The organism is Verruconatronum alginivorum, from assembly GCF_056590205.1.
Genome location: NZ_JBWPVQ010000001.1, coordinates 5,939,874 through 5,997,544 on the forward strand (window position 1 = coordinate 5,939,874; position 57,671 = coordinate 5,997,544).

The window sequence follows — 57,671 nt, forward strand, 5'->3', positions numbered from 1 at the left end:
GTCGCCAAACCCTCCGTCTCTGCATGGACGGCGGCGAGTTCAACATCGCCTACATCGATTTCGCCTTCGTCCCCCCGCCCGCCACCTTCTCTGACTGGAAGGGCCTACATTTCACCCTCGCGGAACTGGCGGACCCGTTGATCAGCGGTCCGTTCGCCGATCCGTTCGGCAGCGGAATCCCGAATCTGTTAAACTACGCGCTGAAACGGAGCCCAAGGGAAACCAGTCGGAAAAACCTCCCCCAAGCCGGTCGGACCATCGTCAATGGCAACGAGTATTTAACGATGACCTACACCCGCCGGGCTGATGCCTCCGATTTGGTTTTCATCGTGGAAACGTCGTCCGATTTGCAAAAATGGACCATTCCCGATCCGGCCAATCTCACCATTTCGACGGAAGACAACGGCACGACCTACGTTGTCACCGTCCGCGACAGCGCGCCGCTCGACGGCAGCAGCAATCGTTTTCTCCGCCTCCGTGTCCGGCGTTTGCCTTAAACGGAAAACCAAGCAAAAGGGACCGCCTTCCGACCACCCTCCTCGGATCTCCCGGGCTTTTTTTCCGCCGTCCCGGCCATTTCGTGAAGCAAAGACTTGCGCCCCGCAAAGCGCTTGGTAAGTTATCTACGTCGCTTCCCCCGATGAGGCGGCATCCTGCTAAGTTTCACCAAAGAATCGGGCCCGCGTTTGTACGGAAATCCATTTATGCGTTGTCCAACACTCTTAGTCGAAGATCATCCGCTGATGCGGGAAACTCTCAGCCAATTCATTCGTGAAATGGCTGGGGTCGATCTTCAGGCCGCGGTGGGGAGCGGAGCCGAAGCTCTCCGGGTATGTGAAGAGAACGAGCCTGCGTTGGCGTTGATCGACGTTTCGTTGCCCGCGATGAGCGGCATCGAACTGGTCCGCGAACTGAAGAGCCGTTACCCTTCCCTCGCCTGCCTGATGCTTTCAGGCCACCAGGAGATCACCTACATTCGCCGGGCTCTGGCGAACGGCGCCCAGGGTTACGTCCTCAAGGGAGACCCCGAGGAATTGCTCAAGGCGATCGGGAGCATTCTCAAAGGCGAGACCTACCTCAGCGAACCGATCCGCGACAAACTCGCCGCCGCCGGCGATCACGGCTGAGCCCGCCTTCCTCGTGACACAGACATTCCTGTCTGTGGTCTGTGGGAAAACCACGAAAAACGCCCTGCCCGACGGCGTTGCGCCACCGGACAGGGCGTCTCCTCCACCCAAAGCTTTTATCGGAGTGAACGCCGGCTCACAGGGTGATCGCCAGCGCCGCGCCGAAGGCGGAAAAAGCGCCGGAAACCACAGCGGTCCCGACCATCCACCAAGCGGCTGCCGCCGACGCTTTCCGGACGTTTTCCGCCTCATGCAACGCCATCTCCTTGGCTTCCCGCAACCGGCGGCGAACTTCGTTTTCCAATTCTTCCGCCCGGCGGATGACGTTTTCCTTCGCTTCCTCAACTTTGCTCACCATCCGCTCCGCGTCTGCCTCCGAGACGTTTTCCTTCGAACTCAATAACGCGATCAGCGACTCCCGGTTATAAAGCTTCATCCGCGCCCGCAGGATTTTCGGCGTGGCTTTCGGATCGTGGAACATCCGCTCAACGTCGAGACGGATCCGGTCGTAATTGAACTCCGGCCGCCCGATCGAGGCCATGTATTCCCGAATCCGGTCTTCGACCCGCCCCGGGATGCCGCCCAACTGGTGGCCTTTTTGCGACAGCGCCGCGGAGGCGGAAGCTCCTTTTTCCTCCATGGAACGCTCGGCCCCGGTCACTTTCTCCCGGACGAACTGGATCGCTTTCTCCACATATCCGACGATCTTTTCGGCTTTCTCCGATCCGACTCCATCGCGCTGGGCCAACACCGCCACCAAGGTGTCGCGGTCGATGGCGTTCAGTCGGTTCATCACGATTTCCGGGGCCGACTTCGGATCGACGAACATTTGGTCGATGTCCTGTTTGATCCGCTCCGGATCGATCTCATCCCGACCGGTCTTGCGGAGATATTCCTCCACTTTCGCCTGGTAACGGGCCGCTTCCTCCTTGTCGCCGGAGAATTTCTGCACCATTTCCCCGACCTTTTCCGACCCCGGGGCATCCTTCCGCATCGTCGAGCTGATCTCCTCATACATGTCGCCCAACTTGTCGATATCCTGCTTCTTCAAATGGGGCTGCTCCTTCTGGGCAATCCGGACGAACGTCTGCCGGTCGAGATGGCCTTCCTTCAAATCGGTCTTCTCCTCCAGCTTCACGTGACCGAGGATCTCAGTCAGGTCCGCTTTGACTTGCTCGTAATCGATCGGTTGCGGTCGCAGGCGCTCCACATACTCATCGAGCTTTTCGACCAGGCCGCTGGTTTCGAACGATTCCGTTAATTCCTGCCGCACCGCGCTCGCCACATCGGTCGCCGATTTCATGATCTTGTCTTCCGGCGAACCGACGAACACATTCTTCGCCGAGGCGAAAGAGGCCCGCATCCCGCTGAACGCCGCACTGATAACGCCGCCGATCAGGGTCGAAACCGACCGAATCTCAAGGTAAGCCATCGTCGCGAAAAAAGCGGCCCAGATAATCAACCCGAGGGTGATCCCCATCCAAACCGTGCCGACCAAGGTCAACCGCACGGCCAGCAACGAGGCGAAAAACAGCGACACACTCGCGGTGATCACCGTCCAGATTCCAATCGCATTGCTGATCTTGACGATCGGCGAGGTTCCTTCCTCATCATGCTCGTCCCCGCTGGAGTCGTCCTCCTTCCGGGAGGATCTTCCATCGAATTTCTTCTCGATGTTCCCGACCAACGAGATTCCCGAAGCCACCGACAACGAAGTCAGTAGGATCTGGAATCCGATCGCCAGGATCACGCCGCCAAGGACCGCCATGAAAAAATGAGGCGTGTAGGCGGTCACAGTCTGGCCGACGGCGAATTCCTGCTGCGCGGCCAACGGCGTTGCTCCGGCGGCAAGTGCGATAGTGAAAAGCGTAGCTGTCTTGGGAGACAAACGGGTTTGGTGATTCATAGTTCGATAAGTCGATGCGATAGTTCGTTGGTTTGATTTCAATTCGATACTTGAAACCGTAACCCGCATCTCCTTCCCGACAATCGGGGTCGAACCCGCTTTTACTTCCGGCAAACGCCTGAACGCCACGGGGGAGTTCACCCCCGTCGCCTCATGAAAAGACTGATGTTACCGGGCCACCGACGCCGACGGCAGGATGCCATCCCTCCCAGTGACAGGAGAGCATGTCGTCGTAGTCAGGTTGGCTCCGCCGCCCGACCGCAACGGCCGATAACGGCTGGCCGAAAGCTCAATGTCACGCGTCACCGATGGGATCGATTGGCTCCCGCGTCTCGAACACCAAACGGTGGGGCGGCAAAGCCAACCCCACTACGGTAAAACCAAATCGGAGGGTTGGCTTCCAGCCGACCTTCTTCCGGCGCCGACGGCGGACGGCAGGATGCCATCCCTCCCAGTGACAGGAGAGCATGTCGTCGTAGTCAGGTTGGCTCCGCCGCCCGACCGCAACGGCCGATAACGGCTGGCCGAAAGCTCAATGTCACGCGTCACCGATGGGATCGATTGGCTCCCGCGTCTCGAACACCAAACGGTGGGGCGGCGAAGCCAACCCCACTACGGTAAAACCAAATCGGAGGGTTGGCTTCCAGCCGACCTTCTTCCGGCGCCGACGGCGGACGGCAGGATGCCATCCCTCCCAGTGACAGGAGAGCATGTCGTCGTAGTCGGGTTGGCTCCGCCGCCCGACCGCAACGGCAGAAGACGGCTGACCGAAAATCCGATGTCACGCGTCGCCGATAGGATTGATTGGCTCCCGCGTTTCTAACACCAAACGGTGGGGCGGCGAAGCCAACCCCACTACGGTAAAACCAAATCGGAGGGTTGGCTTCCAGCCGACCTTCTTCCGGCGCCGACGGCGGACGGCAGGATGCCATCCCTCCCAGTGACAGGGAAGCATTTCTCCGTAGTCGGGTTGGCTCCGCCGCCCGACCCCAGCGGCCGATAACGGCTGGCCGAAAGCTCAATGTCACCGCGTCGCCGATAGGATTGATTGGCTCCGGCGTTTCTGACACCAAGCGGTGGGGCGGCAAAGCCAACCCCACTACGGTAAAACCAAATCGGAGGGTTGGCTTCCAGCCGACCTTCTTCCGGCGCCGACGGCGGACGGCAGGATGCAATCCCTCCCAGTGACAGGAGAGCATGTCGTCGTAGTCGGGTTGGCTCCGCCGCCCGACAGCAGCGGCAGAAGACGGCGGACCGAAAATCCGATGTCACCGCGTCGCCGATAGGATTGATTGGCTCCGGCGTTTCTGACACCAAACGGTGGGGCGGCGAAGCCAACCCCACTACGGTAAAACCAAATCGGAGGGTTGGCTTCCAGCCGACCTTCTTCCGGCGCCGACGGCGGACGGCAGGATGCCATCCCTCCCAGTGACAGGAGAGCATGTCGTCGTAGTCGGGTTGGCTCCGCCGCCCGACCGCAGCGGCAGATAACGGCTGGCCGAAAGCTCAATGTCACGCGTCACCGATGGGACCGATTGGCTCCGGCGTTTCTGACACCAAACGGTGGGGCGGCGAAGCCAACCCCACTACGTAAAACCAAATCGGAGGGTTGGCTTCCAGCCGACCTTCTTCCGGCGCTGACGGCGGACGGCAGGATGCCATCCCTCCCAGTGACAGGAGAGCATGTCGTCGTAGTCGGGTTGGCTCCGCCGCCCGACCGCAGCGGCAGAAGACGGCTGACCGAAAATCCGATGTCACGCGTCACCGATGGGACCGATTGGCTCCGGCGTTTCTGACACCAAACGGTGGGGCGGCAAAGCCAACCCCACTACGGTAAAACCAAATCGGAGGGTTGGCTTCCAGCCGACCTTCTTCCGGCGCCGACGGCGGACGGCAGGATGCCATCCCTCCCAGTGACAGGAGAGCATGTCGTCGTAGTCGGGTTGGCTCCGCCGCCCGACAGCAGCGGCGACGACTGACCGAAAATCCGATGTCAAGCGTCGCCGATAGGATTGATTGGCTCCGGCGTTTCTGACACCAAACGGTGGGGCGGCGAAGCCAACCCCACTACCGTAAATGCGGATTGCCGGCCCAAATCGGAGGGTTGGCTTCCAGCCGACCTTCTTCCGGCGCCGACGGCGGACGGCAGGATGCCATCCCTCCCAGTGACAGGAGAGCATGTCGTCGTAGTCAGGTTGGCTCCGCCGCCCGACAGCAGCGGCGACGACTGACCGAAAATCCGATGTCAAGCGTCGCCGATAGGATTGATTGGCTCCGGCGTTTCTGACACCAAACGGTGGGGCGGCGAAGCCAACCCCACTACCGTAAATGCGGATTGCCGGCCCAAATCGGAGGGTTGGCTTCCACTTCACTTAACCATCGACCCCGCCTCCTCGTCGACCAGCCAGACGGTCCGGGAAGCATGATTCTTCAACAGCTGGATCGGGCGCTCGAAGCTGTCGTAAAGGTCGTTAAAAACCATGTTTAACGGCATCGCCTTGTTCTTCCCCAGGACCATCACCACGATCAAGCCGCAACGCTCCAAACCAGTTTGGGTCACCGTCAGACGATATCCTTTCCCCGGGACTTCCAAATCGGTGAAAAAATGGCGGCCACGGTCCTTGATCAACGGACTATGGGGAAAAATCGAAGCGGTGTGACAATCGTCTCCCATTCCCAGGAAGCAGAGGTCGAAACAATGGAAATCCGAAAAGTTCGACTGCCAGATCGCGTTGAACAGATGGGACGCGTCGTGCGGCTCATGGTCGACCGGCCACGGGAAACGGTGCTCGTCCGGCACTTTCAACGGATCGAGCAGCAGGCGCTCGGCGTTGCCGAAGTTGCTTTCGTCGCTGTTCAAGGGAACCAGGCGCTCGTCGCTGGTGAACCACCGCGCCGCCTTCAAGAGCTCGGGCGACAACTTGTTGTTTTCGACGCAATACCGGTAAAAAGCCGCCGGAGTCGAGCCGCCGGTCAGGGCCCAGGTCATCTCGCTCAAGCCGGTTTCCTTCCGGCGCTGTTCGGCTAGATTCACCGCTTCGTCGAAGATCTCTTCTTTGCTTCCGATGCAAAGCTTTCCGTAATCGGTCTGGGTCGTTTTCATGATTCGCTTTTCCTTCCTTACTCTGCCTCGGCGGCGGCCGCCGCCGGTTCCGCCACGGCTTCGGCGTCCCCTTTCTCGCGGTTGAACCGCATCGAAACCACTTTCGAAACCCCTTTCTCCTCCATGGTCACCCCGAAGATGGTCGAGGCTTCGCTGATGGTTCGTTTGTTGTGGGTGATGATGATGAACTGCGACTTCTCCACGAATTGCTTCAACATCGCGGTGAAACGGCCGATGTTGGCTTCGTCGAGCGGCGCGTCGAGTTCGTCGAGCACGCAGAACGGACTCGGCTTCACCATGTAAATCGCGAAGAGGAGTCCGACCGCCGTCATCGTTTTCTGCCCCCCGGAAAGGAGGAAAATGCTCTTCAACTTCGTCCCGGGCGGCTGGGCCACGATCTCGACCCCGGAATCGAGGACGTCCTCCGCCTCCAGCAATTGCAGGTCGGCGCTTCCGCCGCCGAAGAGGGTCTTGAAGGTGTGGACGAAGTTCTTCCGGATCTGCTCGAAGATCTCCTGGAATTGCTTCTGGGAACGGCTGTTGATGTCGTCGATCGCCCGAACCAATTCGTCCCGCGCCTTCACCAGGTCGTCGCGCTGCGCGGTCAAAAAGGCGAACCGATCCTTCAACTCGGTGTATTCCTCGATGGCGACCAAGTTGACCGGTCCCATCGATTGCAACCGGTTGCGGAGCGCCTGGACTTCCGACTGGATCGCCGCCCAGTCGGTTTTCTCCAACTCCTCGCGGTCCTCCGGAGTAATCGGCGGCTTTTTCTCCGCCTTCTTCTTCGGCTCCCCTTCCTCCTCGTCGTCGAGGTCGAGCGGGTGCCCCCCTTCCGGCTCGTCGTCGGCGTGCCAGAGCATCGCCTGCCAATCGATTTCGCTCAGCTCGACCTGATAATCCCGCCGCGATTCCTCCTGGATGAATCCAATCTTCGAACGTTGTTCGGCGAGGCGGACTTCGATTCCGTTCAACTCCCGTTGCTGGCCTTCGGTCTTCTGACGCGACTCCGCCACCCCCTTTTCGATCGCGGTGATTTCGGTGTCGAGGGCGGCGAAGGAAACCCGCACTTCCTCCACCTTCGCCTGCATCCGGACCAGCTCCTCCGCCACCCGCTGGCCTTCCGCGGCCTGGGTCTCCTTTTCCTTGCTCAGATTGGCGATCTGTTCCCGGGTCACCCGGATCTCGACCCGACGGCTTTCTAGGATTTGCTCCAGTTCGCGTTTGCGCTGCTCCATTTCGACCAGGCTCCGGTCGAGCACTTCGAGCCGCTGACGTTTCTCCGCCAGATCGAAACGGACTTCCGAAAGCGCTTCCCGCTTCTTCTCCCGCTCTTCCCGGAGTTCATGCAACCGTTCGTCGGCCTGGGCGATTTTTTGGCGCTGCCCTTCCAGCAATCCTTCCGCCTCCTTGAGCTGGGCGTTGATTTTCGAAAGTTGCTCCTCGGATTTCTGCTGGCGCTGCTGGATCGATTCCCGCTCGGTTTCGAGCTTCTTGATCCGGTTGAGGACTTCGTCCCGGCTCCGCTCCAACCCCTTCGCCTCCGCCCGGAGACTGGATCGTTTCTGGCCGATTCCCATCAAGGCGTTGCGCGCCGCCTCCACCGCTTTTTCGGATTCGACCAAACGGGACTGCTGTTCGTCGGCCTGCTTGCGCAACGCCTTCAACTTCTTCTGCAAGTCGGCCACGTCGGCGGTCAATTCCTGAATTTCCCCGCTCCGCTTGAGAATGCTGCTTCCCTTCGCCTTGGAGAATCCGCCGAAAACAAGTCCGCGCCGGTCGATCAACTCCCCCTTGGCGGTCGCGACATGGACAAATTGGAAATCCGGATTCTCCTTCCAGAACTCCATAAACTCCCCGGCGCTTTCGGTAAAATAACTCTCCGCCAACAAATGCTTCAGCGGATGCGTCTCCCCTTCCTCCTCCTCGCACTCCAACAAGGCGGTGGCCGGCTGGAGCGAGGCCGGAAGCTTTCCGTTCGCGCCGTTCCTCCCCGACACCGGAAACTGGATACACGCCTTGCCGAGTTTCTGCTGTTCCAACAACTCCACCACCGACAACGCCGCCGACGGATCGCGGACCGCCACCGCGTCGACCGCCGCCCCGAGGAGCGTTTCGATCGCCAAGGTGTATTTCTCCGGAACGTTGACGTGCTGGGTGACCGGCTTGCGCTCCGTCGCCCCGAGGACATGGTCGAGCTTGCCGGTCAGGAACGCCTTGGCGCCGTCGCTGAATCCTTCCAGTTTCTCCTCCAATTGCTGCAACAACCGGAGCCGGGCGGTGCTCTGGGCAACCGAGCGGTCGACTTCCTGAATCTGCTTCTGGATCTGCTGGTAACTCTCGCGCGAGGTGGCGACGTTTTCCTGGGCGGTGGAGACGGCGGTTTCGGCGGCGGCCGCTTCCTCCTCTACCTGCTGGATCGCGTTTTCCACGCCGCCAAGGGAGTCGATCACCGCCTGGCTGTCCGCCTTCACGTCGCCGATTTCGCCGTCGAGGCTGGCCTGACGCATCTGGTCGGACTTCAGGTTGACCTCGTTCATCGAAACCTGATTCCGGCAGCGGGCGACGTCGTTTTCATAACGCATTAAACTATGTTTTTCCCGCTCCAGGACCTGCTCGGCCTCGGTCATCTGGTTCTGGATCGAGGCCAACTCCTGACTCCGGAGCTGGAAAATCTCGTCGGAACTCCCGACCAGATGCATCTGCTCCTTCTTGATCTGGGCGCTTCCCTCGGCCCGCTTGGCGATTTCCGCCAATTGGCTTTCGATCGACAGAATCTCGTCCTCCGCTTCCCCGATCCGGGTCTCCAAATCCGACCGCCGCGCCTCGGCCAACCGGCCTTTGTTTTCGGCCTGTTCCTTCCGCGACCGCAGGTCGAAGACCGCTTGCTGAACTTCCTGTAATTCCTGGTTGGCGGCCTGGCGTTCGGCTTTCTTCTGCTCGATCTCCCCTTCCTTAAGGGCGAGATCCCCCCGGTATTTCTCGACCTCCGTCCCAAGCGCCCGCAACCGGTCTTCCATTTCCGAAATCGCCACGCGCAACAGCGAGTATTGCCGTCCGCTGTTGGCCAGATCGAGATGTTGGAGTCGAAAACGGAGCCGCTTGTAACGTAGCGCCTTGCTCGCCTGCCGCCGGAGGGAGTTGATCTGGCGTTTCACCTCCTCGACCACGTCGTTGAGGCGGTTGAGGTTGGTCTCGACCGCGCCGAGTTTGCTCAACGCCTCCTTGCGCTGGCTCTTGTATTTGGTGATCCCGGCCGCCTCTTCGAAAATGGCCCGGCGTTCGTTCGGATTCGACGACAGAATCTGGTCGATCTGGCCTTGGGCCATGATCGAATACGAGGTCCGGCCGACCCCCGTGTCCATGAAGATCTGCTGGATGTCCTTCAGTCGGCAGGCCTTGCCGTTGATGAAATAATCGCTCTGGCCGTCCCGCGAAACCCGGCGGGTGATTTCGATTTCGTTGAATTGTAGCCCGAGTTGGTCCTCGCACTCGGCGAAAAGGAGGGTGACCTCGCACACCTGGAGCGGTTTGCGCCGTTCCGCTCCCTCGAAAATGACATCCTGCATCTTGCCGCCGCGCAACGCCTTGGCGCTCTGCTCGCCGAGCACCCAACGGATCGCGTCGGCGATGTTGCTCTTGCCGCAACCGTTGGGACCGACCACCGCCGTGACGCCGCGGTCGAACGTGAGCTTGGTGGCGTCGCCAAAGCTCTTGAAGCCGTTGATCTTGAGTTCCTTTAAATGCATGCGGGGGAAAATCGCTGTTTTCTGTCCGTTTAAGCCCTCCACGAAAGCGCCCCCCGCCGCCAAAAACAAGCCATTAATGGAAGGAGCTGATTTTGGATTTTGGATTGCGGATTTTGGATTTGCTGCTGACTCGACCGGCGGTACCCAGATCTAAAATCCGCAATCCAAAATCCAAAATCCCAATTTAATCGTTCATAAATCCGCCCGGCCCCTTCATAGTGTTCCGATGGAGTCCAACAATGAAAAGGCCCAATCGGTCAGCCAGCTCAACCGGCGGATCCGTCTCCTCCTGGAGTCGGAGATCCGCAGCGTCTGGGTGCGGGGCGAGATTTCCAATCTCCGGCGCCAGGCGAGCGGCCATTGTTACTTTTCCCTCAAGGACGCCGACAGCCAGATTTCCGCCGTGCTGTTCCGGGGCGACGCCGCCCGCCAAACCGTCCAGGTCCGGGACGGTCTGCAGATCCTCGCCTACGGGGACGTGAGCGTCTACGAGCCCCGCGGCACCTACCAGTTGCTGGTCCGCATGCTCACCGACGACGGGGCCGGCCGACTCCAGCAGGAATTCGAGCGGTTGAAGCAAAAACTCCGGGCGGAGGGTTTGTTCGAAACCGAACGCAAACGTCCCCTCCCGGCGTTGCCCGCCACGGTCGGCATCATCACTTCCCCGACCGGGGCCGCATTGCAGGATTTCCTCCGCATCCTCAAACGCCGCAACTGGCGCGGCCGGGTAATCGTCCTCCCGGTCAAAGTTCAGGGCGCCGGGGCCGCGGCCGAGATGATCGATATGATCGAACGGGCCGGGCGGATGGGCATCTTCGACCTGTTGGTCATCGGCCGGGGCGGCGGCAGCCTGGAAGATCTGTGGGCTTTCAACGAAGAGCCGTTGGTCCGGGCAGTCGCCGCCTCTCCGGTCCCGATCATTTCGGCGGTCGGCCATGAGATCGATTTCGCCCTGACCGATTTCGCCGCCGACGTCCGGGCGGAAACGCCGTCGGCCGCGGCGGAGTTGATCAGCAGCGCCTATTTAAAGTGTGACGAACGATTCGCCTTCGCCCGGCAAACGCTCGACGCCGTGGCCGACCGCTACCTGTTGGAACGCCGCCGTCAACTCGACTCGCTGGCCAACCACTTACGCCTCCTATCCCCCCGCAACCGGATCGAACAGGAGTATCTCCGCCTCGACGACCTCGCCAACCGGTTGCACGCCCGCGCCCGCGAGGCGGTCGCCCGGAAACGGATCGCCTATGCCGAAGCCCGCGAAAACCTCCGGGCTCATTCCCCCGTGGGCCAAATCAGGCTCCTCCGCCAACGCCTCGAAGCCGCGGAAAGCCGTTTCGCCCGCGCCGCCGCCGCCGCTCTCCGCGACAAGCGTGAGGCGGTGGAACAAATGAACCGCCACCTCCAATCCCTCAGCCCCCGCTCGGTCCTGCAACGCGGCTTCGCCCTGGTCAAAGACGCCGACGGATGTCTCGTCACCCGCGCCGCCCACCTCACCGAAGGCACCCCCCTGATGAACGAGTTCTTCGACGGCGCGGTCCAAGTCACGGTCACCCAAAGCCGACCAGGATAAATTCGCGACGCCCGGAAGGGAGGGTCACATGCCGAACATCGGCGTGAAATTCGCCAGCAAGTGCAGACAGACCGCCGTCGCCACCGCCGCCGCGAGGTCGTCGAGCACCACACCCCAACCTCCTTCGACCTTTTGCAGGCGGGCGATTCCGAACGGTTTTACAATATCGAACAGCCGGAACAACAGGAACCCGGCCAAAATCACTGCCCAGGCCCGGCCTTCCCACAGATATGGTTGCATCCCGAGGAAACAAAACGGGATCGCTACGAATTCGTCGAGGATCACTTCCCCCGGATCGACCTTTTGCAGACGGACTTCCGCCTCGCCGCAAAACAAGACCGCCACCAGAATCGAAAATCCGCCGAGGATCACGTAAACCGGGGCCGTGGCATAGAAGAAAAAGAGGGTGAACCAGACCAGGCCCGCCACCGAGCCCACCGTCCCGGGGCCCTTGCGAACCCGTCCGATCGGACCGAGGGTCGCGATGTTCACCACGACATTCGACGGCAGAAGCCGCAACCAGAGAGGCCGGTGTTTCATTGTGGTTTATCCCCCGCGAAAAGCACTTCCCAATATTTAGCCAGGTAACGGACCCCGGAACTGACCGTTAGGAACGTCGCCAGCACGAAGGTCGCCAGACCGATCCACTGGACCCAGGCGGCCACCGGACTCCAATCCGTCCCGGTCCATGCGTTTAAATCTTCCCCGATGACCGGCGCTCCCAAGAGAAAAATTAGCGCCACGATTTGGCTGACCGTTTTTTGTTTGCCGGACTTCTCCGCCGCGAGCACCAGCCCGTTGGCCGCCGCCACCAACCGGAGTCCGGTGATAAAAAACTCCCGGCACAAAATCAGGAGCACCAAATAAAGCGCCCAGACCGGCAGAAAACCGAGGACGGTCATCGAAACAAAGAGGCCGACGATCAGAATTTTATCGGTCAACGCGTCCATCAACTTGCCGAAATTCGAAACCAGCCCCCGCTTCCGCGCGATGTAGCCGTCGGCCCAGTCGGTCAATGCCGCCACCACGAACAACACGAACGCCAAGGTGGCCGAACCGGTCCACGAGGCCGCCAGCAACGCCGCGATCACGAATAAGAACGGGACCCGCGAGAGGGTCAAAAGATTGGGAAGGTTCATACCTGGTCCAGGCATCCCGGCACATTGCCGGGTTGCAAAATCGGAAATTCTTCGGAATTCATCTCTAACAACACTTTATTCAGCCAGTGAAATCCTCTCTAACCTGACAATGAAAATCTGTATTTATCCCGGCACCTTCGATCCGGTGACCAACGGTCATCTCGACGTCGCCCGGCGCGCGGCCCGCATTTTCGACCAGGTCGTCATCGGCGTCGCCCTCAACAAAGACAAACAACCGCTCTTTTCCGCCGACGATCGCCTCCGGATGATCGAGGAGAATCTCGCCGCCACTCCGGCGATCACCGCCCGGATTTTCGAAGGTTTGTTAATGGATTTCGCCGTGGAATGCCAGGCGGTCGCCGTGATCCGCGGTTTGCGGGCCGTCTCCGATTTCGAGTTCGAATTCCAGATGGCCCAAATGAACCGGCACCTCAGACCCAAAATCGAGACCATTTTCCTGATGCCGCACGAGTCCTACACGTTCACCAGCTCGAGTTTGATGAAACAGGTCAGCAAGTTCGGCGGCGACATCCACCCATTCGTTCCCCCCAACGTCGCCCAGGCCCTCCAGCAGAAATACAGCGCCGCCGGATCCAAATAATCGAGACCGCTCGCCCCCTTCATCACTCATCATTCCTAATTCTTAATTCTCTTCATGTCCAAGCCGCACAGTTCGGGCTCGCTCGGCACCATTTTCCTGATCATCTTCATCGACCTCGTCGGTTTCTCGATCGTCTTCCCGCTTTTTCCGGCGATGCTCGATTATTACCTGGCGCGGGAGGGGCACGATGGATTGCTCGGGGCTCTCATCGAGTTCCTGAACCGGTTCGAAACCGCCGGAGCCGGGAGCGGACATTTTACCGCCGTCCTTTTCGGGGGCGTGCTCGGTTCGATCTACTCCTTCCTCCAGTTTCTTTTCGCTCCGATCTGGGGAAGTTTATCGGACCGGTTCGGACGCCGGAACATCCTGCTCTACACGGTCTGCGGAACCACCCTCAGTTATCTCCTGTGGTTTTTCAGCGGATCGTTCCTTCTCTTCATCATCGCCCGTCTGCTCGGGGGAGCGATGGCCGGCAACCTCTCGGTCGGGTCGGCGGCGATCGCCGACGTCACTTCTCGGGCCAACCGGGCCAAGGGAATGGCGCTCGTCGGGATCGCCTTCGGCCTCGGCTTTACCCTCGGGCCCGCCATCGGCGGCCTGTTGGCCGGTTGGAATCTCCTCGACTGGTTTCCGGGACTGGAGCGCTTCGGAGTCAATCCGTTCTCCGTCCCCGCCGGTTTCGCGTTTCTCCTGGCTTTACTGAACCTGTTCGGGGTGATTTTCCTGCTCCGCGAGACCCTCCCGCCGGAAAAGCGGAACCCAGCCGGCTTCGCCGAACGGAATCCGCTCCGGATCTTCCACGTCCGCCAACCCAAGCCGGTCGCCCAGACCAACGCGGTCTATTTCCTCTACATCCTCGCTTTCAGCGGCATGGAATTCACCCTCACCTTCCTCGCCAGCCAACGCTTCGATTTCGCGCCGCGTGACATCGGACTGATGTTCGTCCACATCGGACTCATGTTGATTCTCACCCAGGGGATCCTGGTGCGCAAAGCGGCTCCGGTCGTCGGCGAGAAAAACATGACGATCGCCGGGCTCGGGCTCATGGTCCTCTCGATGTTCGCCCTCGCCTGGGCTCCGACCGTCGGAGCGCTTTATCTGGGACTCACCTTCATGGCGGTCGGCGCCGGATTGACCAATCCCTGCCTCACCGCCCTGGTTTCCCTGTATGTTTCCAGCGACAAACAAGGGGAGACTCTCGGCATCTTCCGCTCCTTCGGATCACTGGCCCGGGCGGTCGGACCGCTCATCGCCAGTTTCATTTTTTGGTGGTATGGCTCCTCCATCTCCTACACAGTGGGTGGGATTCTCTTGTTGATTCCTCTGGTCATCGGGTTGGTCCTGCCCCGGCCGTCCGTCCGGGAACCGGAGGAGAGCGTTTGAAACAGGGTTCCGCGGTGAGCCGGATTCTTTCCGGAAAATCGGGGGTGAAATTGCAATCTTTATCGCAACAGTATTAATGATTCATTAAGAATTATCGTTGCTTACGCATCGGTGCATTCTAACTTGTAACTTGTATGAATGTTGAAGCAGTCAACGAACTAATCGAGAATAATCCCAAGCTGGCTCCCGCTCGCGCGAAGCTGCAGGAGATGCAGCCAGGGAGATACTGCATCCACCAGAGCTGGGGTTTCGGCCTCATCAAGGAATACCGGGAGGCTGAAAACCGCTTGATCATCGATTTCAATGAAAAGAAGGGCCACTCGATGGACCCGGCTTTCTGCATCAATACCCTGGAGGTTCTGCCGGAGAAACACCTCCTCGCCCGCCAACAAACCGAACCGGCCATCATCGAGGAAATGACCGCCAAGAAGCCGGTCGATCTCGTCATCGAAGCCCTGCACGTTTATCCCAACCACGCCGCGACCGGCCAGGAACTCGAAAACCTTTTCCGCAGCCTTCTCGGAGAAGCCCGCTTCCGCCGCTGGTGGACCACCACCAAGAAAGCCTTGGGCCAGGATCCGCGCGTCCACGTCCCCGCCAAGAAGACCGAGTGCTACTTTCTCCGCGAAGAACCGGTCGAAGTGGAACAGGAAATCCTCGACCGTTTTCGCCAAACCCAGTCCGCCAAACGACGCATCGGCCTCGCCGAAGAACTCGTCAAGGACAGCGCCTACAACGACAAATGGAAGGAAGAGTATTTGGAAGTTCTCCAGAGCCTCTCCTCCACTGTCCGTGACAGCAATCAGCTCAGCCTCACCGAACGCCTCCATGGCGCCTGGATCCGCGACGACCTCGCGAAAATGATCCAGGTCGACAACCCGGAATCGCTCGAACCGGCCACTGGCTCCCTGATCGCCGACACCCACGATCTCAACGCCATCGCCGATTCCTTGCCGGTCGGGCAACAGAAGCGGTTTCTCGAGTTGGTGAAGGAAACCCATCCGGGCGACTGGAAAAACATCCTGTTCGACCTCCTGAAGGAGAGCAAAGGGAAGTTCACCACCGAAACCATCAACTTCCTCCTGGATAACGACTGCAAGAAGGATCTGGCCACCACCCTTTCCCGCTGGCTCACCGAGCAAAACCTGCGGGCGCCCGTCCTGCACTGGATCGTCAAAAACCGGCATTCCCGGAAGTTCGGTCCGCTCCTCAAGGACTTGATCGGTCCCCGGCTTCTCAACGCGATTTTCTTCGCCATCGATTACGAGGCGTTGCAAACCGCCGGAACCCGGAAAATCCCGCTGGCGGAAATCCTTAGCGACGATCCCGACCTGATCGCCGATCTGTTGGAAACCTCCGACAACGAAACCGCCCGGGATCTGGCCAACAACTTGATCCTCAATCAAGGGTTTGAGGAATTGACCAAGAAGTCGATCCTCGCCCGCTTCATCAAGAAGTTCAGCAGCGTTCAAAGTCTCTTGGTCGGCGAAGCCGAAACCAAGGAGGAACGTCTCATCGTTTCCCAGGATAGCTACGATCGCCGCAAACAGGATTACGAACTCCTGCTCACCAAAAAGATCCCGGAGATCAGCAAAGCGATCGGAGTCGCCCGCGAGCATGGCGATTTGAAGGAGAATTCCGAATACAAAATGGCCAAACAGGAGCAGGCCTTGCTCCTCGCCAAGAAGGAATTGCTCGAAGCCGACCTGGCCCGCGCCCAAATCAGCGACTTCAAGGACGCCCCGGTCGACCAGATCGGCATCGGCTCCATCGCCGGATTGCGCGTCGCCTCGACCAACCAGCCGGTCCGCTACACCATTCTTGGCGCCTGGGACAGCGATCCCGACAACCATATTCTCTCCTACGAGACCCCGCTCGCCAAAAGCCTGATCGGCAAACGCGTGGGCGATCGGATCACCACGAGCGTGGCCGGCACCGAGGAGACCTGGACGGTCGAATCGATCGACCGCTACGCCCAATAACCACCACGGCCGACTCCTGAGTTCAACGCCCTCCCGGAACACTCTTCCGGAGGGCCCGTTCGAGTGATCACTCCCTGGGATACCTTGAAACTGCTGGCGGATCCGACCCGCCTGCGAATCGTCGCATTGCTCATCAAGGAGGAATTCTCGGTCGCCGAACTGCAGGATATCCTCGGGATGGGTCAATCCCGGATTTCGTCCCACCTCGCCCTCCTCCGCAAAGGCGAGGTGGTCCTCGACCGCCGCGAAGGGAAGAAGACGTATTACTCCCTGAACTCCGCCAACCTGAAACAGGAAAGCCTCGACTTGATCCAAGCCGCCTGCGCTTCCCTGGCCGATCTCCCCGAATACCGCGAAGACCAGGAAAACCTTGCCCGTGTCCTCGAAAAACGCCGGCGTTTCATCGAGGAATATTTCAATTCGATCGCCGGACGCCTGGGGAAAAACTACTGCCCCGGACGCTCCTGGGAGGCGATCGGACACTTTCTCATCCGCCTCACCCCCCACATTGACATCGTCGATTTAGGGGCCGGCGAGGGAATGATCGCCCAACTGCTCGCCAAACGCGCCCGGTCGGTCACTTGCGTCGACAATTCTCCCAAGATGGTCGAAGTCGGAACCACCCTCGCCCAAAAAAACGGCCTCGCCAATCTTTCCTACAAACTCGGGGATATCGAAAAAGTCCCTCTCGCCGACGCCGCGTTCGATCTCGCCTTCCTCAGCCAAGCCCTTCACCACGCCCAACACCCGGCGCGGGCCGTCGCTGAAGCCTTCCGTATCTTGAAACCCGGGGGGCAATTGATCGTCCTCGACCTCAAGGAACACAACTTCGAAAAAGCCCGCGAACTTTACGCCGACGTCTGGCTCGGTTTCACCGAAAACACCCTCTACGGCCTCTTCAAGAAAGCCGGCTTCGCCCATATCGAAGTCACCGTCGTCGCTCGCGAAGAACAGGAACCCGGCTTCCAAACCCTCCTCGCCAGCGGCATCAAACCGCCCGCGACCGGCGGGTGACCGCTTCTTGTCGGAGTCCCGCATCTACTCCAACAAGGAAATAGCCCTGCCGATTCGTCCAGCGGGAGACCGGTTATAATCCGTCTCTCATGAGGCTATCCCATGCTTTTTGTGTATTTTGCGCTTTTTTGCGGCCATTCCAACTGCGGAGTTAGTTCAATCCCTCCTCACTGAATCCGCAATGAAAACGGCAACCGCGCGTAAATGCCTCGGGGGTCGTTAAGAATCTTCAACGACTCATATTCAGTCCGGAATTCCCGCAATAATCCCTCCGCCGGATGGCGTCCGACCAACGGCCGGTGTTCGGGAGCAAACATCTCCGCCAGAATTTCCGCCAACTCCGCCGGACGGGGGAATTCCTGGATCCGCCACGTTTCCAATCCGGCTTGCTCCCCGGCATACCCGATCGCTTCGCGCAAACCACCGATCTCGTCCACAAGGTTCAAACGCAGTGCCTCGGCTCCGGTCCAGATTCGTCCTTGAGCCAATCGATGCGCCTCCTCGATCGACATTCCCCGACCACGGGCCACCCGCTCCAGGAAATCCTGATAGATGTCGTCGACCAATTCCTGGATCCGCTCCATTTCCTCTTCGGTCTTGGGACGGACCAGCGAAAACACGTCGGCGAACCGGGCGGTTTTTACTTCATCGAAGGTGATCCCGTGCCGGTTCGCGATCTCCTGGAAATTCGGCAAAATCCCGAAAACCCCGATCGATCCCGTAATCGTGTTCGGTTGGGCAAAGATGCGGTCGGCTTCCGCCGAAATCCAATATCCGCCTGAAGCCGCCATCGAGCCGAACGAGACCACCACCGGCATTCGTTCGCGCGCCTGCTGGATTTCCCGTTGGATGGTTTCCGCCGCCGAAACACTTCCTCCCGGACTGTTCACCCGCACCACCATCGCCCGCACGTTCGGATCATGGCGTAACTTCCGGATTTCCCGCGCGAACCGGCTTCCTCCAGCCGAACCCATGGCCCCTTCGCCATCGACGATGTCTCCTTCGATGTAAACCACCGCGATCACCGGACTTCCGGCTCCCCGCCGCCGGGCCGTCGCCTCCCGCAAGGTCTGGGAATAGGTCATCAGATCAATTTGCGGAAACTCCGCCCCGGCCCTCGTGCCGGTGAGCTCCCGAAGTTCGTCCAGGGCCTCGTCCATGTAGGCGATCCGGTCGACCAAATTGGCCGCTCCGGCCCGTTCGGAATCGAGATACCCGCGCGAATCAGCCAATCGCTGCAAGTCCGGCGGTGACACGTTACGGCTTCCACCGATCGCCTCCAAAATCTCCCCCCACATCCCGGCCAGGAGTTCCTCGATTTGCCGCCGGTTCGCCTCCGACATCTCTTCCTCCGTGAACATCTCCACCGCCGACTTGTAAAGTCCCGCCTGCGTCACCTGGACCCCCACGCCATAACGCTCCAAGGCCCCCTTCAAAAAGATCTGTTGGGAAGCGAGGCCGCTCAAGCCGACAAAACCATACGGATTCATCAAGATCCGGTTGCTGGCCGAAGTGACGTAATAATCCCGCAACGCCGGATTTTCTACATAGGAAATCACCGGTTTTCCGGATTCCTGGAAATCGAGCAAGGCTTGGCGGAATTCCCGCAACGTCGAATACCCCGATCCATAGCCTTCCGGCATCAAGGTTCCATGCAGAAAAACCGCCGCGATCCGGTCATCGGTCGCCGCGCTGCGGATCGCATTGGTGAGGGTACGCAGAGAATAGGTCGGGGCAGCTCCGGCGCCGACCGCCTCTTCGATCGCGCGCCACAAGTCGGCCGCAGCCGGGGCATCCGTGATGTTGGCGGTCAAATCGACCACCAAAACCGCGTCTTGCGGCACCGTCACCGGTTCCTCGGCCATGAACAGTGCGGTGATCGCCGCCCCGAAAAACATCATCGCCAAAAACCCGAACAACATCAGGGCCACCAAATTGCCCACAACGATTTTAATGAACGTCTTCATTCAAATTACCCATCCTCTTTCCAGCCGGTTGCACATCACAAGCCATCCATTATTGCCACCCCCCACGCTGATGGCAATGCCGAAGAACGCGAGGCGCGTCGGGTGTAATCAGAAATAGGGGGCTCACCGTCGTGTCATTGCGAGGAGGCTCCGTCGACGAAGCAATCCACGAAACAGCGGCCCGCGCCCCCTTTCCCGGAACGTGGATTGCCGCGTCAGTCGTTCCTCCTTCCTCGCAATGACAGATGGTTGTCTGTTTTCCCCACCACGTTCAATCGCGCCCTGACCCACAACACAGGGCTATTTCATCTGGCCGATGAAACTTCCTGCGGTTGAGCGTCTGCCCTGTTGGTGTTCCGGCTTCAGCAGGTTTTTAGATCGAGGTGGGACCGCCTGAAGGCGGAACTCCAACAATTTCCCAGATAAAATCGCCGACACGGACGCACTTACCCCCGGCCTCCACTGCTTCCGGGAGGTTCACCGGAATCCGAACAGCAGTTGCAGGAGCAATTCGGTCCGGCTGCCGATCGTCGGTCGCCCCCGCTGGATGCGTAAAGTGTTGCGACAGGCATGCAGCGCCACCACTTCCGGATCGTGTTCGATCACCTCGACGCGCCCCCCGGCGGCCAGCAGCGGATCCCCCTCGGGGAGCGCCCGCCAGCGCTTCGGGAGACCGAATGATGTGAAGTCGATTTCCCAGCCGCCCAATCGTCCCGACGGCACGCTTCCAGTCACGAGGGAAGGATACCGACGGACGAAATCCGGCATCTTTTCCGAACGGACCCGAATCGTGAACGCCACCGGCAACCGGTCGATATACTCCTGGAAACCCGCGACGTTTCCGGCCCGGTATTCGTCGTAAAAATCGAGCGGGTCGATGCCGACCAGGTTCATGCCGTTGAAACGCCCATGGCGGTTGGCGGAACCGAATCGCCGCCACTCATACCAGGACTGAAAATCCTCGGTCAGCCAGAAGCCGATCTCGAAATGGACGTGCGCCCGCTCGCGCGGAATCGTATAGCCTCCCGCCGAACGCCCCATGATTCCGATGGTTTGCCCCATCCTCACTTCGGCCCCGGCTCGCACCGCCTCGTCGACACTCGCCAGATGAGCGTAGAGCGTGATCACCGGCGGAGTCACCTGCGGATGCTCGATCACCACATACCGCCCGTAGGAACTGTTGCCCGCCACCTGGTTAACGTGTCGAACGACCCCGGACATCACCGAAAACACCGGGTCGATCGCTTCCCCGCGGCGGTCGCGGGCAATCGGTTTCAAATCCAGGCCTTCATGGAATCGGGCCCCGTCATTACGGACGCAGCCAAACAAGGCGGATTCGACCCGACCCGAGACCGTCGGCTGCACATATTCTTCCAGGGGTTCCCCTTTCGAGTAAGCCGGATTCGGGGTCGGCCAAACGATTTGCAGCCGCGAACCACTTGCGGATCCGACTCCCACCAGCGCGATCCAAACCAGCCAAAACGCCGCGACCCTCACCATCTGGACGACCGTTGAGCCCGGCGCTGAATTTCCGCCGCGGTCTTCTGGATTCCTTCGGCGATTTCCGGAACATGCTCGTCGTCGACCTCGAGGAAAAAGCCGATCCGCCCATCCTCGATCGCTCCGGAGATGTAATGAGCTCCGACCGCAACCCCATTGATGGTCAATACCAGGCGACGGCCCTGGTTGCTGATCGTCGTCCGATACAAATCCCTGGAGGCGGCCGCCGTGAAAAGCAACACGATCGCCGGACCGTCCTGAGTTTCGACATGGGTCGCTCGAGCGACGTCCCATTCCCCGAACAACGGTTTGGCCCGCACCGTTATATGACTTCCGCTGATCGGCAGAATCATATCGACGATATGACTGGCGGGGAGATGCCGACTTTCTTCGAGGTAAAAGCGGCACAGATACGGCTCAAAATCCTTGTCCGCCGTCCGGCAGCCGCCGGCGAAGAGGATTCCAGCCAGAAACAGGGTCATGAGAACGATTCGTCGCATAGGGAATGACATTGAATAATCGAAAAAGACCAAATCCTTTTGAATCACAACTCAAAACCGCCGATCGGCCCCGCACATCCAAAAACCGCCAACTTCCGGGTTGCGTTTTCCCGACCTTGGCAAAAATTAAAAGGATGTCCTCTCTCTGTCCGTGTGGTTCAGGTCAAGAATACGCCGAGTGCTGCGAGCCTTTCATCAAAGGTCTCCGCTCGGCTCCCACCGCCGAGGCCCTGATGCGCTCGCGTTATTCGGCCTACGCCAAGGAGGAGATCGACTACTTGAAATCAACGCTGACCCCGGCCCAGCAAGCGGATTTTTCCGCCGAAGACACCCGGAAATGGGCGCGGGAATCCGAATGGAACGGACTCGAAATCCAAGCCACCGAGGGTGGCGGAGAAGGAGACGACCGGGGGTCGGTCCAGTTCGCGGCCCATTTCACCGCCAACGGCCAAAAACAAACCCATCTCGAAAAGGCTCTCTTCGAACGCTCCGGTGGCCGCTGGTTTTACTCCGGCATGGAGGAGCAAAAAGGCCAAACCGTCCGTCGCGACAAACCGAAGGTCGGTCGGAACGACCCTTGCCCCTGCGGCAGCGGAAAAAAAGCCAAAAAGTGTTGCGGCGTTTGATCGGCTTTCGAAACCGAGCCTCTTTGGAGTGATCGCGTCCTCGCGGAGCAGCCGCCGAAGACGGCTGGCCGGAAAATTCGATGTGCGGGCCAAATCGGAGGGGTTGGCTTCCAGCCGACCTGAGTCTGAGCGCGAAGCCGACGACGGACGGCAGGATGCCATCCCTCCCAGTGACGGGGAAGAATGCCGTCAGTCCCCGTAGTCGGGTTGGCTTCGCCGCCCGACAGCAGCGGCCAAAGACAGCGGGCCGAATATTCGATGTCACACGTCGCCGATGGGATCGATTGGCTCCCGCCTTCGGACACCAAACGGTGGGGCGGCAAAGCCAACCCCACTACGGCCCAAATCGGAGGGTTGGCTTCCAGCCGACCTTTCCCCTTGAAACCGAACGCCGCCGGCGGACGGCAGGATGCCATCCCTCCCAGTGACGGGGAAAAACGTCGCCAGTCCCCGTAGTCGGGTTGGCTCCGCCGCCCGACAGCAGCGGCCAAAGACAGCGGGCCGAATATTCGATGTCACACGTCGCCGATGGGATCGATTGGCTCCCGCGTTCGGACACCAAACGGTGGGGCGGCAAAGCCAACCCCACTACGGCCCAAATCGGAGGGTTGGCTTCCAGCCGACCTTTCCCCTTGAAACCGAACGCCGCCGGCGGACGGCAGGATGCCATCCCTCCCAGTGACGGGGAAAAACGTCGCCAGTCCCCGTAGTCGGGTTGGCTCCGCCGCCCGACAGCAGCGGCCAAAGACAGCGGGCCGAATATTCGATGTCACACGTCGCCGATGGGATCGATTGGCTCCCGCGTTCGGACACCAAACGGTGGGGCGGCAAAGCCAACCCCACTACGGGCCAAATCGGAGGGTTGGCTTCCAGCCGACCTTTCCCCTTGAAACCGAACGCCGCCGGCGGACGGCAGGATGCCATCCCTCCCAGTGAAAAACATGCCACCCCTTTCCGCTTACGGTCCAGCAAGACTGACTCAGTCCCCTTGAGCCCTTGCCATGGTTTTCCTTTTTGAGTAAGGTAGGAACCACTTGGGAATTCCGCGCATGGGATACCCGCCAGCCGACTTGGCGAACGAACCGACAACCAGTTGCATCAGAGTTTTATGGCCAAACGTTCCATACCAGCCGATTCCTTGCCAGAACGCGCGATCATCGAAGGGGTCACGCCCGAAATCGATGGCGGCATTTTTCCGGTCAAACGGGTGCTCGGAGAAGAGGTCCGCGTCGAAGCCGATATCTTCGCCGACGGACACGACCGCCTCTCGGCCGTCCTCCTCCACCGTGGGCCCGGCGAGAGCGATTGGACCGAGGTCCCGATGGTCCCTACCGTCAACGACCGCTGGACCGCCTCGTTCCCGGTCACCGAACTCGGCCTCTACTCCTACACTCTCGAAGCCTGGGTCGACCCGTTCAAATCATGGCAGGAGGATTTCAAGAAACGGGTCAACGCCGGACAGGATGTCACCGTCGACCTCCAAATCGGCACCCGCCTGATCCAGCAGGGGGCGGAACGGGCCGAACCCCAAATCGCCGATCTGCTGAAACGGACCGCCGCCGACCTTTCCGACGAAAGCCCCGACCGGTTGCCCGCGCGGGTCCGGATCGCCGTCGATCCCCAACTCGCCATCCTGATGTTCCGCGCCGCCGACCGCTCCCGGGCCACCCGCTATCCCCGCCAACTCAACGTCATGGTCGAACCGGTCCTCGCCCGCTACGGCGCCTGGTACGAAATGTTTCCCCGCTCCGCCGCCGCCGAACCGGGCCAACATGGCACCTTCAAGGATGTCGAACGACACCTCGAACGGGTCGCCAAAATGGGTTTCAACATCCTCTACCTTCCCCCGATCCACCCGATCGGCGACGCCTTCCGCAAAGGAAAAAACAACTCCACCGAGGCCGGGCCCGACGATCCCGGGAGTCCATGGGGCATCGGCTCCAAAGACGGCGGCCACAAGGCGATCCATCCGCAGCTCGGCACCTTGGAGGATTTCCATCATCTGGTCGAGGTCGCCCGGCGCGACCACGGCATCGAGATCGCCCTCGACATCGCCTTCCAATGTTCCCCCGACCACCCTTACGTCAAGGAACACCCGGAATGGTTCATCCAACGTCCCGACGGCACCATCCAATACGCCGAAAATCCGCCGAAAAAATACCAGGATATTTACCCGCTCAATTTCGACAGCACCGACCGCAAGGGCCTTTGGGAGGAATTGAAGTCGATTTTTGAATACTGGATAGAACAGGGAGTGACCGTCTTCCGGGTCGACAATCCGCACACCAAGGCCCTTCCGTTTTGGAAATGGGTGATCGAAGAGATCAAAACCAACCACCCGGAAGTCATCCTTCTTTCGGAGGCCTTCACCCGCCCGAAGGTCATGTATAATTTGGCCAAAGCCGGGTTCAGCCAATCCTACAACTACTTCCCATGGCGGAACACCAAGTGGGAGCTCACCCAGTTCATGACCGAGCTCACCCGACCGCCGCTGTCGGAGTATTTCCGTCCGAATCTTTGGCCGAACACCCCCGACATTTTGCCCCAATATCTTCAATACAGCGGCCGCCCCGGTTTCATCGTCCGCCTCGTCCTTGCCTCCACGCTCGGGGCGAGCTACGGCATCTACGGTCCGGCCTTCGAACTGTGCGACCATCTCCCGATGGCGACCGGCAAGGAGGAATACCTCAACTCCGAGAAATACGAGATCAAGCACTGGAACTACGACTCGCCGGACAACCTCACCGACATCATCACCCGGATCAACCGGATCCGCCGCGAGAATCCGGCCTTGCACGCCAACGAGAGACTCGTTTTCCACCCGACCGACAACGAGCAGATCATCGCCTACAGCAAACACTCCGAATCGGGCGAGAACATCCTGCTGATGGTGGTCAATCTCGACCCCCACCACACCCAGAGCGGTTGGGCCGAATTCGACTTATCGAAACATTGTATCGAAATGGCCGATACGTTCCAAGCCCACGAATTGATCACCGGGGCCCGTTATCTCTGGCATGGCCGCCGCAATTATGTTGAACTCGACCCGCGATTCGTTCCGGCCCAGGTGTTCCGCATCCGCCGCCGGGTCCGCACCGAACAGGATTTCGACTACTTCATGTGAGGTAGTCCCCACCCGTCGTATCTCTCAAATATCTCTTCTCGAATATGGCAAAAGCAAAATCAACAGGTCTTCCGGAAAAGGATCCGCTCTGGTATAAACAAGGCGTCATCTACCAAAGCCACGTCCGCGCGTTCGTCGACAGCAACGCCGACGGCATCGGCGATTTCCGGGGCCTCACCAGCAAACTCGGCTACCTCCAGGACCTCGGCATCACCGCCCTCTGGCTTCTGCCGTTCTACCCGTCCCCCCTCCGCGACGACGGATACGACATCTCCGATTATTACTCGATCCATCCCGATTACGGGACGCTGGCCGACTTCCGCCAGTTCATGAAAGAGGCCCACCGCCGGGGCCTGCGGGTGATCACCGAACTGGTCATCAACCACACCTCCGACCAACACCCGTGGTTCCAGAAATCGCGCCGGGCCAAGCCGGGGAGCAAGTGGCACAACTTTTACGTCTGGAACGACAACGACGACAAGTACGCCGAGACCCGGATCATTTTCAAGGATTTCGAGGCCTCCAACTGGAGCTGGGACCCGGTCGCCAACGCCTATTATTGGCACCGTTTCTACTCCCACCAACCCGACCTGAATTTCGAAAATCCGGAGGTCCACAAGGAGATCTTCAAGGTGCTCGATTTCTGGTTCGACATGGGCGTCGACGGCCTCCGACTCGACGCTGTCCCCTACCTCTACGAGGAAGAAGGGACCGATTGCGAAAACCTCCCCCAGACCCACGAGTTCCTGAAAAAACTCCGGGCCCACGTCGACCGGAATTACGAGGACAAGATGCTGATCGCCGAGGCCAACCAATGGCCCGAAGATGCCGTCGAATACTTCGGCTCCGGCAAAGGGGACGAATGCCACGTCGCCTTCCATTTCCCGGTGATGCCCCGCCTCTTCATGGGACTCCGGATGGAGGACCGGGTGCCGATCGTCGACATCATGGAACAAACCCCGGAGATCCCGGAGACCTCCCAATGGGCGTTGTTCCTGCGCAATCACGACGAGTTGACCCTCGAGATGGTGACCGACGAGGAACGCGACTACATGTACCGGATGTACGCGCACGATCCGAAAGCCCGGATCAACCTCGGCATCCGTCGCCGGCTGGCCCCGCTGATGGGCAACGACCGGCGCCGTATCGAACTTTTGAATGCGCTTCTCTTCTCCCTCCCGGGCACGCCTGTCCTCTACTACGGCGACGAGATCGGGATGGGCGACAACGTCTTCCTCGGGGACCGCAACGGCGTCCGCACCCCGATGCAATGGAGCTCCGACAAAAACGCCGGCTTCTCCCGGGCCAACCCGCAAGGGCTCTTCCTGCCGGTCGTGGTCGACCCGGAATACCATTTCGAATCGGTCAACGTCGAAGCCCACCAGAGCAATCCCCACTCCCTCCTCTGGTGGACCAAACGCCTCCTCGCCGCCCGCAAACGCTGGCGCGCGTTCGGCCAGGGAAGCATCCAGTTCATCGAACCGGAAAATCGGAAGGTCCTCGCCTACATCCGGGCCTTCGAGGACGAACGTCTGCTGGTGGTGGCGAATCTTTCCCGCTTCGTCCAACCGGTGGAACTCGATCTTTCCGAATTCGAACACCATGTGCCGGTCGAGATTTTCGGGCGCAACGCCTTCCCGCCGATCACCGAGGATCCTTACTTCCTCACCCTCGGGCCGCATTCATTCTACTGGTTTTCCCTCGAACCGATCGCCACTCCCGAGACCAGCGACCACCTCCAGTCGATCGCCGGGGGCGAGACGTTGATCACCGTCCGCGACCGCTGGGAAAACGTCCTGAAGGAACGCAAGGCCCGCACCGCGTTGGAAAACGTGTTGGAGAGCTACATTCAAAAGCGGCGCTGGTTCGGCAGCAAGAGCAAGGCGCTTAAAAGCGTCAGTATCGACGAAATCGTTACGATTCCGTCGAAGGGCGACACCACCTTCATCACGATTCTTAAAGTCGACTACGTCCAGGACGAGACCGAGACCTACCTGCTCCCGCTCTCGTTCCTTCCGGCCGACGAGAGCGCGTTGGACGACTTGCTCCATCTCGCGATCGCTCGGATCGAGGTCACCGGCAAAAACAAGAGCGGCATCCTTTACGACGCGGTCGGCAACGCCGACTTCTGCACCGCCCTCCTCGCCGGCATCACCCGGAAGCGGACTTTCTCCGGCGAGACCAGCGAGGTGATCAGCAACAACACCCCCGTCCTCCGCAAGCTCCGCCAGGAGGCCGATTCCCTCGAACCGGCCGTCAACACCGCGGAACAGAGCAACACCACCGTCCTCTTCGGCGACGCGCTGATTTTGAAACTTTTCCGGCGGTTGGACGAAGGGATCAATCCCGATCTTGAAGTCACTCGTTTCCTGACCGAGAAAAAGTTCCCGAACGTTCCTGCCCTCGCCGGTTCCCTGGAACTGAAACCGGCCAAGGGTCAGACCATGAGTCTCGGATTGATGGCGGAATTCGTGCCAAACAGCCGCGACGCCTGGGAATATTCCCTCGACTCGCTGACCCGTTACTTCGAGCGAATCCAGTCGCTGCTGGTCGAGATGCCGACCGCGCCGAAAAAGCCGAAGGGATTGATCGCCTCGATCAAAGAGGAGTTCCCCGAACAGGCGTTTCAACTCCTCGGGACCTTCTTGGAAAACGCCCGGCTGCTCGGTTGCCGCACCGGCGAGCTCCACCGGGCGCTGGCCTCGGACCCGGACAACAAGGACTTCGCGCCGGAACCGTTCACTCCGTTCTACCAACGGTCGCTCTTCCAATCGATGCGCAATCTCTGCCTCCGGGCGCTGCAAACACTGAAGCGTCAGGTGAAAAACCTCCCGCCCGATGTCGCCGAGGACGCCCAGAAGGTGCTCGGCCTCCAGGACGAATTGCTCCGGCGTTTCCGTCTGGTCGCCGATACTCCGATCCAGAGCGCGCGCATCCGGTGCCATGGCGATTACCATCTCGGACAGGTCCTCTACACCGGCAAGGATTTTGTCATCCTCGATTTCGAGGGAGAACCGGCCCGCTCGCTCAGTGAACGTCGCATCAAGCGTCCCCCCCTGCGCGACGTCGGCGGCATGCTCCGGTCGTTCCACTACGCCGCCCAGCTCGGACTGATGCGTCATATCGACCTCGGCAACACGCCCGAGCAACGAATCCTGCAACTCGAACCGTGGGCCCATTTCTGGCACGACTGGGTCTCCACCGCTTTTTTCAAAGCCTACGTCGACGAGGTCCGGGGAACCGGCCTGATCCCGGAAGACGAAAACGAACTTTCCATCCTGCTCCGGGCCTCCCTCCTTGAAAAGGTCCTCTACGAATTGACCTACGAACTGAACAACCGGCCGGCCTGGATCGGAGTTCCGATCCGCGGCATCCTGCAATTGCTCGAAGACGAATAAGATTATTCCCGCATGAATCAAGAAGAACACACGCAAGAATTTCCCTGCAATTACGAGCCGATCACCGATTCGGACATCCACTTCTTCAACGAAGGGACCCATTTCCGGCTCTACAACAAACTGGGAGCCCATTGCATGGTTCGCGACGGCCGGGCCGGCGTCCACTTCGCGGTCTGGGCGCCCAACGCCGAATCGGTGACCGTGATCGGCGACTTCAACGGATGGAACAAAACCAGCCATCCGCTGCATCCCCACGGCAGCTCCGGCATCTGGCAGGGGTTCATTCCCGGGGTCGAACATGGCGCGGTTTACAAATACTTCATTTCGTCACGGCATAACAAATACAGAGTCGACAAGACCGACCCGTTCGGTTTCCGCCAGGAACAGTCGCCCTCCACCGGTTCAGTGATCTGGAATCTGAACTACGACTGGCACGACGAGCATTGGATGGAAAACCGGGGCCGCGATAGCAACGCCCTGAACCGTCCGATCTCGATCTACGAGATGCACCTCGGCTCCTGGATGCGGGTCCCCGAAGAAGGCAACCGATCCCTCACCTACCGGGAGATCGCCCCGAAACTGGCCGACCACCTCACCCGCCTCAACTTCACCCACGTCGAATTCCTGCCGGTCATGGAACATCCGTTCTACGGTTCCTGGGGGTATCAAACAACCGGATACTTCGCCCCGACCAGCCGCTACGGGACGCCGCAGGATTTCATGTACCTGATCGACTACCTGCACCAGCGCGGAATCGGCGTCATCCTCGACTGGGTTCCCTCCCACTTTCCGAGCGACGAGCATGGTCTCGCCTACTTCGACGGCACCCATCTTTTCGAACACGAAGACTCCCGCCAAGGTTTCCACCCGGACTGGCAGAGCTATATTTTCAACTACGGCCGCCACGAGGTCCGCTCCTTCATCATCAGCAGCGCCCTCTTCTGGCTCGACAAATACCACATTGACGGCCTCCGGGTCGACGCCGTGGCATCGATGCTCTACCTCGACTATTCCCGCAAGGAGGGAGAGTGGATTCCCAACAAGTTCGGCGGACGGGAGAACCTGGAGGCCATCGATCTGCTCAAGCGTTTCAACGAGGAGGTTTACAAGAATTATCCCGACGTCCAAACCATCGCCGAAGAATCGACCGCCTGGCCGAGCGTTTCCCGTCCGACCTACCTCGGCGGCCTCGGTTTCGGCTGCAAATGGGACATGGGGTGGATGAACGACACTCTTTCCTACATCTCCGAGGACCCGATCCACCGGAAATACCATCACAACAAACTGACTTTCCGCACCGTTTACGCCTTTTCCGAAAACTTCGCCCTGCCGATTTCCCACGACGAGGTGGTCCACGGCAAAGGATCGCTCGTCGGGAAAATGCCGGGCGACGACTGGCAGAAGTTCGCCAACGCCCGGCTTCTGCTCGGCAACATGTATGCCAATCCCGGCAAGAAGTTGCTCTTCATGGGAAGCGAATTCGGCCAATGGCGGGAATGGAACCACGACTCCAGCCTCGACTGGCACTTGCTCGACCAACCGCTCCACCAAGGGCTGAATCGCTGGACTTCCGAACTGAATTATTTCTACCGGAGCACCCCGGCGATGCACGAGGCCGACTTCGACCCGGCCGGCTTCTCCTGGATCGACGGCGGCGACTCCGACCATAGCGCCTTCACCTGGCTCCGCATCTCACCGTCGAGCGGACAAACCGTTTTGGCGGTCTTCAACTTCACCCCGGTGGTCCACCACAACTACCGGGTCGGCGTTCCCCACGCCGGTTGGTGGCGCGAAGCCCTCAACAGCGACGCCCCCGAATACGGCGGCAGCGGCCAAGGCAACTTCGGCGGAGTCGAGTCGATCCCGTTCGCCTGGCATGGCCGCCCTCACACCATCAACATCACCCTCCCTCCCCTGGCCGTCGTCTTCTTCAAATACGAAGGCTCACGATAGCCAATAGACGACAGCAAGATCCCGTCCGAAATTGGTTTGCAGCGGCCGGACCGGCCCGGAAACACACCACACCGCTCTCAAGAGGGGATCTTTCTGTAAGTCAGTTCCCCTCTTATTCAACTTCACTGTTCATGCGGGATGGGGGGCGATCCGGTTTTCGCGCGAAGCGCTTTGGAGTGCGGTGCGTCCCCGCACCGCTTTCGAATGGCCAACGACAACCGCACGCCCGGCAGCCATTCGACCATCGAAGCTCTTCCGCACGCTCGAAAGCTCCGCGGGGACGCGGAGCACTCCAAAGAGGCTCCGCCTCGGAAACCAAGTTTCATTCTATGTTGTTCCCCGGGCGCAGCCCGGATTTTTGCTCTTGAGAGGGGGGACCATGCGCGAGCATGGTGGGGTGTGTCGTCTTCACTGCTGTTTCAGCCAAGCGAACGCCCGAAACCCTTTCCGGATAGGGTCTGGCTAATAGCCGATAGACGACAGCCCGATCGCACAACGGGCGCGGCGCCTTCATCCTGCTCGAAAGCGCCGCGCCCGCGGCCAACATCAACAACACACCAACTACTCAACAACTTTTCGCGCGGAACAACCGGGGAACCGCCATCCAACTGGTTCGTTCCCGGCCACTCCGTTTCGAAAGATCTTCCAGAATCTGCTTCGCCTTTTTCGTTTCCCGGTTCACTTCCCGCTTGAAATTTTCCTTCTCCAAACGGGCGAAGCTCGCCGGATTTCGTTCGCAATGGAAAAAATAATGCTCCCGCTTCCCCAGGCGCTCCGCCTTCCTGCGTTCGAAACGGGAGGGTCTCCGCAGGCCGATCACGCCCGCCCCTTTGTAGGCCCCCATCAGAAAACTGGCCACGGTCAAATAGACCACCAAATCGCGCCCCCAATGCAGGATCGCTTGCAAAAATAGGGGAAACAACAACATCAACCCCAACGTCAAAGCCACCCCTTTGAGTTTGACCCGAAACGCCAGACGCTCCATCTCCCGGATCTCATCCCGCACCCGGAACGGAATTTTCGCGTAGGCCTCTTCCAGGTGATCCGGGTGGCAGGTTTCCGCCGGAATCTCGAAATCCTCCATCAGCCCCCACCGGCGCACGATGGTCTCGTCCAACAGCCGGACGTAACCCATCATCTGGCATTCCGAGGTATTGGGAGAGATTCGGATCATCCGTTTCCGGGCATTGTAGGCGGTCACTTTCACCGGCACCGGAAACCGCTCCAACCAATGCTCCAGTTCCGCTTCCATCGCCCTCGCGACCAGGTTTCGGTCCCGGGGAACCTCCGCGTAAAAGAGATTGATCATCGCGATCGCGCATCTGGCGTCGGCGGGCTGATAACTGACCGAATAGCCGTCGCGATGCTCTTCGAGCGATTCGCGGAACACATGCTGGCTGGGATCTTTGGGCTGCATGCCATCATCTCCCACCCGGCGCTCCCATCTGTCAACGCCCCGCAAGCTCGGCGAAGTGGTTTGACGAACGTTTAACAGTTTTTCGACGGCCTTTTAAAAAACCATTCTTCAACGGGGGCCGAATCCGGAAAAAGAAGAGCCCGTCGGCCTACCCCTAAACCGACGGGCTGATCTTCTATTTTCTAACCCAAATAGCCGGACCCGTAACGACTCCCCTCCGACCGGAGTCTTTGAGAGACTTGCGCCTCCCGTCGTTACGATGACACTTTTATAGATACCGGTTTTCGCCGAATGTTCAACTAATCGGCCCTTTTTTTTCTTTTTTTCCCGAGGCGACTTCTGGCCTATTATTGGAGGCCCCGCATTCATGCCTGTTTTTTTCACAGACGGGAATGTCCGTGCCACAGTGGGCGTGAAACAGGCATTGTACGCCATCTCCGCTTCGCTCCGTCCTGCCTGTTTTTTTTCACAGACAGAAATGTCCGTGCCACGGTGGTAGACTCAGAGACCCGGGACTCCAACAACTTCAGAGCCCAACCGGCGGCTTGACACGCTTTAATCAGCCCCTACTCTTGGTCAAATCGATGGTCACGCTTTTTACCAACCTGCTAGGAGCGCTCCTCCTAACCGCCCTCGCCTAACGGCAGCAGCGCGGTCTTGCAGGTCGTTGACCTTTCCCGTTACGGGATTTCGAAAAGTTTCTGCATGACTCGCGCTGGAAAAAGCATTCATATTTCCACGAGTCGACATGCAAAAATCACCAATCACCAAATACCGGCCCTTCCCACAGGTCGATCTGCCCGATCGCCAATGGCCCTCCAAAACGATCGTCTCCGCGCCCGAGTGGTGCAGCGTCGATTTGCGTGACGGCAACCAGGCGCTCGCCATTCCGATGAGCGTCGACCAAAAACTGGAGTTTTTCGAGGTCCTCGTCGGCATCGGCTTCAAACAGATCGAGGTCGGCTTTCCTTCCGCCTCCCAGGTGGAGTTCGATTTCTGCCGCCGCCTCATCGAGGAAAACCGGATCCCCGACGACGTCGCGATCCAGATCCTCTGCCAATGCCGGGAGGACTTGATCCTCCGCTCCCTCGAGGCCTTGCGCGGGGCCCGCAACATCATCTTCCATCTCTACAACTCCACCTCGCCGGTCCAACGCCAGACCGTCTTCGGGTTGGAGAAAAAAGAGATCGTCGGCATCGCCACCCGCGCCGTCGCATTGCTCAAACAAAAAGCGGCCGAAATGCTCCCGCCGGAGACCCGCCTCCGCCTGGAGTATTCCCCGGAAAGCTTCAGCAGCACCGAACTCGATTTTTCGTTGGAAATCTGCGAGGCGGTGACCGATGTCTGGCAGCCGGACAACGACAACAAGATCATCCTCAATCTCCCGGCCACCGTCGAATACGCCACGCCCAACGTGCACGCCGACCAAATCGAATGGATGTGCCGGCGCCTCACCCGCCGCGCCCAGACCGTCGTCTCGGTCCACACCCACAACGACCGGGGAACAGGGATCGCCGCCACCGAACTCGCCTTGCTCGCCGGCGCCGACCGGGTCGAGGGAACATTGTTCGGCAACGGCGAACGAACCGGGAATCTCGATATCGTCACCGTCGCCTTGAACATGTACACCCAGGGGATCGATCCGGGGCTCGATTTCAGCGACATCAACGGAATCCGCGAGGTTTACGAACGGACCACCCATATGGAGGTCCCGCCGCGCCAACCTTACGCCGGCGACCTCGTGTTCACCGCCTTCAGCGGCTCCCACCAGGACGCGATTAAAAAATCGTGGGCGGTGCAAAAGCCCGGCGCCCCGTGGGAAGTCCTCTACATCCCGATCGACCCTCAGGATATCGGGCGCAACTACCGGGCCCTCATCCGGATCAACAGCCAATCCGGCAAAGGGGGCGTCGCCTACATCATGGAAAAGGAATATGGATTCCAGTTGCCGAAAGGGCTGCAAAAGGAGTTCGGCAGAGTCATCAACAATTTCTGCGACCGCACCGGACGGGAAATCGAAATGCCCGAGGTCTACGAAATATTCGAACGCGAATACATCCGGCGGACCGATCTTCTCCACGTCCACGACTACACCGCCCGCCACAATGGGGAGGAAGAAGGGGAAAAAGTGGTCGATTGCATTGCGACCGTCAGCATCGGCGGCTCCCGCAAAAAAATAACCGGCCAAGGCAACGGACCGATCGCCGCCTTCGTCGAGGCCCTGTCGCGCGAGGAACTCCCCCGCTTCGAGATCCTCTCCTATTCCGAGCATTCGCTCGGCCGCGGGGCCGATTCCCGCGCCGTCTCCTACATCGAAATCAAAACCGCCGAAGGACGAACCGCCTACGGCGCAGGCATCGACACCAACATCGAGCTCGCCTCGATCAAAGCCGTCGCCAGCGCCCTGAACCGCACACGGTGAGAACGATAGACGATAAACGATAGACGATAGGTAAACGAAATCGTCTCCCGCAATCAGCCAATCACAAATCAACTCAGCTATCGCCCATCGTCTATCGCCTATCGTCTATCAGCTATCGTCTATCAGCTATCGTCTATCAGCTATCGTCTATCAGCTATCGTCTATCGTCTACTGACTACGCATGAAGATCATTCTCATCGGGGCCGGCGAGGTCGGACAACATCTCTCCGCGACTCTTAGCGAATCGAACCACGACGTCACCGTCATCGAACAGGATCCGGCGCTCGCCGCCCGGCTCGACGAGGAACTCGACGTCCGTGTCATCTGCGGCAACGGAAGCTACGCCGGGACCCTCGTCAAGGCCGGGGTGAAGGATTGCGATTACTTCCTCGCGATGACCAGCGACGACCGGACCAACCTCATCTCTTCCTCGCTGGCCAAGGTATTAGGCAAAGGCACCACCACCATCACCCGGATCCACGACCAGACCTACAACGACAGTTCGATCATCAATTACCAGGCCCACTTCGGCATCGACCACCTGTTGAATCCGGAAGCCCTCTCCGCCGTGGAACTCGCTAAAGCGATCCGCAACCCCGGCCGGGTGGCGGTGGAAAACCTCGCCCGCGGCCAAATCGAGGTGCAACAGATCAAAGTTCATCCGAAATCGAAGGTTATCGGCAAAACCCTCGCCGACCTCCGCCTCGACAGCCGCATCCGCGTCGGCTACGTCCAAAGCGGAGACGAACAGGAGGTCGGCCACGCCAGCACCGTCCTGAAAGCCGGAGACATGGTCACCTTGTTCGGTTTGCCCCAGATCCTCTTCGACCAACGGGTCCATTTCAACCCCGAGGCGGACATCGACACCATCCGGGTCGTCCTCTACGGAGGCGGCGAAACCTCGATCGCCTTGATCCGCTTGCTGAGTCATCCCCGGTTCAAGGTCCGGGTCCTCGAAAAGGATCCGGAACAATGCCGCATCCTCGCCGAAGCCTTTCCCCGCGTCACCGTCATCCACGGCGACGCCACCTCGCTCCGCTTGATGGAAGAAGAACAAATCGGCGCGGCCGACTTCTTCGTCGCTTGCACCAAGGACGATGAAGCCAATGTCATGACCTGCCTGCAAGCCTCCAAACTCGGCGCCAAACACTCCCTGCTGCTGATCAACCGTCCCGACTACCTCGATGTCCTCAAGCGGCTGAAAGAAACGCTTGGACTCGAAATGGTGGTCTCTCCGCGGCTCGCCACCGCCAACGAGGTGATGCGCTACACCAGCCGAGCCCCCTACGTCGAATTGGCCCGGTTGCCCAATCGCGGTGGGCACATGATCGAAGTCAAAGTGAAACCAGGGTCCCTCGCCGACGGTAAAATGCTCAAGGAGATCAAATGGCCGACCCATTGCGTGGTGGTCGCCCTCCTCCACAAATCCAACGCCACCGTCCCCGGCGCCAACGACCTGATCAACGGCCGCGACCGCCTGGTAGTGATCATCAAACAGGACCAAATCCCCGACCTGATGAAGCTCCTCCAATGAACCCCACGGTATCCCCCCCAAAAAGCAAAGTGGCTAAGGCGTCCCGCCTCAGGGCCGAACCCCCGCTCTTCCCGATCCTCAGCATAGTGGCTGAGGCGTCCCGCCTCAGTGCCGAGCTCACGCTCTTCCAGATCCTCAGCAATGTAGCTGAGGCGTCCCGCCTCAGGGCCAAACCTACGCTTCTGGCTTTCCAGCACACGGAGGCGGGACGCCTCCGCCACTACGGCCTCACCGTTTGGGCAGGTTCCGTTCCGCGAACGCCAACGGCGTTCCGTCCTCCAGCCCAGGGTTGCGCGGCACGCGCTACCCTGGGAAATTGTCCCCGGACAATTCAACCCCGAAGGCGGTTGCGCCCGGAAGACGAACGAACGCCCCCGAGCGGACGGAACCGCGTTGCGGTTCATGAGAATGCTCACCTGGATCCCAGGGTAGGCCTCGTTGCACTCGGCCAACCCTGGGCTGGAGGGCGAAAGCCCGTTGGGCTAAAGAAACCGTCAATTCCCCCCATTGGCCAATTGTGGCTGAGGCGTCCCGCCCCAGGGCCGAGCCTACGCTCTTCCCGATCCTCAACATAGTGGCTGAGGCGTCCCGCCTCAGGGCCGAGCCCACGCTCTTCCCGATCCTCAGCAATGTAGGTGAGGCGTCCCGCCTCAGGGCCGAGCCCCCGCTTTTCCCGATCCTCCGCAATGTGGCTGAGGCCTCCCGCCTCAGCCCCGAGCCCACGCTTCTGCCTTTCCGGCACACGGAGGCGGGACGCCTCCGCCACTACGGCCTCACCGTTTGGGCAGGTTCCGTTCCGCGAACGCCAACGGCGTTCCGTCCTCCAGCCCAGGGTTGCGCGGCACGCGCTACCCTGGGAATTCGTCCCCGGACAATTCAACCCCGAAGGCGGTTGCGCCCGGAAGACGACCGAACGCCCCCGAGCGGACGGAACCGCGTTGCGGTTCATGAGAATGCTCACACGGATCCCAGGGTAGGCCTCGTTGCACTCGGCCAACCCTGGGCTGGAGGGCGAAAGCCCGTTGGGCTAAAGAAAACCGTCAATTCCCCCCATTGGCCAACTATGGCTGAGGCGTCCCGCCCCAGGGCCGAACCCCCACTCTTCCCGATCCCCAGCAAAGTGGCTGAGGCGTCCCGCCTCAGTGCCGAGCTCACGCTCTTCCAGATCCTCAGCAATGTAGCTGAGGCGTCCCGCCTCAGTGCCGAGCTCACGCTCTTCCAGATCCTCAGCAATGTAGCTGAGGCGTCCCGCCTCAGTGCCGAACCTACGCTTCTGCCTTTCCAGCACACGGAGACGGGACGCCTCTGCCACTATGGCCTCACCGTTTGGGCAGGTTCCGTTCCGCGAACGCCAACGGCGTTCCGTCCTCCAGCCCAGGGTTGCGCGGCACGCGCTACCCTGGGAAATTGTCCCCCGACAATTCAACCCCGAAGGCGGTTGCGCCCGGAAGACTACCGAACGCCCCCGAGCGGACGGAACCGCGTTGCGGTTCATGAGAATGCTCACACGGATCCCAGGGTAGGCCTCGTTACACTCGGCCAACCCTGGGCTGGAGGGCGAAAGCCCGTTGGGCTAAAGAAACCGTCAATTCCCCCCATTGGCCAATTGTGGCTGAGGCGTCCCGCCCCAGGGCCGAACCCCCGCTCTTCCCGATCCTCCGCAATGTAGCTGAGGCGTCCCGCCTCAGTGCCGAGCTCACGCTCTTCCAGATCTTCAGCAATGTAGCTGAGGCGTCCCGCCTCAGGGCCAAACCTACGCTTCTGGCTTTCCAGCACACGGAGGCGGGACGCCTCCGCCACTACGGCCTCACCGTTTGGGCAGGTTCCGTTCCGCGAACGCCAACGGCGTTCCGTCCTCCAGCCCAGGGTTGCGCGGCACGCGCTACCCTGGGGATCCGCCCCCGGACGATTCAACCCCGAAGGCGGTTGCGCCCGGAAGACGACCGAACGCCCCCGAGCGGACGGAACCGCGTTGCGGTTCATGAGAATGCTCACACGGATCCCAGGGTAGGCCTCGTTGCACTCGGCCAACCCTGGGCTGGAGGGCGAAAGCCCGTTGGGCTAAAGAAACCGTCAATTCCCCCCATTGGCCAATTGTGGCTGAGGCGTCCCGCCCCAGGGCCGAGCCTACGCTCTTCCCGATCCTCAACATAGTGGCTGAGGCGTCCCGCCTCAGGGCCAAACCTACGCTCCTGCCTCTCCAGCACACGGAGGCGGGACGCCTCCGCCACTTTCACGCTCATTTCTTCGCCGCATGAACTATAAACTGATTTACCGTCTGCTCAGTTTCATGATGGCGGCGATGGCTCTCGCCTTCCTCCTCTGCCTTGCCGTCGCTTTCATCTATCGGGAAGATGTCACCGAACCCGGAGCGATCTTCGCCTTCACCGTCAGCACCGCCGTCGCCGCGACCCTCAGTGTCGTCTTTTACGCGCTCGGCCGCCAAGGCGACAGCCGTTTCTTCCGCAAAGAGGCCCTATGCGTCATCGGCGTCGGATGGTTGCTCGCCTCGCTGGTCGGATCGATTCCCTACCTCCTGCTGCTCGAAAACCACACGGTCGCCGACGCCATTTTCGAATCGACCTCCGGCATCACCACCACCGGGGCTTCGGTGTTGACCAACCTCGAAGATCTGCCGCGCAGCCTCATCTTCTGGCGCGCCCTCAGCCAATGGATCGGAGGCATGGGGGTGGTGGTCTTCTTCGTCGCCATCCTCGGGTTTCTCGGCGCCGGCGGAAAAATCCTCTTCTCCAACGAATCGACCGGTCGATCCGCCGACATGGAACAAAGCCGCGTCCAAAAGGGGGTCCTCCAACTCTTCTACATCTATTCCGGACTCTCGACCGCCTGCCTGATCACGCTGCGGATCTGCGGCATGTCCTGGTACGACGCCATCTGCCACACCTTCACCACCGTCGCCACCGGCGGTTTTTCCACCCGCAGCGAAAGCATCGCCGCCTTCAACAGTCCCGCCATCGAATGGTCAATGATCGTCTTCATGGTCCTCGGGGCGACCAACTTTTTCTTCATCCTCCTGCTGTTGAACAAAAATTGGGCCCAGGCGAAAAAAGTGACCGAGGTCGTCGCCTACTTCGGAATTCTCGTGGTCGCCAGCACCTTGATTTTCGCCTTCCTCCATGCGGAAGGCCTGACGGACAACATCCATCACTCGATCCGCGCCGCCGCCTTTCAAGTGGTCTCCATCGCCACCACCTCCGGATTCGCCACCGAAGATTTCGACAACTGGCCGTTGTTCGGCCGAATGGCCCTGTTGAGTCTGATGATTGTCGGCGGCTGTTCCTCCTCGACCGCCGGGGGGCTGAAAGTGATTCGGCTGGTGGTCTGCGTCCGGGTCGCGGTCCAAAGCGTCGAGCGGGCTTTCCGCACTCATGTCGTGCGACCGGTGATCATCAACGGCAAGCCGCTCGATTCCGAAGCCCAGGACAGCATCCTGGTTTATTTCGTGATGCTGGGACTCATTCTGCTGGTCAGTTTTCCGATCCTGGCTCTGTTCGAAACCGGACATACCCTGGAAGGCGCTGTTTCGGCGGTGGTCTCCACCTTTTTCAACATCGGCCCCGGCTTCGCGGAGTTCGGTCCGACCGAAAGTTACGGAACCCTAACCTCCCCGACCAAGCTTTATTTAAGCCTCCTGATGATCATGGGCCGCCTCGAACTCTTCGCCATCCTCGTCCTCCTCGCCCCTTCCCTCTGGAAGAAATTTTCCTAACCTCCGCAATTGGGTAGCCGCGAAAAAGCACAGAATACACAAATAGCAGGGGATAGCTCATGAGAGGCCGATTATAAATAAACCCCGTCCGAAAAGGGTTGGCATTCGCGGGATTGGCTCTGCTACACACCCCACCGCTCTGGCGAGCGGTCCCCCCCTCTCAAGAGGGGAACTTTGTGTGCGCTGATCCCCTCTTGAGAGGGGGGGACCATGCGCGAGCATGGTGGGGTGTGTTGTCTCCCCGGGTTACAGCCAGGGAACGACCCAATTACCGTTTCGGGCACCCTCCAAATACTGCTTTTTCCAAGAATTAACTCTCTCCTTTTGAGTATCTTGCGCTTTTTCTCGGCTATTCACTGATTTTTAGGTTGAAGATTGAACATTGAACTTTGAACTCCCCCCCATAATCATCAGCCGATGAATCTCAATCTGGTAGTCTTGGCCGCGGGCATGGGGAGCCGCTACGGCGGTTTGAAGCAAATGGATCCGATTGGACCGAACGGCGAAACGGTCCTCGACTACTCCGTCTACGACGCCTGGCGGGCCGGATTCAGCAAAGTCACCTTCGTCATCCGCCAGGAGTTCGCGGAAAAATTCGACGAAGCGATCGGGCGCCCCCTCCAGGGGAAAATCGAGGTCGCCTACGCCCACCAGCGCCTCGACGACCTCCCCGGCGGCCGCCGCCCCCCCGAAGGCCGGACCAAGCCATGGGGGACCGCCCACGCCATTTGGGCCGCCCGCCATCGCATCGCCGAACCGTTCTGCGTGATCAACGCCGACGACTTTTACGGCGCCGGCGCCTTCCGCACCCTTAAGGAATTCTTCGCCAACCACGACGCCTCCACCGACCCGCTTCCGTGCTCGTTGGTCGCCTACCGCCTCCGCAACACCCTGTCCGAACACGGCGGCGTTTCCCGCGGCGTCCTGCAAGTCACGGACGACGGCTTCCTCTCCGGCGTCACCGAATGCACCGACATCCGCAACGAAAACGGCAACCCGGTCTCCTGGTCCGGCGACGAAAAACGGCCCCTCGACCCCGACACCCTGGTTTCGATGAACTTCTGGGGATTCCAACCGGCGATCCTCGACCATTTCGAACACCGCATCGCCCAATTCCTCGACCGTTCCGGCGGTCAGGAGAAAAGCGAAGTCTACGTCGCCGACCCGGTGGAAAGCTCGATCGCCGAAAAGAAGGCGACTTTCCAGGTCCTCCCCAACGAAGAAACCTGGTTCGGCGTCACCTACAAAGAAGACAAAGACCTCGCGGTCTCCGCCATCAACACCCTCATCGCCAACGGCCGCTACCCCGAAAAACTCTGGACCTGAGAGCGCCCTCCAGCCCCGCCGAATAGTCGGCCGCGAAGACGCATCGAAACTCCCTTCCGGTACTAAACCGGACGGGGTTAAATTTCGTCCGCATTCAACCAGCGGAAACTTATGATCTCAAATTTACGACCAAGTGGGGTCGGCGGCGTGATCATGTCGTTGGCACTGGGTGTACCTCCTGCGGGCATAACCGGATCAGGCATCCTTTGAACGATGGCCTCGCACCATGCCCGACCTTCAACAGCACCGGTCACCGGATTGACTTGTGACCCATATGCTCGAATACGAAAAGTGTCGGATCGAACGGTCCAAGTGCCCCCGACACTCGCCATGATATCCCGTTGGGTAAGGAACATGGGAGAATTCAACAGATGTCCTTCGTTTAAACGTTGCCCATCGAAATCTCGAAATGTTTGAAAGATTGCTTCCTCAAGTACCGTGGCACCTGAAGTTCGTGTCCATGTCAAAAACTCAGCAATCGAAGTGAAAGGCCGACCGACGGATGTTTGCACCCTTTCTCGAATGCCATCCACGATATGGTATGCCATAGAGCGAACTTCGTTGGCCGTCAACTCGCGGACCCCTCGGGTAAATTCGAAATCAACCAAATCAAGATCATTCACATCGTAGGAACTGGCCTGTTCCCACGTTCCGTCGCTTCTCAAAGTGAGGGTAGCCCCGCTGGATTGATTGAATCGGGCAAATGGACGATCCGCAATTTGGTGAAGCGCTGTGGTTGTGCCACCATCATAAACATCCAACCTACTGCCGAAAAGACCTCCCAATACCGCCGTCCAAGCTTCAACCGAAGTGGAATTTATATTAAACCCACCCTCGTTCCAGAGATGCATGGCCGCAAGCTCTGGATCGAAAACTTCATCCCCATTCACGTTATCATCGTCAGGGGGATTCCCGTCCCTAAAAATCACCCCTACCCGTGGATTGTCTAAAATAGGCAAATCAGGAAATTGATTGTCTAGGAAATTAGTCATTCGAGGAAGGGTGGAAAAGAAATAGCGATCAAACATCGCATTCACGCGAAAAGAAGCACTGGAATCGCCAACAGTGTAAGGAAGGTCAGTCGCGCCTCCCGAGTCGCCTAGCGCGAGATGCTGCAAAGCCCCAATTGAATGAGGTTCCAAGCGAGGCAACTCAAAAAATACAGCGGTGAAATACGGTCCAGATAACTCGGGTTCAAAAAGGCCGGCGGTGAATTCCGGATCCGGATCATCAGCCGGAACTACTTCAATTCGTGTTTCGAAGGGAGCTCCGGATACCGTTAACACCGGACTTCTGGGATCGAATGAATTGAATATTTCCAATCCCACATTCTCGTCCCCCAATCCATGATAGAATGCAAACTGATACTCATTTTCATCAGCAATTGAAATTGGACTTCCGGAAACCGTATAATTGACGATATGTTCCTGAAGATGCTGTCTTGCATTTGTTGCATCATGACCAAATAACGTCACTGAGACCTGAGGATCAATCGGCCCAACTATGGTTACAGCGGTTACTTCAGGGATTGTTCCGTCGCCTGCATCAGGAGGGGCGGCTTGGTTAGTCTGGTGAGTATAAGGGGTATTCGACCAGGGAAGATTCTCCGGAGTCGTAACCTGCGCCAGCGTTTCACCGCCGCCGCCACTAAAAACCAAAACCTGTCCAGGCTCCATCACTCCAGTGAAATCAACTCGGAAAGGGAGATCGTCAAAGATATCTGAAAGCTCTGCTGTATATGGTCCAATCCCTGGCGTCGTTACTACCGTGACAGCGGGAAGATTATCAAACACAACTTCTAAATTCGCGTTCTGAAGATCAATCGCATGTGAATATGGATTCCACAGTTCGATTACAAATGCTCCATCAAGATGAATAAAACCACTATCATTATAAAAACGGAAGCTCGCTTTCGTTTTCGTAATCACAGGAAATGCTCCCGCTGATGGTATACCGGGCCCTGTAGTGATCGCGTTCCCTCCACGAGTCGGTGGAATCAAGGGGATGACAGGACGAATCCAATCCGGATCATTACTTGCAGTAGGCATAGCCGACAAGAACGTCCAAGCTCCATTCTCCAGAAAATCAAAAATCGCATCCAATTGATCACCCGACAAGTCCGGAGCCGCGGGATCAAGACTGAGATCTCCGGCATTACTTGGATAACTCGCCCCATTACGCGCACTCAAATCAACTTTCAAACGCCCATCCAATGGATTTGTCAAAAGACTCCGTGTGCCAACTGTCAGGTCATGGAAACGCTCCTTTCGACCATCGATACGATAATTCAACCAATCGCTCGCGTTGAAAGAACCGGGACGGTTCCGCATGTAGTGGTGAACTTGGTTAAAATCCGTCAACCGCGGGAGGAGGTTTGGAAGTCCTCCACTCAGATCATCTCTAAAATCGATAAACTGGTCTCCATAATCATTCTCAGTATTATCAAAAGCTCCCCTAACTCCGCGAATGTCCACCCGTTGAGCCGACATAAATTCTTTGAGCCGTTGCTCAACCGCCAACAAATTAGGGATCTGCCGATCGTACAGGCTGACATCAGCCTTCACGCCTTCATCGCCGACCCAATACGCAAATTCGCCTACCACGCGGACGTCGGAAGCGTCAAAACCCGGAACGTCCCGCGCGAAAATCGGCCGGAGGGGCGCCACAACCGCTCGGTTGTAGACTTCGTTTTCATCCCCTTCGGCATTACGTGTGCTCCGATCTCCGACAAGGGTGACATTTCGTTCGTGATTGCTGGAATCACCTGTCCAAACAGGGGGAAGTCGATTGTCAGCCCCCCATTGATCCGGTCTCTCATTCGGACGGTAAAAAATCGTTGCACTTCCTGCTGGTGGAACAGGATTGTTCTCATTGCCACTTACGAGCCAACTGCGCAACCGCAATAGAGAAGAAGGATCCCCAGGGGTGACAGGTTCCCAGACTCCGGTCCAATAGGGATGAGCAAATTGATTATTCGGCAAAACTGGATTGGAAAGAAGGGGAGCGGGCGCGTCTGAGTCAATTGGGGCGTTCGCGTCGAGGATATTTGCCGGAGCAGTGATCCGACCATCCGCCCCGGCATGTCGCTGCAGTTCACCAATCGCCAATTCAAGTGCCAATCGGGCGTTTTCCTGGGCTTGGTTTAATTTAACACTGTTGCTGGCAACGTTTGTTTCCACGCGTGTCAGCACCGTCATACTGATCAACACCAATACCGCCAGCGACATTAAGGCCAGCGCGATGATCAGCGCGAATCCCTCCTGCCCTTGAATTTTCCGCTCGTTCGTCTTACACAAGTTCATCAAACAAAAACCTTTCGATTAAGTTTCCTTACCTAAACTGGCGGAGCTGAACGCGGCGCGTATAAACATGGGAATGCGCCAGAGCGATCTCCCACCACGTTTCCGGTTGGAACGCCCCGGATGGAGCGCTTTCGTAGTTTTGAATCAATTTGGCTCCTTCCGGAGTCAAGATCCGGACAAACAATTCGACCACTTCCGGAAATGGCTCAAAATCGTTATGCACATTCCCGTTTCCGGCGAGATACTCCAAATCAGCCACATTGTTGCTATTGGGATAAACCTGATTCAACTCTCCGCCATTTCGGATAAAGAATCGAACACCGAAATCGATGACGTTTTCGGCCAGAACTGAATTACGATTCGGTCGAGTTACCGTAAAGGGGTCTCCTGTCTGGGTTTGGTTGTTATTATTGCCGGTAACGCCGGTTTCCTGAAAATCATAGTAAGGATTGATCGGCAGCCGAATTGAATCGGTGTCTAGTGAATAACCCGCATCGACCGTTCCCGGGCGCCAGGAAGTACTACCCCAATCACCCGAACCGAACGGTCTCACTTCTGATCGATAAAGGAAATACCGTTCTTCCGCATCGGGCGCCGAGGTGACGGACCGGCGAACGATTTTATACGAAACCGCAACAGGTATTCCGTTGGCCTCAGAAATGGTCCTGCCAGTGAAAAAGCGTAGCCAAACTCCTCCATATCCGAATCGAGCGTCCTCAAGCGCAACTGGAATACCTCCCGAAACCAAATTCAGCGTTTCAGGATCAGTTTCATGCGGTTTTCGATGATTTCCCTCGACCCAACCGTGGGAATCATTTCCTCCCCCGGTCAAAACACTTCGAGGCTCGATGGAAGCTGCCAGCCAAACATTGTCATCATCGGATCGAAACAAGGCCCCATGGAGGTCCTCGCTGAGAACATCCAAAACCAACCGAGCCTGATTATTAGTCGCCAACATGCCGGACGACCGGGTCCACGCTGATAATACGTTCGAAACGATCGCGATCATAATCCCGGCAACGACCACCGTCACTGCCGTAGCGATTAACAATTCGAGGATGGTGAATCCCCGCCTATCTTGTGTGAAATTCATTGAGTCATTTCCCGCCATCTCACTCACGGCCGAATCGTCAGATTATAATACGCGACCGACGCGTTCGGGCTCGGTTGAGGAGCGGTTGAAGAGATTGAGGGATCAAACTTGATTGCATCTTGGAAGCCTGGCCCCTGCTGAACATTATATGGCCATTCGATTTGCACAGAGAATGAGACCGATCCCGGATCATTCAGACCCGTTTCGTTAAACTGTAAGTGCCGGTTTGGGTTCGTGGGACTGCCACCTGCCCTCATTCTCGTCACAACGATTCGATAATACCGGTCTCGGGGCGCAATTCCCCGCGGTTGGCTAGGATCGATGTTATTCGGGTCAAAGTTATTGTCGGCCAACGAAGTGGGAAATGCCAACGCCACATGATCTCCGGCAGGAGTCGCGTATAGGATGAAACGATCAAAGCCACTACCCGTGTTGGTCAGGTCGGAAAAATCATTGCGTTGAAGCTCTGCGCTGAGCAATTCGGAAATCCGTGCAGCCGCAGAGGTATCACGAACGTCGGTAATTGCACGGCCAGTGACTCCCAAAAGCCCCACCACGGCAACGATGGTCAAACCTAAAATGGCGACGGCCAACACCACTTCGATCAATGAAAAGCCTCTCTTCCGCGTGATCATGATTAGTTGGTGTCGAAGGTTAAAGGATCGGTGATTTGAAGTGTGGTTCCGTATCGTTGAACGAACATTCCTACGATTTGATTGGAATCCTGAAAACGAGGCCCGGCTTGAGTAGTTTGACCAACTGCCGCAACCAAACGATACGATGAACTCGACGGAAATCCGCGAGCTCCGAAACGAAGGGTCATCACTTTTTTAGAGTCCGGGTTCGCGCTACTATGGTAGCCGATATAAAGATCCTCGATCCCCGTATTCGACTTCCGATTATTGTGAGTGGTCTCATCCGACGAATGATCAAAGTCATTGAAGAAATCGGCATTGAGACGCCGAACGCCGGTTCGAATTTGATTTGTCTGAACCGGCGGGCCGGGATCAATTCGATCATTCGGTGTCGGAACAATGTAGATTCCCCTAGGCAAGCGAATCGGATCGCCAACCGGAAGCCAATTGGTTGCTCCTCCAGGAGGTTCTTCATTCGCACTGGGATTCGGATGGCGTCGTAATACCCAGATTTGACGAAGATAATTTTCCCTATCGTCCGGGTCGTCGTTGATCGCAATAATTACCGTCTGCTGATGAACGGAGGCTTGACTGCGGGCACCATTGATCGTCGAGGAAAGGGTCCGTTGAGCTGATTGTAAACCAGCGGTATCTCCCCCTCGGAACGCCGCGACCCCGATACCAATGAAGACGGCGATGATCGCAACGACGACCAGCAATTCAATGATCGTAAATCCCCTGCCTCTGGAATGTCGGCCATATATGCGATTGGTCTCGGTGCAATTCATCAATCAGTGACTTCCTTCAATTTTATAGTTCGTCGTCAAGTGCGACGACGACGCGTAAAAAACGGTTTCCGTTCCCGGTCACCGACTCAACATCAACTATCGTCTCAAGCGAAATCTCATCCTCACTGACGTAAGGAAAATCGGTTGAGTTCCAAATTTCCGTCCAGGAATTCAAGTCGCCAGAAGCTTCCACGCGATACGCGAGATCGAATGCATCGCGAACTCGAACGAAGGAGATCGAAAGGTGCTGTTGTCCATTCTCCTCCACCAAGGCGTAAGTGGGTAGAACGTCCCGGTCCGCCTCCTGGGGGTTCCCGAAAAACGCATATTCGAGAAGGTTGACCACTCCATCCGAATCCGGATCCGCGCCCGGCCCGATTACATCCAAATCCCCCCCCAACCCAGGGAAAAACTCTTCAATCCAAGCATAGTATCCACCCGCTTCGACGCCGCCGAGAATGCGAGCCAGTCTTCCGGTAAACGTGTCATCATAACTCGCGAATACGCCGCCGATCGCCAGACGATCACTTCCCTCGATTTCAACAATGGTATTGATGGTGGAATTCGCACCCTCGCCGGGATCGAATGTCAAATCAACGGATCCGTTTGGCAGTAGTCGGGCGATCCGATTGCGATCCACCCCATCGACTGTAGTGAAACCACCCACTAAGAGAATCCGGCCAGTGCTCTCCTCCAAAATTCCATTAACGGTCGAATTCGGTCCGCTTCCGGCATCGAAGGTTTCATCCAGAGTTCCATCACTATTCAATCGGACCAGTCGCTGCGCAGGATTTCCATTGTAGAGAGAAAAAGATCCCGCCACGATCAATTGTTCGTCGCGGGTGAGATGGATCGCGGTAACATTCCCATTGAATCCAGTGCCAACTTCGAAAGTGGTGTCGATCGTCCCGTCAATATCCAAAACCGCAAGTCGATTGATCGTAGTTCCATTGTATTGAGTAAAGGCACCCCCAATCACAATTCTCCCGTCATCTAATCGGACCGCGTCATTCACGACATTATTCGTGCCCGACCCAACACTGAAAGAGTTATCCCGATCTCCCTCTTCATCCAATTGGACGACTCCGATCACACTTGTCCCTTGGAACTGATAAAAGGCGCCGACAGCCAACAGTTTCCCATTAGGCAGAGCCAAAAGCCGATATATGTCACCGGTGAAGCCCGTACCTGGGTTGAAGGCAGCGTCCAGCGTGCCATTAGAAAACAACCGGGCCACTCCAGCGCGCGGAGTACCGGCGTATGAACTGAACGATCCACCGATATAAATGAGGCCATCCTCGTCAATGGCCACCGCACGCGAGACGGAATTCGCACCGCTACCTGGAGTGAAATCCGGGTCCAAGGTTCCATCCGGTAAAATAGCGGCGATCCGGGGTCCCACATCCGTGAAGGATCCCGTCACAATCAACCTGCCATTTTCGTCGAACTTCATATCCCTGATTTCATTGTTTCCGAAGAACGGAAAGGAAAACTCCGGATCGAGTGAACCGGGAGTGCTCCGGAGACCAGCCGCTCCGAGGATTACTCCCGAAGCAACAGCACACAAAGTGAGGTAGTGTTTATTGAACATTAAGGTCTAGGGTTATTGAAGGGTTAGAAGAGATTCCGCCTGCCTCACCTACCAGGAACGAATCATGTTCCGATAGGCATCGGCAGGAGAATCGGCTTGTTTTCCAGGAGAATAAATGAGAACACCGGCACGCACCTCCCGGTGAGAACCGCTATAGTCGAAGGGAGATGGAGTCGATGGAGTCGGTCCGTAAGGGGCAACTCCTTGACCGGGGACGTTGGATCCGCTCTCGGGGTTGCGAACCCTGTAGTCAGGATGATCTCTCAAACGGATGATCCCGTTCCGATTTCCATCCATAACGATGACGATCTCTTCATTCCCATAAGAATCGACAAATCGAATGTTATCGACCTGCCGGTTTATTTGCCGGTCGGTGACGTCCGGAAGGAACTCGTAGTCTCCTTCGGTAAAATCATAGAAGGTGATCCGTCTCCGATTCGGATGCCGCTCATACAGGAATGCCGGCTCGAACCGCTCGCCATCGGCATGACGCCCGGTAAGGAACTCGAAGAAGTTGCGCCTTACCTGCGGATCGCTCAGCCGCACGACCAAATTGTCGTCGCTGTTTAGCGGGCGGGCAGCCCAGTCGGGACCTTCGGCACCAAAGTCGGGCCAAAAGCCATACTCCGCACGGAACATTTCGATAGCCGTAGTCCATTGGCTAAACTTCGCCCGTGTTTCCGTTCGCTTGGCAGAATCCCTGACCCGGCCGACCGTTGGAATAAGAATTGCCGCCAACAAGGCGATAATTCCCAGCACTGTCAGGAGCTCGATTAGGGTAAATCCATTTCTTCTCTTCATCATCAGGTCTTAAGTTTAGCGGTTATCCAGTTCTTACCTATGTGCGTAAATGTTGTCCCGATTGTCGGCGTCATCGTAATCCGGACGCCCGTCTGGCCCCGGATAATTGCTCCTCGCGATCCCGCTGGGACCGGTCGAAAAAAGCAAATACCCCGAATGTTCCCAATCGTCGGGATTATTGACCGTTCGGTAATGGTAGCGATATGGCCGTCCCCAAGGATCCAGCAAATGATTGCCTGCGGCATTTAAATCGGTTCGGTCGAACAGCTCAAATCGATCATGCTCCAAAAACGTGCGACCTTGAATCTGTGCCCCCTGCGGTCCTTGCCTTCCGTTCAGGGCCCGGTAAAGTGTGCGGTATCCCTCTTCCGGGGTCGTCGAAGCTACCCATGGATAATCACCATATTGGCTGCGGTACTGTTCGAGGGCTTGAACGAGGATTCCTAATTCGGTTTGAGCTCTGGAGATGTTCCGCCGTTCCTCGACACTTCTGGATACCCCGAATCCGATCCCGACCAGGATTCCGATCACGGCGATCACCACCAGCAATTCAATCAGGGTGAAGCCCGCGCGTGTCTTCCCTATGTTTTCTTCGATTCGATCCATTGTCTCTTTCTGCCCGTTTTCTGAACAACAGTTATCACTTTGAGGGCTTGGTTTCCCCCTTTGTCGGTCGACAAGCGTGAAAGACTTTGGCCCGAGCGGCCTTCGGAGTCTAGGAAAAAGGCGTTCACAACCGCAGATGGGCGCAGATTAACGCAGATCGAAGGAGCAGCGCGCTTCAGCCGCTGTGGTGAAGGCGGTTGACCAGACGACTTCCCCTAAAGGACGAAGCTCCGGCTGAGGCACTGTTGCCGGACCGCAGATGGCGCGGATTAACGCGGATTGAAGGAGCAGCGCGCTTCAGCCGCTGTTCAGCCGTCCATTGTATTGGGAAAATCTTCAATCCCGGAACCCGGGCGAATTCGCGGACGTTGCCGGTCACCAAATGGCACCCCAGGCTCCGGGCATGGGCGGCGATCAGGAGGTCGAGGGGACCGATCGGCGTCCCGGATCGTTCCAAATGGGAGCGAATCTCACCATAATGACGGGCAGCTTGGTGGTCGAAAACAACTTGGGTCATTTGATCGACCAAAAATTTCAACTTCTTTTCATGGACCTCGGGACGAGAGCTTTTCCTCACCCCGGTTTCCAATTCAGCCAGGACAATTGTCGAAAGAAGCAAATCCTTCGGTCGGAGATCGGTCAGGGAATCAGGCAATTCGGCGGGCTTCGCCCGCAGCACGCGGATACAAACATCCGTGTCGAGCAGATAGAGCGGCTCCGCCATCACCGCTGGTCGGGTGCCTCGAGGTCAAGATCTCTCGGTTGAAGGATCGTCGGCTGTTCCCGAGGTGGAAATACCTCTCCCGGATAGCGCGACCGGGCCTCCTCCACCCAGTCGCCCAGGGAAGCAAACTCTTCCACCGCCCTCAAAACCACCTCCTCGCCCCGCTTTTCGATGGCCACCCGCTCCCCCGGGAATCGAAATTCCTTGGGCAACCGGACCGCTTGACTTCCCCCATGCCTGAACAATTTGGCCACCTTCATAGATACAAGATGTAGATATGCAGGACAAAGGTCAAGTCGACCGAACCGCAGATTTGGACCGCAGATGGGCGCGGATTAACGCAGATTGAAGGAGCAGCGCGCTTCAGCCGCCGGTGTGAAGCCGGTCAACCAGACGACTTCGCCTGAAGGACGAAGCTCCGGCTGAGGCTCTGTTGCTGGACCGCAGATGGGCGCGGATTAACGCGGATTGAAGGAGCAGCGCGCTTCAGCCGCCGGTGTGAAGCCGGATCAGAGACCGGATGAATCCGGAACTCCAACGAAACACCGACAGCTTCCCAATGAACCTTGAACCCAGATCCCAGATCCCAGAAACACCAGAATCCAAAACCCAGATCCCAGAATCCGGAACCCAGAATCCAGAATCCGGAATCCGGAATCCAGAATCCTGCCCCCAGAATCCAGAATCCGGAATCCGGAATCCAGAATCCTGCCCCCAGAATCCTGCCCCCTAACCGCCTCTCCGGATCAGGAAAACGAACTCGCGAAGTTGTCGGTCGCCTGGGGGGCGGTGACGGTCTTCTTCACGAATTTGGAGTTCTTGATCTTCTCCTGAAGAACTTTTTCGTAAGCGGCGGAATCGAGCGGGAGTTTCACCGTTTCGTTCTTGAAGCTGGACAACAGCATCGCGTTGGCCAGTTCGACCGAATAAACCCCTTCCTCGGCCGGGGCCACCGGCTTTTTGCTCCCTTGAATGGCGGCGGTGAAATCTTTCATGATCCCGACGTGCTGTTCCCCGGTGCCGTCGAAGGGGATCTCGATATTCCAGACATCGGGACGACCGAATCCGGTCTTGGTCGTCTTACAGAATTCCGACATCGGAACTTCGTTGCGAACCCACGAGATGTTGTTGCCTTCAACAATCACCCGTCCCCGCTCGGCGGCGATTTCCAACCGGTTGGTGCCAGGAGCCTCGCCGGTGGTGGTGATGAAAACGCCGGTCTTGCCGTCGGCGTATTTCATAACCGCGGTCACGTCATCTTCCACTTCGATGTCATGGAAACGGCCGATGGCGCAATCGGCCCGGACTTCCGACGGCATGCCGAAGAGCCATTGCCAGAGATCGAGTTGGTGCGGGCATTGGTTGAGGAGCACTCCGCCCCCTTCCCCGGCCCAAGTAGCGCGCCATCCGCCGGAGGCGTAGTAGGCGTCGCTCCGGAACCAGGTGGTGACGGTCCACTGGACACGACGGATTTCGCCGAGCTCGCCGGAATCGATCAGATTTTTCAACTTCTGATACTTGGGATCAATCCGTTGGTTGAACATCGCCGCGAATACGACCTTTTTGTCGGTATGGGCGGCGATCAGCCGCTCGCAATCGGCCTTGTGCACCGAAATCGGTTTTTCGACCAACACGTGGACGCCGGCATTCAAGGCCTCGATACCGAGGGTGGTGTGATCGTAATGCGGGGTCGCGATGAGCACCGCGTCGACCGCGCCCGATTGAATCAAATCGGTGCCATTCGAGAAAAATTTGATATCCGGGAACCGGTCGGCCGTTTCCGGGTGGGTATCGCAAAGGGCCTTCAATTCCAGCCCCGGCACCTTCCCGTCCAAAATGGAGCGGGCATGATTGCTGCCCATGCTGCCAACACCGATAATACCCAAACGCACGCTCTTTTTACTCATCCGGGAAGTATAGCGGAAGAACCCCGGAATTTGAATGGACTCTTCGGGAAACTTTTGCACTTTTGCGACCCCTCCGGGGACCCCCGGGGAGTTCCACCCCGGCATGGCGACCCTTCAGGTTATCCCAACACCGAAGGTGCGTAATCCAACAGCCCAGTCCGAAGGGCTGGGTTGATGGACCAGATGCATCCGCGGCCTGAAGGGCTGTCATTCGCACCCGGCGCCCCCCCCACCCCTGCATGGCGACCCTTCAGGCCGCGAAAACCGTTATCCCGTTTACCCAGCCCTGCGGACTGGGCTATAGAATCAGGCACCTTCGGCGCCACAGAACCGGAACCAGCGTGGAACGTGCGTCATCCACACCCACCCGGCATCCGAGGACCGGAGACCGTCCATTCCCGTTCCCAGCGCCGAAGGTGCGTCATCCAATAGCCCAGTCCGAAGGGCTGGGTTGGCGGACCAGGTGTATCCGCGGCCTGAAAGGCTGCCATTCAAACCCGCGACCCGCGACCCACCCCCGCCATAAATCGTCTATCGTCTATTTGCTATCGTCTATGCGCGCTTCGCGCGCCCCGCGCCTATGCGCTTGCACTTTCCCGCGCCAACGGGATTCTGTTGGGATAACTTTGCCAACATGAACAAGCTGGACGAAATCATCGCCTGGAAACGCCGCGAAATCGAAGACCGGATCCGACCGGTCCCGGAGGCCGAACTGAGCCGCTGGGCCGAAAAAACCGCCGGAGCCCCGAGCTTCGCCCGCGCGCTCAAACAGGAAAACCGCCTCGCCGTGATCTCTGAGATCAAACGGAGCTCCCCTTCCGCCGGGGTCATCGCCGCCGGAATTTCCGCCGTCGGACAGGCCGAAAAATACGTTGCCGCCGGGGCCGACGCCTTCTCCGTGCTCACCGACGAAAAATATTTCTCCGGATGCCTGAACGACCTCCGCGAGGTCACCGCCTTTCTCTCCGACCAACGTCCGATCCCTTGCCTGCGAAAGGATTTCATGGTCCATCCGGTCCAGGTGATCGAGGCCCTGGAGGCGGGAGCCCGGGCGATCCTGATCATCGTCCGCGCCCTCTCCGACGATGAGATCAAACGGCTGTTCGACGCCGCCAATCTCGCCGGACTCGACACCTTGTTCGAGGTCCACGAGGAGCGCGAAGTCGAGCGGGCCCTTCGGGTCGAGCCGGCCATCCTCGGGGTCAACAACCGGGACCTCGCCCGTTTCCGGACCGATCTCGCCTTCTCCGAGACGATCATCCCGCAACTCCCGGCCCATCTGATCAAGGTCAGCGAAAGCGGAATCCATCGGCCCGAGGACGCCCGCCGGGTCCGGGCCGCCGGCGCCGACGCGATTTTGGTTGGCGAAGCCCTCATGCGGGCCGCCGAACCGAGCGAACTGTTGCAACAATTGGCAAACGCCTGATGGCCGAGGGAGGGCTCACATTCACCGAAACCCGCCGGGTTCTGGAAGAAATCGGCGTCCGGCCCCGCAAGAGCCTGGGCCAAAACTTCCTGATCGACGCCAACATCGTCCGCAAATCGCTCGAATTGGCCGAAATCCGCCCCGGCGATCCGGTGGTCGAAGTCGGCCCCGGGCTCGGCACCTTGACCGGCGCCCTCCTCGACGCCGGCTGCCGGGTTTACGCGGTCGAAAAAGATCCGGTGCTCCATCGCCGCCTCAGCGAAACCTTGGCGGTGCGTTTTCCCGAGACCTTCTTTTTAATGGAAGGAGACGGAGTCCGCTTCCCGTTGGCCGGCTACACTCCGGAGCCGGGATCCGGGACCGAGTTCAAGATCGTCGCCAATCTCCCTTACGCCATCAGTTCCCCCTGGCTCGACGCGGTGCTGTCGGGACCGCTCCCGCAAAAAATGGTCCTGATGCTCCAGCAGGAGACCGTCGACCGGCTATCGGCTTCGCCCGGGACCAAACAATACGGCGCCCTCACCGTCTTCCTGGAATCTGCTTTCCGGATTTCCAAGGGTCACAAGGTGGCCCGCCAATGTTTTTATCCGATCCCCGACATCGACTCCTATCTGTTCCACCTGAGCCGCCTGCCGGAGCCGTTCCGCTTTTCCCCGGAACGGAAGAAGCTGATCCGCTCCTGTTTCGGCCAACGCCGCAAACAGATCGGCAGCCTCCTGCGCACGTTCGGGGAGAATGAAGATTTCAGCGAGTGGCTCCGCCGGATCGAAGCAGCCGGATTCTCCCGTCAGAGCCGTCCCGAGGAAATCCCGGCCGCCCTCTGGCAGCAACTTTGATAAAACGGAAATCCAACCACGAATGGACACGAATAGACACAAATGAAGAATTTCCCCAAAACAGATCGAAACTCAGATTCGTGTGCATTCGTGTTCATTCGTGGTTGATCTTCATCCTTGTGTTGAAAAAGCCATCGATCCTCCAGCACCGTTTGGTTCGCGAACAAGGGCCGCTTCTCGCCCTGATCGCGTTCATCCTTATCGTCTATTTTTGCCAGGCGCTTTTCGGTCCTAATTGGTTTCAAAACCTGATGACCGTTCCGGCCCGGGTGGTCTGGAGTTGGGAAAACGTCTTGGCGGGCAACTTTTCCACCGAAATCCTCTGGGGATTCGTCACGCTGCTGACCAGCGCCTTCCTCCACGGCAGCATCGAGCACGTCGCCTTCAATATGGTTTTCCTCTGGATTTTCGCCGCGCTGGCCGCCGAGTTGCTCGGACAACGCTGGATGCTGGCGATCTTCGCGATAGGCGCGATTGGCGGCTCGATTCTCCACACCATCCTGAACGCCGGCGAATTCATCCCGATGCTCGGCGCCTCCGGAGCAGTCATGGGCTTCATGGGCGCCTACCTCGGCATGGCCACCCGGTGGCGATTGCCCGATCCGCACGTCTGGCCGATGTCCCGGCCGATCCCCCCCGCCCAACTGGCGGCCCTCGGCGTGATCGGGGTCGTGCTCGACGTCATGGGCATCATGAACCACCAGCAAACCGGCATCGCCTACGGCGCCCACATCGGCGGCTTCCTCGCCGGCATGTTCACGACCTCCTTCGTCGTCCGCACCTTCAAATCGCCGAAATAGACGCGCGGCTTCAGCCGTTCTTCGTTGGAGTTCTGGCTTTAGCCGGCTTTAGCCGGTCTTTTTGGACGCCCAGACCGCATAAATGCGGGACTCCAACTTGGATCCGCACCTTCGCGACAATGGAGCCAGCCGACCTGGTTCTGAAACGGTGCCAACAGCGGACGGCAGGATGCCATCCCTCCCAGTGGCGGGGAAGAATGTCGCCAGTCGCCGTAGTCGGGTTGGCTTGCCGCCCGACAGCAGCGGCCGAAGACGACGGGCCGAATGTTCAATGTCACACGTCGCCGATTGGATCGCGTGCCTCCCGCGTTCGGACACCAAACGGTGGGGCGGCAAAGCCAACCCCACTACGGCCCAAATCAAAGGGTTGGCTTCCAGCCGACCTTGTTCTGAAACGATGCCAACAGCGGACGGCAGGATGCCATCCCTCCCAGTGGCGGGGAAGAATGTCGCCAGTCGCCGTAGTCGGGTTGGCTCTGCCGCCCGACAGCAGCGGCCGAAGACGACGGGCCGAGAATGCGATATCACACGTCGCCGATGGGATCGCTTGGCTCCCGCGTTCGGACACCAAACGGTGGGGCGGCAAAGCCAACCCCACTACTTTAAACGGCTTCTGTCCGGGACGAAATCGGAGGGTTGGCTTCCAGCCGACCTGGTTCTGAAACGGTGCCAACGGCGGACGGCAGGATGCCATTCCTCCCAGTGGCGGGGAAGAATGTCGCCAGTCGCCGTAGTCGGGTTGGCTCTGCCGCCCGACAGCAGCGGCCGAAGACGACGGGCCGAGAATGCGATATCACACGTCGCCGATGGGATAGCTTGGCTCCCGCGTTCGGACACCAAACGGTGGGGCGGCAAAGCCAACCCCACTACGGCCCAAATCAAAGGGTTGCCTTCCAGCCGACCTTGTTCTGAAACGATGCCAACGGCGGACGGCAGGATGCCATCCCTCCCAGTGGCGGGGAAGAATGTCGCCAACATCCTCGCCAAACTTTCCTCCGCAAATACCCGCCTCCGGGCCTTCGTGACCGTTGCCCTTCCGGTCGGCTTGGTCGCCTCGGGCGGCTACCTCGCGATCTTCCACTTCGGAGTCGGCGGCTGGGGTCCGGGGATTTTCGCCCTCGGGATGGCCGGATACTTGAGCGGCATGGTTCTCCTGGCGCTTTCCTACATGGGTCTGTTCGTGATCTTCTTCAACAGTCGGCGCGCCCCCGCTTTCATCGCCCGTCTCGCTGCCGTCGGTCGGCTCGCCTTGAGCCATTACCTGCTGCAATCGATCATCGCCAACGCGATCTTCATGAGCTGGGGGCTCGGTCTTTACGGGAAAGTAGGTGCGCCGGCCGGAGTCCTGATCGTCTGCGCCGTGTTCGCCGGGCAATTGCTGGTCAGCCCCATCTGGCTCCGGCACTTCGGAATCGGCCCCTTCGAACGGCTCTGGCGAACCCTCGCCTACGGGCGGAAGGCCTGAATTTTGCTTGTCCTCAGCGAACTCTCAGCGACCGCACAACGCGTCGACCAACTGGCGTTTGCTCATCCGGCTGCGCCCGGAGATCCGGCGTTGTTTCGCCTGATTGTAGAGTTCCTCGCGGCTGCGGTCTTCCAGCGACCGATTCGGATTGCCCGTTCCCTGGGTGCTTTTGTTGGGCGTCCGGCTCTCTTTCCGGCGCTGTTTGTTCACCGTCCTCCCGGCGATTTCCTTGGCCCGGCTTTCCGGCACGCCCCGTGCCTGACTGCTTTTCTTGACGTGTTCGTACTGGCGTTCGTCTTTGTCCGACCATTCCGGCATTATCGATTCCTCCCTTTGCAGTTACTTTAAAACCGAAAGACCGCCGGAGCAAATTGCCTCACCGCGCGATTGACCGACGAGCGGCCTTGTGAGGGAATCTTTCCGAATGTTTTCTGAAAATCTTCCATGGACCGCTCGGGCGTTGCGTCGCTTCCTCCCCGTTCTTCTCCTTTCGCTCGCGACCGCCCTCCATGGAAGTTACCGGGAGGAGATCGGCTGGAACCGGTTGGCGGCGAAATACGGAGGCGATCTGCCGACCGGCGCGGGCGTCGGAGTCAGTCTGATCGAGGCGCCGGTGAGCGAAAACT

The 57,671-nt window shown here is 58.7% G+C and carries 44 protein-coding genes (2 of these 44 cut by a window edge); 23 read left to right on the plus strand and 21 right to left on the minus strand.

Annotated features, from left to right (window positions below):
* Together ACWUI2_RS21880 and ACWUI2_RS21885 are read left to right on the plus strand one after the other, a co-directional pair.
* A protein-coding gene (locus ACWUI2_RS21880; RefSeq protein ID WP_486984974.1) for a carbohydrate-binding protein crosses the window boundary here: on the plus strand, positions 1-497 show its 3' portion. 2,137 nt of this gene lie to the left of the window's left edge; the window shows 497 of its 2,634 coding nt (coding positions 2,138-2,634); its start codon lies beyond the left edge, outside the window; it ends in the stop codon at positions 495-497.
* 207 nt (positions 498-704) lie between these two features.
* On the plus strand, positions 705-1,127 hold the full coding sequence (locus ACWUI2_RS21885) for a response regulator (protein WP_486984975.1): 423 nt from the start codon (positions 705-707) through the stop codon (positions 1,125-1,127).
* Positions 1,128-1,263: 136 nt separating this feature from the next.
* On the opposite strand, the gene ACWUI2_RS21890 is transcribed toward ACWUI2_RS21885, so the two are convergent.
* Complete coding sequence (locus tag ACWUI2_RS21890; protein WP_486984976.1) at positions 1,264-3,033, minus strand: hypothetical protein; 1,770 nt, start codon at positions 3,031-3,033, stop codon at positions 1,264-1,266.
* 292 nt (positions 3,034-3,325) lie between these two features.
* Here ACWUI2_RS21890 and ACWUI2_RS21895 point away from each other — a divergent pair, with 292 nt between their 5' ends.
* The 3 genes from ACWUI2_RS21895 (at position 3,326) to ACWUI2_RS21905 (ending at position 4,829) form a co-directional block, all read left to right on the plus strand.
* Positions 3,326-3,550: a hypothetical protein gene (locus ACWUI2_RS21895; RefSeq protein ID WP_486984977.1), complete on the plus strand. Its 225-nt coding sequence runs from the start codon at positions 3,326-3,328 to the stop codon at positions 3,548-3,550.
* Positions 3,551-3,568: 18 nt separating this feature from the next.
* On the plus strand, positions 3,569-3,856 hold the full coding sequence (locus ACWUI2_RS21900) for a hypothetical protein (protein ID WP_486984978.1): 288 nt from the start codon (positions 3,569-3,571) through the stop codon (positions 3,854-3,856).
* 832 nt (positions 3,857-4,688) lie between these two features.
* Positions 4,689-4,829, plus strand: coding sequence for a hypothetical protein (locus ACWUI2_RS21905; protein ID WP_486984979.1), 141 nt, complete (start codon positions 4,689-4,691; stop codon positions 4,827-4,829).
* Between the two features lie 572 nt (positions 4,830-5,401).
* Here the strand turns inward: ACWUI2_RS21905 and pgl are convergent.
* Together pgl and smc are read right to left on the minus strand one after the other, a co-directional pair.
* Positions 5,402-6,136, minus strand: a complete 735-nt coding sequence (gene pgl / locus ACWUI2_RS21910) for a 6-phosphogluconolactonase (RefSeq protein ID WP_486984980.1) — start codon at positions 6,134-6,136, stop codon at positions 5,402-5,404.
* A 17-nt stretch (positions 6,137-6,153) separates the two neighbouring features.
* Positions 6,154-9,885 carry a chromosome segregation protein SMC gene (gene smc / locus ACWUI2_RS21915; protein ID WP_486984981.1) on the minus strand — a complete coding sequence of 1,244 codons (3,732 nt, stop codon included), beginning with the start codon at positions 9,883-9,885 and terminating at the stop codon, positions 6,154-6,156.
* Between the two features lie 226 nt (positions 9,886-10,111).
* Here smc and xseA point away from each other — a divergent pair, with 226 nt between their 5' ends.
* Complete coding sequence (gene xseA / locus ACWUI2_RS21920; protein WP_486984982.1) at positions 10,112-11,455, plus strand: exodeoxyribonuclease VII large subunit; 1,344 nt, start codon at positions 10,112-10,114, stop codon at positions 11,453-11,455.
* 24 nt (positions 11,456-11,479) lie between these two features.
* Here the strand turns inward: xseA and ACWUI2_RS21925 are convergent, their stop codons facing one another.
* Together ACWUI2_RS21925 and pgsA are read right to left on the minus strand one after the other, a co-directional pair.
* Positions 11,480-11,995, minus strand: a complete 516-nt coding sequence (locus tag ACWUI2_RS21925) for a phosphatidylglycerophosphatase A family protein (protein WP_486984983.1) — start codon at positions 11,993-11,995, stop codon at positions 11,480-11,482.
* Positions 11,992-12,594, minus strand: a complete 603-nt coding sequence (gene pgsA / locus ACWUI2_RS21930; protein WP_486984984.1) for a CDP-diacylglycerol--glycerol-3-phosphate 3-phosphatidyltransferase — start codon at positions 12,592-12,594, stop codon at positions 11,992-11,994. Before pgsA ends, ACWUI2_RS21925 begins: the two co-directional genes overlap by 4 nt.
* A 109-nt stretch (positions 12,595-12,703) precedes the next feature.
* Here pgsA and coaD point away from each other — a divergent pair, with 109 nt between their 5' ends.
* From coaD to ACWUI2_RS21950, 4 genes are all read left to right on the plus strand, one after another.
* Positions 12,704-13,195, plus strand: a complete 492-nt coding sequence (gene coaD, locus ACWUI2_RS21935; protein WP_486984985.1) for a pantetheine-phosphate adenylyltransferase — start codon at positions 12,704-12,706, stop codon at positions 13,193-13,195.
* Between the two features lie 54 nt (positions 13,196-13,249).
* Positions 13,250-14,578 (plus strand): MFS transporter, encoded by a 1,329-nt coding sequence (locus ACWUI2_RS21940; protein ID WP_486984986.1) that lies wholly within the window; start codon positions 13,250-13,252, stop codon positions 14,576-14,578.
* Positions 14,579-14,712: 134 nt separating this feature from the next.
* A complete protein-coding gene (locus ACWUI2_RS21945) occupies positions 14,713-16,560 on the plus strand; it encodes a GreA/GreB family elongation factor (RefSeq protein WP_486984987.1) in 1,848 nt (615 codons plus the stop codon).
* 63 nt (positions 16,561-16,623) lie between these two features.
* The gene (locus ACWUI2_RS21950) at positions 16,624-17,574 is read left to right on the plus strand and encodes an ArsR/SmtB family transcription factor (protein WP_486984988.1); all 951 of its coding nucleotides are present in this window, start codon (positions 16,624-16,626) and stop codon (positions 17,572-17,574) included.
* A gap of 167 nt (positions 17,575-17,741) precedes the next feature.
* Here ACWUI2_RS21950 and sppA read toward each other — a convergent pair whose 3' ends face one another.
* The 3 genes from sppA to ACWUI2_RS21965 all read right to left on the minus strand — a co-directional run bounded on the left by sppA (position 17,742) and on the right by ACWUI2_RS21965 (position 21,541).
* Complete coding sequence (gene sppA, locus ACWUI2_RS21955; protein WP_486984989.1) at positions 17,742-19,541, minus strand: signal peptide peptidase SppA; 1,800 nt, start codon at positions 19,539-19,541, stop codon at positions 17,742-17,744.
* Positions 19,542-20,018: 477 nt separating this feature from the next.
* Positions 20,019-21,041 carry a murein hydrolase activator EnvC family protein gene (locus ACWUI2_RS21960; protein WP_486984990.1) on the minus strand — a complete coding sequence of 341 codons (1,023 nt, stop codon included), beginning with the start codon at positions 21,039-21,041 and terminating at the stop codon, positions 20,019-20,021.
* Positions 21,035-21,541, minus strand: coding sequence for a hypothetical protein (locus tag ACWUI2_RS21965; protein WP_486984991.1), 507 nt, complete (start codon positions 21,539-21,541; stop codon positions 21,035-21,037). Before ACWUI2_RS21965 ends, ACWUI2_RS21960 begins: the two co-directional genes overlap by 7 nt.
* Before the next feature lie 134 nt (positions 21,542-21,675).
* Between ACWUI2_RS21965 and ACWUI2_RS21970 the strand changes: the two genes are divergently transcribed.
* The 4 genes from ACWUI2_RS21970 to glgB all read left to right on the plus strand — a co-directional run bounded on the left by ACWUI2_RS21970 (position 21,676) and on the right by glgB (position 30,642).
* On the plus strand, positions 21,676-22,167 hold the full coding sequence (locus ACWUI2_RS21970; protein ID WP_486984992.1) for a YchJ family protein: 492 nt from the start codon (positions 21,676-21,678) through the stop codon (positions 22,165-22,167).
* A 1,138-nt stretch (positions 22,168-23,305) separates the two neighbouring features.
* Positions 23,306-25,291 carry an alpha-1,4-glucan--maltose-1-phosphate maltosyltransferase gene (locus ACWUI2_RS21975; RefSeq protein WP_486984993.1) on the plus strand — a complete coding sequence of 662 codons (1,986 nt, stop codon included), beginning with the start codon at positions 23,306-23,308 and terminating at the stop codon, positions 25,289-25,291.
* Between the two features lie 44 nt (positions 25,292-25,335).
* Positions 25,336-28,689 (plus strand): maltose alpha-D-glucosyltransferase, encoded by a 3,354-nt coding sequence (gene treS, locus ACWUI2_RS21980; RefSeq protein ID WP_486984994.1) that lies wholly within the window; start codon positions 25,336-25,338, stop codon positions 28,687-28,689.
* 12 nt (positions 28,690-28,701) lie between these two features.
* Positions 28,702-30,642 carry a 1,4-alpha-glucan branching protein GlgB gene (gene glgB, locus ACWUI2_RS21985; RefSeq protein WP_486984995.1) on the plus strand — a complete coding sequence of 647 codons (1,941 nt, stop codon included), beginning with the start codon at positions 28,702-28,704 and terminating at the stop codon, positions 30,640-30,642.
* Positions 30,643-31,207: 565 nt separating this feature from the next.
* Here glgB and ACWUI2_RS21990 read toward each other — a convergent pair.
* Positions 31,208-32,059: a hypothetical protein gene (locus ACWUI2_RS21990; RefSeq protein WP_486984996.1), complete on the minus strand. Its 852-nt coding sequence runs from the start codon at positions 32,057-32,059 to the stop codon at positions 31,208-31,210.
* 748 nt (positions 32,060-32,807) lie between these two features.
* On the opposite strand from ACWUI2_RS21990, the gene leuA reads away from it, so the two are divergent.
* Together leuA and trkA are read left to right on the plus strand one after the other, a co-directional pair.
* Complete coding sequence (gene leuA / locus ACWUI2_RS21995; RefSeq protein WP_486984997.1) at positions 32,808-34,481, plus strand: 2-isopropylmalate synthase; 1,674 nt, start codon at positions 32,808-32,810, stop codon at positions 34,479-34,481.
* Positions 34,482-34,662: 181 nt separating this feature from the next.
* On the plus strand, positions 34,663-36,015 hold the full coding sequence (gene trkA, locus ACWUI2_RS22000; protein ID WP_486984998.1) for a Trk system potassium transporter TrkA: 1,353 nt from the start codon (positions 34,663-34,665) through the stop codon (positions 36,013-36,015).
* Positions 36,016-37,042: 1,027 nt separating this feature from the next.
* On the opposite strand, the gene ACWUI2_RS22005 is transcribed toward trkA, so the two are convergent.
* Positions 37,043-37,327 carry a hypothetical protein gene (locus ACWUI2_RS22005; protein WP_486984999.1) on the minus strand — a complete coding sequence of 95 codons (285 nt, stop codon included), beginning with the start codon at positions 37,325-37,327 and terminating at the stop codon, positions 37,043-37,045.
* A gap of 942 nt (positions 37,328-38,269) precedes the next feature.
* Between ACWUI2_RS22005 and ACWUI2_RS22010 the strand changes: the two genes are divergently transcribed.
* Both ACWUI2_RS22010 and ACWUI2_RS22015 read left to right on the plus strand, forming a co-directional pair.
* Entirely contained in the window at positions 38,270-39,745 is a 1,476-nt protein-coding gene (locus ACWUI2_RS22010) for a TrkH family potassium uptake protein (RefSeq protein ID WP_486985000.1), read from the plus strand.
* 417 nt (positions 39,746-40,162) lie between these two features.
* Positions 40,163-41,071, plus strand: a complete 909-nt coding sequence (locus ACWUI2_RS22015; RefSeq protein ID WP_486985001.1) for a nucleotidyltransferase family protein — start codon at positions 40,163-40,165, stop codon at positions 41,069-41,071.
* A 77-nt stretch (positions 41,072-41,148) separates the two neighbouring features.
* Here ACWUI2_RS22015 and ACWUI2_RS22020 read toward each other — a convergent pair whose 3' ends face one another.
* The 10 genes from ACWUI2_RS22020 to ACWUI2_RS22065 form a co-directional block, all read right to left on the minus strand.
* A complete protein-coding gene (locus ACWUI2_RS22020) occupies positions 41,149-44,373 on the minus strand; it encodes a PilW family protein (protein WP_486985002.1) in 3,225 nt (1,074 codons plus the stop codon).
* Positions 44,374-44,401: 28 nt separating this feature from the next.
* Positions 44,402-45,466, minus strand: coding sequence for a PulJ/GspJ family protein (locus ACWUI2_RS22025; protein WP_486985003.1), 1,065 nt, complete (start codon positions 45,464-45,466; stop codon positions 44,402-44,404).
* Between the two features lie 23 nt (positions 45,467-45,489).
* Positions 45,490-46,101, minus strand: a complete 612-nt coding sequence (locus ACWUI2_RS22030; protein ID WP_486985004.1) for a type IV pilus modification PilV family protein — start codon at positions 46,099-46,101, stop codon at positions 45,490-45,492.
* Between the two features lie 2 nt (positions 46,102-46,103).
* Positions 46,104-46,889 carry a prepilin-type N-terminal cleavage/methylation domain-containing protein gene (locus tag ACWUI2_RS22035; protein ID WP_486985005.1) on the minus strand — a complete coding sequence of 262 codons (786 nt, stop codon included), beginning with the start codon at positions 46,887-46,889 and terminating at the stop codon, positions 46,104-46,106.
* Positions 46,890-46,911: 22 nt separating this feature from the next.
* Positions 46,912-48,342 carry a delta-60 repeat domain-containing protein gene (locus ACWUI2_RS22040; RefSeq protein ID WP_486985006.1) on the minus strand — a complete coding sequence of 477 codons (1,431 nt, stop codon included), beginning with the start codon at positions 48,340-48,342 and terminating at the stop codon, positions 46,912-46,914.
* A gap of 186 nt (positions 48,343-48,528) precedes the next feature.
* Positions 48,529-49,284, minus strand: coding sequence for a type II secretion system protein (locus tag ACWUI2_RS22045; RefSeq protein WP_486985007.1), 756 nt, complete (start codon positions 49,282-49,284; stop codon positions 48,529-48,531).
* A gap of 30 nt (positions 49,285-49,314) precedes the next feature.
* Entirely contained in the window at positions 49,315-49,887 is a 573-nt protein-coding gene (locus ACWUI2_RS22050; protein WP_486985008.1) for a prepilin-type N-terminal cleavage/methylation domain-containing protein, read from the minus strand.
* Positions 49,888-50,062: 175 nt separating this feature from the next.
* Positions 50,063-50,611, minus strand: coding sequence for a type II toxin-antitoxin system VapC family toxin (locus ACWUI2_RS22055; protein ID WP_486985009.1), 549 nt, complete (start codon positions 50,609-50,611; stop codon positions 50,063-50,065).
* Positions 50,611-50,871, minus strand: a complete 261-nt coding sequence (locus ACWUI2_RS22060) for an antitoxin (RefSeq protein ID WP_486985010.1) — start codon at positions 50,869-50,871, stop codon at positions 50,611-50,613. Before ACWUI2_RS22060 ends, ACWUI2_RS22055 begins: the two co-directional genes overlap by 1 nt.
* A 486-nt stretch (positions 50,872-51,357) precedes the next feature.
* The gene (locus tag ACWUI2_RS22065; protein WP_486985011.1) at positions 51,358-52,518 is read right to left on the minus strand and encodes a Gfo/Idh/MocA family protein; all 1,161 of its coding nucleotides are present in this window, start codon (positions 52,516-52,518) and stop codon (positions 51,358-51,360) included.
* 634 nt (positions 52,519-53,152) lie between these two features.
* On the opposite strand from ACWUI2_RS22065, the gene trpC reads away from it, so the two are divergent.
* The 4 genes from trpC (at position 53,153) to ACWUI2_RS22085 (ending at position 57,045) form a co-directional block, all read left to right on the plus strand.
* Complete coding sequence (gene trpC, locus ACWUI2_RS22070; RefSeq protein ID WP_486985012.1) at positions 53,153-53,944, plus strand: indole-3-glycerol phosphate synthase TrpC; 792 nt, start codon at positions 53,153-53,155, stop codon at positions 53,942-53,944.
* Entirely contained in the window at positions 53,944-54,780 is an 837-nt protein-coding gene (gene rsmA, locus ACWUI2_RS22075) for a 16S rRNA (adenine(1518)-N(6)/adenine(1519)-N(6))-dimethyltransferase RsmA (RefSeq protein WP_486985013.1), read from the plus strand. Before trpC ends, rsmA begins: the two co-directional genes overlap by 1 nt.
* Before the next feature lie 119 nt (positions 54,781-54,899).
* A complete protein-coding gene (locus ACWUI2_RS22080) occupies positions 54,900-55,580 on the plus strand; it encodes a rhomboid family intramembrane serine protease (RefSeq protein ID WP_486985014.1) in 681 nt (226 codons plus the stop codon).
* A 937-nt stretch (positions 55,581-56,517) separates the two neighbouring features.
* Complete coding sequence (locus ACWUI2_RS22085) at positions 56,518-57,045, plus strand: DUF418 domain-containing protein (protein ID WP_486985015.1); 528 nt, start codon at positions 56,518-56,520, stop codon at positions 57,043-57,045.
* Positions 57,046-57,069: 24 nt separating this feature from the next.
* On the opposite strand, the gene ACWUI2_RS22090 is transcribed toward ACWUI2_RS22085, so the two are convergent.
* The gene (locus tag ACWUI2_RS22090; RefSeq protein WP_486985016.1) at positions 57,070-57,363 is read right to left on the minus strand and encodes an addiction module toxin RelE; all 294 of its coding nucleotides are present in this window, start codon (positions 57,361-57,363) and stop codon (positions 57,070-57,072) included.
* 106 nt (positions 57,364-57,469) lie between these two features.
* Here ACWUI2_RS22090 and ACWUI2_RS22095 point away from each other — a divergent pair, with 106 nt between their 5' ends.
* Positions 57,470-57,671: the beginning of a hypothetical protein gene (locus ACWUI2_RS22095; RefSeq protein WP_486985017.1), read on the plus strand. It continues 1,550 nt past the right edge of the window; the window shows 202 of its 1,752 coding nt (coding positions 1-202); the start codon lies at positions 57,470-57,472; its stop codon lies off the right edge, out of view.

Bases quoted from the DNA above. Each gene is read 5' to 3' on its own strand.
- ACWUI2_RS21885 (WP_486984975.1), top strand. From the start codon at position 705: ATGCGTTGTCCAACACTCTTAGTCGAAGATCATCCGCTGATGCGGGAA.
- ACWUI2_RS21890 (WP_486984976.1), bottom strand. From the start codon at position 3,033: ATGAATCACCAAACCCGTTTGTCTCCCAAGACAGCTACGCTTTTCACT.
- ACWUI2_RS21895 (WP_486984977.1), top strand. From the start codon at position 3,326: ATGTCACGCGTCACCGATGGGATCGATTGGCTCCCGCGTCTCGAACAC.
- ACWUI2_RS21900 (WP_486984978.1), top strand. From the start codon at position 3,569: ATGTCACGCGTCACCGATGGGATCGATTGGCTCCCGCGTCTCGAACAC.
- ACWUI2_RS21905 (WP_486984979.1), top strand. From the start codon at position 4,689: ATGCCATCCCTCCCAGTGACAGGAGAGCATGTCGTCGTAGTCGGGTTG.
- pgl (WP_486984980.1), bottom strand. From the start codon at position 6,136: ATGAAAACGACCCAGACCGATTACGGAAAGCTTTGCATCGGAAGCAAA.
- smc (WP_486984981.1), bottom strand. From the start codon at position 9,885: ATGCATTTAAAGGAACTCAAGATCAACGGCTTCAAGAGCTTTGGCGAC.
- xseA (WP_486984982.1), top strand. From the start codon at position 10,112: ATGGAGTCCAACAATGAAAAGGCCCAATCGGTCAGCCAGCTCAACCGG.
- ACWUI2_RS21925 (WP_486984983.1), bottom strand. From the start codon at position 11,995: ATGAAACACCGGCCTCTCTGGTTGCGGCTTCTGCCGTCGAATGTCGTG.
- pgsA (WP_486984984.1), bottom strand. From the start codon at position 12,594: ATGAACCTTCCCAATCTTTTGACCCTCTCGCGGGTCCCGTTCTTATTC.
- coaD (WP_486984985.1), top strand. From the start codon at position 12,704: ATGAAAATCTGTATTTATCCCGGCACCTTCGATCCGGTGACCAACGGT.
- ACWUI2_RS21940 (WP_486984986.1), top strand. From the start codon at position 13,250: ATGTCCAAGCCGCACAGTTCGGGCTCGCTCGGCACCATTTTCCTGATC.
- ACWUI2_RS21945 (WP_486984987.1), top strand. From the start codon at position 14,713: ATGAATGTTGAAGCAGTCAACGAACTAATCGAGAATAATCCCAAGCTG.
- sppA (WP_486984989.1), bottom strand. From the start codon at position 19,541: ATGAAGACGTTCATTAAAATCGTTGTGGGCAATTTGGTGGCCCTGATG.
- ACWUI2_RS21960 (WP_486984990.1), bottom strand. From the start codon at position 21,041: ATGGTGAGGGTCGCGGCGTTTTGGCTGGTTTGGATCGCGCTGGTGGGA.
- ACWUI2_RS21965 (WP_486984991.1), bottom strand. From the start codon at position 21,541: ATGCGACGAATCGTTCTCATGACCCTGTTTCTGGCTGGAATCCTCTTC.
- ACWUI2_RS21970 (WP_486984992.1), top strand. From the start codon at position 21,676: ATGTCCTCTCTCTGTCCGTGTGGTTCAGGTCAAGAATACGCCGAGTGC.
- treS (WP_486984994.1), top strand. From the start codon at position 25,336: ATGGCAAAAGCAAAATCAACAGGTCTTCCGGAAAAGGATCCGCTCTGG.
- glgB (WP_486984995.1), top strand. From the start codon at position 28,702: ATGAATCAAGAAGAACACACGCAAGAATTTCCCTGCAATTACGAGCCG.
- ACWUI2_RS21990 (WP_486984996.1), bottom strand. From the start codon at position 32,059: ATGCAGCCCAAAGATCCCAGCCAGCATGTGTTCCGCGAATCGCTCGAA.
- leuA (WP_486984997.1), top strand. From the start codon at position 32,808: ATGCAAAAATCACCAATCACCAAATACCGGCCCTTCCCACAGGTCGAT.
- trkA (WP_486984998.1), top strand. From the start codon at position 34,663: ATGAAGATCATTCTCATCGGGGCCGGCGAGGTCGGACAACATCTCTCC.
- ACWUI2_RS22010 (WP_486985000.1), top strand. From the start codon at position 38,270: ATGAACTATAAACTGATTTACCGTCTGCTCAGTTTCATGATGGCGGCG.
- ACWUI2_RS22015 (WP_486985001.1), top strand. From the start codon at position 40,163: ATGAATCTCAATCTGGTAGTCTTGGCCGCGGGCATGGGGAGCCGCTAC.
- ACWUI2_RS22020 (WP_486985002.1), bottom strand. From the start codon at position 44,373: ATGAACTTGTGTAAGACGAACGAGCGGAAAATTCAAGGGCAGGAGGGA.
- ACWUI2_RS22025 (WP_486985003.1), bottom strand. From the start codon at position 45,466: ATGAATTTCACACAAGATAGGCGGGGATTCACCATCCTCGAATTGTTA.
- ACWUI2_RS22030 (WP_486985004.1), bottom strand. From the start codon at position 46,101: ATGATCACGCGGAAGAGAGGCTTTTCATTGATCGAAGTGGTGTTGGCC.
- ACWUI2_RS22035 (WP_486985005.1), bottom strand. From the start codon at position 46,889: ATGAATTGCACCGAGACCAATCGCATATATGGCCGACATTCCAGAGGC.
- ACWUI2_RS22040 (WP_486985006.1), bottom strand. From the start codon at position 48,342: ATGAAGTTCGACGAAAATGGCAGGTTGATTGTGACGGGATCCTTCACG.
- ACWUI2_RS22045 (WP_486985007.1), bottom strand. From the start codon at position 49,284: ATGATGAAGAGAAGAAATGGATTTACCCTAATCGAGCTCCTGACAGTG.
- ACWUI2_RS22050 (WP_486985008.1), bottom strand. From the start codon at position 49,887: ATGGATCGAATCGAAGAAAACATAGGGAAGACACGCGCGGGCTTCACC.
- ACWUI2_RS22055 (WP_486985009.1), bottom strand. From the start codon at position 50,611: ATGGCGGAGCCGCTCTATCTGCTCGACACGGATGTTTGTATCCGCGTG.
- ACWUI2_RS22060 (WP_486985010.1), bottom strand. From the start codon at position 50,871: ATGAAGGTGGCCAAATTGTTCAGGCATGGGGGAAGTCAAGCGGTCCGG.
- ACWUI2_RS22065 (WP_486985011.1), bottom strand. From the start codon at position 52,518: ATGAGTAAAAAGAGCGTGCGTTTGGGTATTATCGGTGTTGGCAGCATG.
- trpC (WP_486985012.1), top strand. From the start codon at position 53,153: ATGAACAAGCTGGACGAAATCATCGCCTGGAAACGCCGCGAAATCGAA.
- rsmA (WP_486985013.1), top strand. From the start codon at position 53,944: ATGGCCGAGGGAGGGCTCACATTCACCGAAACCCGCCGGGTTCTGGAA.
- ACWUI2_RS22085 (WP_486985015.1), top strand. From the start codon at position 56,518: ATGCCATCCCTCCCAGTGGCGGGGAAGAATGTCGCCAACATCCTCGCC.
- ACWUI2_RS22090 (WP_486985016.1), bottom strand. From the start codon at position 57,363: ATGCCGGAATGGTCGGACAAAGACGAACGCCAGTACGAACACGTCAAG.